The sequence below is a fragment of the Nonomuraea sp. NPDC003707 genome (assembly GCF_053587055.1).
In genome coordinates, this window is the sequence record NZ_JBSFNK010000018.1 from 192,835 (window position 1) to 249,940 (window position 57,106).

Here is a 57,106-nt window from a genome sequence, read left to right on the forward strand (position 1 = left end):
ACCAAGTCGCCCCAGCAGGTGAGCGCCTGCTTCATCCTCTCGGTGGACGACCAGATGGAGTCGATCCTCGAGTGGTACAAGGAAGAGGGTGTGATCTTCAAGGGCGGCTCGGGCTCGGGTGTCAACCTGTCCCGCATCCGTTCCTCGAAGGAGCTGCTGTCGAGCGGCGGCACGGCCAGCGGCCCGGTGAGCTTCATGCGCGGCGCGGACGCGTCCGCGGGGACGATCAAGTCCGGCGGCGCCACCCGCCGGGCGGCCAAGATGGTCGTGCTCGACGTCGATCACCCCGACATCGAGGAGTTCATCGAGACCAAGGCGCGCGAAGAGGACAAGGTCCGCGCGCTGCGTGACGCCGGTTTCGACATGGACCTGGGTGGCAAGGACATCGTCTCCGTCCAGTACCAGAACGCCAACAACTCCGTGCGCGTCTCCGACGAGTTCATGCGCGCGGTGGACAAGGGCGAGAAGTTCGGCCTTCGTGCCCGCCTGACCGGCGAGGTCATCGAGACGGTCGACGCCCGGGAGCTCTTCCGCAAGATGGCCAAGGCCGCCTGGGAGTGCGCCGACCCGGGCGTGCAGTACGACGACACGATCAACAACTGGCACACCGCCCCCGAGACGGGGCGGATCACGGCCAGCAACCCGTGCTCCGAGTACGTCCACCTGGACAACTCCTCCTGCAACCTGGCCAGCATCAACCTGCTGAAGTTCCTGAAGGACGACAACACCTTCGACGTCCCCAACTTCGTCAAGCTGACCGAGCTGATCATCACCGCGATGGACATCTCGATCACGTTCGCGGACTTCCCGACCGAGAAGATCGGCGAGACCTCGCGGGCGTACCGTCAGCTCGGCATCGGCTACGCCAACCTCGGCGCGCTGCTCATGGCGACGGGCCACGCCTACGACTCCGACGGCGGCCGCGCCGTGGCGGGGGCGATCACGTCGCTGATGACCGGCGTGTCCTACCGCCGCAGCGCCGAGCTGGCCGCGGTGGTCGGCCCGTACGACGGATATGCCCGGAACGCCGAGCCGCACAAGCGCGTCATGCGCAAGCACGCGGCGGCCAACGACGACCTGCGCACCGTCGGCTCCATGGACGCGAAGATCCACTCCGAGGCGTCCCGCCAGTGGTCGGAGTGCCTCAAGCTCGGCGAGAAGAACGGCTACCGCAACGCCCAGGCCAGCCTGCTGGCCCCCACGGGCACCATCGGCCTGATGATGGACTGCGACACCACCGGCATCGAGCCGGACCTGGCGCTGGTCAAGTTCAAGAAGCTCGTCGGCGGCGGCTCCATGCAGATCGTCAACCAGACGATCCCGCGGGCGCTCAAGCAGCTCGGCTACCAGCAGGAGCAGATCGAGGCCATCGTCGAGTACATCGGCGAGCACAGCCACGTCGTCGACGCGCCCGGCCTGCGCCAGGAGCACTATGAGGTGTTCGACTGCGCGATGGGCGAGCGGGCGATCGCGCCGATGGGCCACGTGCGCATGATGGCGGCCACGCAGCCGTTCCTGTCGGGGGCCATCTCCAAGACGGTCAACCTGCCCGAGTCGGCCACGATCGACGACATCGAGCAGGTCTACCAGGAGGGCTGGAAGCTGGGGCTCAAGGCCCTGGCCGTCTACCGCGACAACTGCAAGGTCGGCCAGCCGCTGTCGGCCGGCAACGGCGCCAAGAAGGACGAGGCCGCCAAGAAGGACGAAGCTGCCAAGGCGGAGCCCGAGGTCAAGGTCATCGAGGTCAACCGGCCGACCCGGCGGCGCATGCCCAACCAGCGGCCGAGCATGACCACCCGCTTCACGGTGGGCGGTGCCAAGGGCTACATGACCGCTTCGTCCTACCCTGACGACGGGCTCGGCGAGGTCTTCCTCAAGATGTCCAAGCAGGGCTCGACGCTGGCGGGCGTCATGGACGCCTTCTCCGTCGCGATCTCCATCGGCCTGCAGTACGGCGTGCCGCTCGAGACGTACATGAGCAAGTTCGTCAACATGCGGTTCGAGCCGGCCGGGATGACGGACGACCCGGACATCCGGATGGCGACGTCGGTGATGGACTACATCTTCCGCCGCCTGGCCCTCGACCACCTGCCCTACGACGAGCGGGCGGCCCTGGGCATCTTCTCGGCGGCCGAGCGCGCCGCGCAGCAGCGCGGCGAGGACCCGGCGGCGCTGCAGGAGACGGTGGACCGCGAGGCGCTGGCCCAGTCGGCGCCCATCGAGGAGAAGCCGAAGGCGGAGGTCGCCGAGCAGTCGCCGGCGGTCAAGGAGCTGACGCTGGAGAGCCACCAGCGCTTCACGGCCGACGCGCCGCTCTGCATGACCTGCGGCACCAAGATGCGGCCGGCGGGGAGCTGCTACGTCTGTGAGGGCTGCGGCTCCACCAGCGGCTGCAGCTAGTCGCGAGATCGGTTGACCGGGGCGGGGGCGAGCGGATTCGGCTCGCCTCCGCCCCGTCGTCTCGGGGGTGGATCCCGGCGCGGGTCCTCCCGAGGGAATTCGGCTCGCCACCTGAGCGTGGGGAGAGCCTGTGTGCTGGGCGTGAGGGAGGCCGGTCGATGACCGGGCCAAGTGTCTCAGTGGGGGACCGCTTCACAGGGGTGGATGCGGTCCTGGTAGCGCTCGCGCAGGCCGTGCTCGCCGTCTCAGTCGCTCAGTAGCTCGTCCAGGACGTCCGGCTTGTTGGTGATGATGCCGTCCACCTGGTAGTCCAGCATCCGCCGCATGGTGTCCGGGTTGTCCACCGTCCAGGCGAGCACCTGCATGCCGAGGGCGTGCACGCGCCGTACGTACGAGGCCGACAACGAGGTGTACGGCGGGTTGATCTGGTCGGCGAACTTGGCCAGCCCCGGCAGGTCGGCGCTGGACGGCGTGCCGAGCAGCCCGATCGGCACGTCGGGCAGCAGGCGGTGGAAGGTCCGCATCGACGCCCAGCTGAACGACTGCACCACCAGCCGCCCCTCCGCCAGCCAGCCGGGATGGCGGCGCAGCTCGGCGGCCACGCGGGCCTCGATGCCGGGGTAGAGCTCCGGAGCCTTGATCTCCAGCAGCAGGTCCAGCCCCGAGCCGCTCATCTCGCTGAGCGTCTCGTCGAGCGTGGGCACCCGCTCGTCCTCGTACTCGTCGGAGAACCACGAGCCGGCGTCCAGCTTGCGGATCTGGTCGAGCGTGAGATCTCCGACGCGCCACGGCGCATGACCGGGGAAGACCCGCTCGACGTCGGTGGTGCGGGCCAGGGTCGTGTCGTGCATCAGGACCAGTTCGTGGTCCTTGGTCTCCTGGACGTCGAGCTCGAACACGTCGGCCCGCTGCTTGTCGGCCAGCTCGAAGGCGGCGATGGTGTTCTCGGGCGCGTACGCGGAGGCGCCCCGGTGCGCGACGTTGACGACGGCGGTGGCCGCCTCGGCAGGGGTCGTCAGGAGGGTGGACGAGATCGCGATCATGACGGCGAGTCGCCTGAACATGGGTCTCCTCGGGTGGGGAGAGACAGTCGACTCGACGGTGACAAGATCTCATGACTGCAGGTTGATGGCAGAGTAACGGCCCGGTGCCCGACCGATGAGCATTCGACACGCGACCCCCGTGCCGGAGGAGCGAATCATGGAGTTCTAGCCTGAATGTCGTGAAGCATGGTGGGATGCTGGCCGTACTCCTGGCGGCCTGGTTCATGGCCCAGTTCGACTTCTTCGTGGTCAACGTGGCCGCTCCCTCTATCGAACGCGACCTGCACGCGGGCCCGGCCGCCCTCGAGCTGATCGTGGGCGGGTACGCCTTCACCTACGCGGCCGGCATGATCACCGGAGGCCGGCTCGGCGACCGCTACGGTTACCGGCGGCTGTTCATCTGGGGCGTTGTCGCGTTCACGATCGCGTCCGTGCTGTGCGGGATGGCTGTGAACCCGGTCCAGCTCGTGGCCGCCCGCCTGCTCCAGGGCCTGGCGGGCGCGGCGATGGTGCCGCAGGTGCTGGCCACGATCTCCGCGGCCTACTCGCCGTCGGAGCGGGCGCACGCCCTCGGCTGGTACGGCGTCGCGGGCGGCCTGGGCTCGATCGCGGGCCAGGTGCTCGGCGGCCTGCTGCTGACCGCCGACACGCTGGGGCTCGGCTGGCGGGTCATCTTCCTGATCAACCTGCCCGTCGGCCTGATCGTGGTGCCGCTGGCCATCTGGCTGCTGCCCGAGGTCGAGACCGCCCGGCGGGCCAGGCTCGACGTGCCGGGCGCGGCGGGCCTGGCCGTCGGGCTGGCTCTGGTGCTGGTGCCGCTCGGTCTGGGTAACAGCCTGGGCTGGCCCGTCTGGTCGTGGATCAGCATGGGGGCCGCGGTGCCCGTGTTCGTGCTGACCTGGTGGTGGCAGCAGGCGCTCGGGGCGCGCGGCGGGCAGCCGGTGCTCGACCTGGCGCTGCTCAAGGTCCACTCCTACCTGGCGGGTGTGGGCTCGATTGTCGCGTTCATGGCGTACTTCGCCTCGTTCATGTTCACGCTGACGCTGCTGCTGCAGGGCGGGCTGGGGCTGACGGCCTTCCAGGCGGGGCTGGCGTTCGCGCCGATGGGGGTGCTGTTCTCGGTCACGTCGATCCTGGGGACGCGACTGGTCAGAAGGTACGGGCTGATCGTCGTCGTGATCGGCGGCGTGATCATCGGGCTCGGACTGGCCCTGATGGTGGTCGGGGCCGGGCTGGGCCTGCCGTACATCATGGCCGCGCTCATGCTCGTCGGCACGGGCAACGGGCTGGTCCTGCCGCAGCTCATCGGCGCGGCGCTGGTGGAGGTCGCCCCGCACCAGGCCGGCATCGGGTCGGGCATCCTCAGCACGGCGCAGCAGTTCGCGGGCGCGGGCGGCGTGGCGGTGATCGGCGCGGTCTTCTTCGCGGCGGCGGAAGGGGGGCACCACGTCACTGCCATGCGCTGGTCGGCGGGCATCGACCTGGGGCTCGTCCTCGTCGTGATCGCGTCGGTGGCCTACAACCGCCACCGCGCCGTCGTCACGAAACGGGCAGCGCGGTCCCGTACAAACGCGAGACGCGGATCCTGATCACCAGCCGCCGGTCCTCGACCATCTGCCGCAGGAAGGCGTACGGGTCGTCCATGTGCTGCTGCATGGCGAGGAGCTCCATGCCCACCTCGTCGCCCGGCTCGGCGCTCACCGGCGACAGCTCCGCCTGGCCCTCGGCGACGGCGTAGGACCAGAAGTCGTCGCTGGCCACGTAGAGGGCGCAGCGCGGGTCCTTGTGGAGCTGGCGGACCTTGAGCCGGTCGGCGATCGTGGAGATCCGCACCACGCGCTGGTCGGGGTCCCAGGTGTACAGGACGGTGGACAGGTGAGGGTGGCCGCTGCTCTTGTTCGTCGCCAGCGCGCCGAAGCGCTGCCCGGCCAGCAGCTGCGAGAGCTCCTCGTCGGCGAGGGACTGGGGGGCCGGGCCCGCGCCTGGCCCGTACGTTTGCGACATGCATCCTCTCCCTCGTGCAAATCCTGAAATGTCAGCCTATCCCCATGTCGCCTGGCCCTGGAGGACCCAGTGTGCACGGGCTCGGCGACCCGCCCACCGGTAGGTTACGAGTCATGAATTTTGCTATTACCAGCGGATACGTTGTGCCGATCGACGGCGACCCCATCGACGGCGGCACCGTACTCGTCCAGGACGGGAAGATCACCGCCGTCGGCCGGGACGTGGCCGTGCCCGAGGGGACCCCCGTCGTGGACGCCGCCGGCGGCTGGGTGCTGCCCGGCTTCGTCGAGGCCCACGGGCACCTCGGCGTGTACGAGGAGGCCGAGGGCTGGGCCGGTCAGGACACCAACGAGATGACCGACCCGAACGGCGCCCGCCTGCGCGCCCTCGACGCCATCAACCCCGCCGACCTGGCCTTCGCCGACGCGCTGTCCGGCGGCGTGACGACCGCGGTGATCAAGCCGGGCTCCGGCAACCCGATCGGCGGCCAGACGGTCGCGATCAAGTGCTGGGGCAGGTCCGTGGACGAGATGCTGGTCAAGGAGCCGGCCAGCGTCAAGAGCGCGCTAGGTGAGAACCCCAAGCGCGTGTACGGCGACCAGAAGAAGCTGCCGTCCACCCGGCAGGGCGTGGCCGCCGTGATCCGGGACGCGTTCATGAAGGCGCAGGACTACAAGGCCAGGCGGGCGGCGGCCGCCGACGAGGGCAAGCCGTTCGACCGGGACGGCACGCTGGAGATCCTGGTCCGCGTGCTGGACGGCGAGCTGCCCTGGTGCCAGCACACGCACCGGGCCGACGACATCTCCACCGCGCTCAGGCTGGCGGACGAGTTCGGCTACCGGCTGATCATCAACCACGGCACCGACGGCCACCTGCTGGCCGACACCCTGGCCGACCGGGACGTCCCCGTCATCATCGGCCCCCTCTTCACCAGCCGGTCGAAGGTCGAGCTGCGCCGGCGCTCGCTGCGCAACCCGGGCATCCTGGCCCGGGCGGGCGTGCGGCTGGCCATCACCACCGACCATCCCGTCGTGCCGATCCACTTCCTCGTCCACCAGGCCACGCTGGCGGTCAAGGAGGGCCTGGACCCGGCCGAGGCGCTGCGCTCGATCACCCTGAACCCGGCCCGGATCATGGGGATCGACGACCGGGTGGGCGCGCTCCGACCCGGGCTCGACGGCGACGTCGTGATCTGGTCGGGGGACCCGCTGGACGTCATGAGCCGGGCGCTGCGGGTGTTCGTCTCCGGCCGGGAGGTGTACACCTACGCCGACGGCGAGGCCGTCGTGGCGGATCCGTACTACCGCGAATCAAGTGACCGTTAAGCGGCTGTAGATGCGGGCCGAGCATAGTGGTCGGACCAGCGAAAGGGAGGCACCACGATGCCAGTCCAGCGTCCCAGCAAGGCCCTCTTGATCGGCCTGGTCGTCTCCAGCGCCCTGGCGTTGATCGTGCTGACCGTCATGCTGCTGTCGGGCGGGCCCGTGGGATTCGGGCTGTCCGCGCTGCTGGGCGTGGCGCCGCTGCCGGTGCTGCTGGCGGCCGTGCTCTCGCTCGACAGGCTGGAGCCCGAGCCGAAGCTGAACCTGGCGTTCGCCTTCGCGTGGGGCGCTGGGGTGGCGATCGTGCTGGGCGTCGCGCTGTCGTTCGTGGGGGAGGCGCTGTTCACCAGGGCCGGGTTCGGCGAGGCGGTCGTCGACGACGTGGGCACCGTCCTGCTGGCCCCCGTGATCGAGGAGGCGCTCAAGGGCTCGGCGCTGCTGCTGCTCCTGCGCAGGCGGCAGGAGATCGACGGGCTGACCGACGGCATCGTGTACGCCTCCATGGCCGGCCTGGGCTTCGCGGCCGTGGAGAACGTCGGCTACTACCTGCTCGCGTACAACGAGGACGGGGCCGGCGGGGCGCTGCAACTGTTCGTGATCAGGGGCCTCATCGACCCGCTCGGCCACCCCATCTACACCTCCATGATCGGCCTCGGTGTCGCCTACGCCCTGACCAGGCGCACCGCGGCCAGGTTCGCCGCGATCCCGCTCGGCTACCTGGGCGCGGTCTTCCTGCACGGCCTCTGGAACGGCTCCGCCACCACGGGCTCCCTGGCCTGGGTGGCCGCCGCGTACCTCGTGATCATGGGGGCGCTCATCCTGCTGATCACCGTGACCGTCATCGAACGCCGTCAGCTCGTCACCAGGATGGGCGTCTACCTGCCCGGTTACCAGCAGACCGGGCTGATCACGGAGGCCGACGTCAGGATGCTCAGCACGCTGTCCGGCCGCAAGGCGGCCCGCAAGTGGGCCAGGGGCGCCGGGCTCGGCCGGGCCATGGGCGACTACCAGCAGGCGGCGACCGAGCTGACCATGCTGCACCTGCGGGCCGAGCGCCAGGGCATGGACCCGGTCCGCTTCGCCGTGGAACGCGACGCGCACCTGGGCATGATGGCGAACGCCCGCCGCTGGTGACCCGGACGCTCCCTGGCAAAATGGGGTGAACCCTCGAAGGGAGAGCAGATGAGCTGGGTGGAGATCGGGTCCGAGACTGAGCTACGCGAATTGCTCGGCGAGGTCATGCCGAGGGCGGCGACCAAGGAGCGCGTACGGCTGCACGAGCGTGACCGGGAGTGGCTGGCGGCCTCCCCGTTCTGCCTGATCGCCACGTCGGACGACGCGGGCGCCTGCGACGTCTCGCCCAAGGGTGACCCCGCCGGGTTCGTTCACGTCATCGACGACACCACGATCGCCATCCCGGACCGGCCGGGCAACCGCAGGGCCGACGGATTCCTCAACGTCCTGACGAACCCGCACGTCGGGCTCATCTTCCTGATCCCCGGCCGCAACGAGACCCTGCGCATCAACGGCCGGGCCAGGCTCATCCGCGAGGCCCCGTTCTTCGACGAGATGATCGTGAAGGGCCACCGCCCGCACCTCGCGCTCGTGGTGGAGATCGAGCAGATCTTCTTCCACTGCGCCAAGGCGTTCCTGCGCTCCTCGCTGTGGAAGCCGGACAGCTGGGAGCCCGAGGTCCTGCCCTCCCACGCGCGGCTCGTCAAGGACGTGCAGAAAGTGGAGGAAAGCCTCGAACAGCTCGAGAGCTACTACGGCAAGACCTACGCCGAGCGCCTCTACGGCTGACCTCGGAGCCCGCCGCTCGGCCCCGGGCCGGGCGGCGGTGCTTTCAAGGCGTTTCAGGCGGCGGAGGTCGGACCGCCCGGGAAACGGATGACGTTGCGGCCGCTGTAGGCCCGCAGGTCGATCACCTTGGGATCGGCGGGCTGCTTGCGGCGGTCGGCCGAAGGAATCTCGCGGACCTTGTGCCTGGCGATGTGTGGCGGCACCACCACAAGCCTCTTCATCGTGAGCCCCCCGTGATGACTTTGTTACCTAGTTATCTACCGAAGGACCGATAAATACGGCGTAAAGAGAGCACGTCAGTAGGGGAGTGTGCGGCCCGCCGGGGTCCGCAGGTCCAGCTCCAGAGCCGGCTTCGTGGGCCGCTTGGTCGTCGACTTCGTGACTCTGACGCGTTTCATGGCCTCCCCCTTCGGAAGCGCGTGTCCGCGCCGCCGGCCGGTGGCATGACGGACGCCTGTCACCCGCCATGCGCGCCAACCTAACGGGCCACCACCGGCTCTCTCAATGCATTTCTACGAATGTCATGCTCCGGGCGTGAGCCGGGCCGTGACACCGATCCGGTTCCATGCGTTGATCATGGCCAGCGCCACGATGAGCAGTCCCAGCTGCTTCTCGCTGTAGTGCTTCGCGGCCTCCTCCCAGACCGCGTCCGGCACACCCGCGCCGTCGGCCAGCCTGGTCGCCTCCTCAGCCAGCGCGAGCGCGGCCCGCTCGGCCGGCGTGTAGACGGTCGCCTCCCGCCAGGCGGCCACCGACCAGAGGCGCTCATCGCTCTCACCGGCCTTCTTCAGGTCGCGGCTGTGCATGTCCACGCAGTAGCCGCAGCCGTTGATCTGGCTGGCGCGCAACTTGACCAGCCCGAGGGTGGTGGTCGGCAGCTCGCTCTCGTGCAGCAGCTTCTCCACGGCCAGGAAGTGGTGGTACGCCTGCGGAACCTGCTGTGCGACGTTGATCCGCTGGGTCATGTGTCTCTCCTCAGTTCGTTTGTAGGAGGACGGGATGGGCCGCCCAGTTGTGACAACTTCCGCGAAGAAAGTGCCATCTAACCCGCCATGGAGGCGCTGAGAACGGGGGATCCCCAGCGCATCGGGGATTACTGGCTGGCGGGGCGGCTGGGCTCGGGCGGGCAGGGGGTCGTGTACGACGCCTACGACGCCGGCGGCAGCCGGGTCGCGGTCAAGGTGCTGCACGCGAACGGCGACCGCGCGATCCGCGACCGGTTCGCCAAGGAGGCCACGGCGGCGGGGCGGGTGTCGTCGTTCTGCACGGCTCGCGTGCTGGCCACCGACCTGGAGGGGAGCAAGCCGTACCTGGTCTCGGAGTACGTGCCGGGGCCGAGCCTGGGCGCGGCCGTGCGGGACGGGCGCCGGTTCGGCGGCGACGACCTGCACCGGCTGGCCACGGCGGTGGCGACGGCGCTGACCGCGATCCACGACGCCGGGGTCGTGCACCGCGACCTCAAACCGGACAATGTGCTGCTCGGACCCGACGGCCCACGCGTGATCGACTTCGGCATCGCGCGCACGATCGACATGTCGCTCACCAAGACCGGCGAGGTGTCGGGGACGCCGGCGTACATGGCGCCCGAGGTGTTCACGGGGCAGCGGGCGGGCGCCCCGGCCGACGTGTTCGCGTGGGGCGCGGTCATGGTGTTCGCCGCGACCGGGCACGAGCCGTTCGGCGCCGAGAACCTGGGCGGCGTCATGCACCGGGTGCTCTCGCACCGGCCCGACCTGAGCGCGCTGCCCCCGCGGCTGGCCGCGCTGGTCGAAGCCGCCATCGACAAGGACCCGGCGGCCCGGCCCGCGGCCCACGACCTGCTGCTCGCGCTGGTCAGCGGGACCGGCTCCGACATCAGGGGGCTGCTGGCGGCCGGCAGCCGGACCGCCCGGGACGTGCACGGTCCCGGCCACGCCGATCCCGCGCTCGGCACGATCGCGGAGGACGCCTACGAGTCGCTGGCTCCCGAGGAGCGGGAGGTCGCGGCCGAGGTGTTCCTGCGCCTGGTGGCCGTGGACGGGGACGGGCACGAGGAGGGGCGGACGGCCGGGTACGAGGAGCTGTTCGGCGGGCGGTCCGAGCGCGAGTCGGCGGCGGTCAAGCGGGTGCTGGAGGCGTTCTCGTACGTGATCGCCGATGGGAATGGCTCGGTGGCGCTGTCGCGTCCCGGCCTGCTGCGCGCCTGGCCGAGGCTGCGCATGTGGGTGGACGCCGACCGCGACGGCCTGGCCCTGCTGAACACCGTCAACGCCGCGGCCCGGCACTGGGCGGGCAACGGCCGCCGCGACGCCGACGCGTTCCAGGGCAGCCGCCTGGAACAGGCGCTGAGCTGGGCCGCCACCGGACGCCGCCACGTCACGCTGACCCCGCTCGAACGCGACTTCCTACGCGCCGGCACCGACCTGACCAGGCGCCGGGCCAGACGCCGGACGCTGACCACGGTCACGCTGGCCCTGCTGCTCGTGGTGGCGCTGGTGGCCGGCGGGCTGGCGGTCCGGCAGCGCCAGGAGACCGCCCGCCAGCGCGACATCCTCGCCGCCAAGCAGGTGGCCGCCGAGGCCGACCGCATGCGTACCGCCGACCCGGCCCTGGCGATGCTGCTCAGCGTGGCGGCCTGGCGGGTCTCGCCGGCACAGCCGGAGGCCCGCTCCAGCCTGATCGCCTCACTGCAGCAGCAGGAGGCCGCCGTCTTCCGCGAGCCGCCGGTCAAGGGCTCGGCCGAGCGGCTGCTCAGCCGCGACGGCCGCACGCTGGTCAGCGCCAGCGAGGGCGGGGTCAACGTGTACGACGTGCGCACCCACGAGCGCACGGCGAGCTGGCCCGAGATGAAGGTGAACGGGACGATCACCGGCACGCCCGCGCTGAGCCGCAGCGGCCGGCTGCTGGCCGAGACCTCCACGGAGGAGCTGGGTGTCTGGGACCTGAAGACCGGCAGGAAACTCCTCGAACGGCGCATTCCACCGGCGTTTGAGGGCGTCTACACCGCCGTGTTCGGCGAGCACGAGACCACGCTCACGCTGATGTACGCCAGGCAGGAGATCTATTACCTGCTCGACGTGTCCACCGGCAGGCGGTTCGGGAAGGGCGTCTTCGAACAGCGCGGCGAGGTGGCGGTGAACGATCCGCTCGTGGACCCCTCGGGCAGGCACCTGCTGCTGCCGGGAGGCCGCTTCGACCAGCGCTCGCTGCCGGGCTGGCGGGCCGAGCGGCCCTTCCGCGCCTGCGTGACGCATCCCGACCTGGCGGCGTTCAGTCAGGACGGCAGGACACTCGCCTGCGGCAACGGGACCGACGTCGCACTCGTGGACGTCGCCTCGGGCCGGGCCTTCGGCGAGACGCTGACCTGCGAGGTCTGCGGATCCGAGAGCAAGCTGCGCTTCAGCCCGGACGGCCGCCACCTCGCGGCCTTCCACGGCAGAGACGTGCAGGTCTGGGATCTCCGCACCCGGCGGGCGGCACTCGGCTACCGCGCCGAGGGCGAGCTGACGGACGTCGCCTTCGACCCCGACGGCAGGACGCTGCGGTACGTCGTGGACGACGCCGTCGTCAGCCTGGACCTGCGGTCGCGTACGCACGTGACGGAGACGCCGGGCTCGGCCTTCCTCAGCCCGGACGGCCGGTGGGCGGCGCTCCAAGCCGGAAAGCGGCTTCGGATCTGGGACGTGCGCGCGGGCAAGGAGACCGGCAGCCTTCCCGTCGGCGATGACGACGGGGAGCCCGAGGAGTTCCACGGAACGAGGCTGGCCGTCTCGGACGCCAACGGCACCATCGCGCTCTGGGACGTGCGGACCCTCGCGAAGCTCTGGTCGACGCGAGTGTCCAAGCCGGCCGGCGCCGTCACCGACGTGCACTTCACCCGGGACGGGCGGCGGCTGGTGACGAACGTCGTGTTCTCCCAGAACCCGGTGGCCAAGGAGGTGGTGCTCGACGCCGCCGACGGCCGCGTGCTGAGCTCGACCGACACCAGGTACCAGGGCGGGCCCTTGCTCCCGGGCGGCACGGCGTACGCGTCGCTGCTCGGCGGCAGGTTCGTCGACCTGCGCACCGGCAAGCCCGTGGGGGCCGGGTTCGGGGCCACGAACGCGATCGAGTTCAGCCGGACCGGGCTCATGGCCGTGAACGAGGCGGCCACCGGGCGGATCGGGCTGTGGTCGGTGGACGGGCCGACCCGGCTGAGCCCCGCCCTGCCCCGGGCCGCCGACGAGCTCCTCCTGCTGGCCTTCTCACCCGACGGCAAGATCCTGGCCTCCGCCACGGAGAAGGGTGCGCTGCAGCTCTGGGACGTCGAGGCCAGGCGCCGGCTCGGCGGGTCCTACTCGTTGCTGGACGGCCCGGCGTCGCTGGCGTTCAGCGCGGACGGGGGCACGTTGTACGCCGGGACGTCCGAGGCCCTGCACGCGATTCCCGTTCGGAGTGAACGGGTCGCGCAGGAGGTGTGCGCGCGGGCCGGGCGTTCGCTGTCGGCCGACGAGTGGGCCCGGTACCTGGGCGGCGTGCCGTACCAGAACGTCTGCCCCTGACGGGACGCCGCCCTCCAGGGACCTCAGCCCTTGCAGTTGCCCCAGGTCTTGCGGCCGCCCCAGGCCTCGACGCGGTTGTCCGGGTCGCGGGTCCAGCCGGCGTACTTCACGCACTTCCACTTGCCGTCGATGTGGCCGGTCTCGGCGTAGAAGCGGTACTTCTGCACGTCTTCCGCCCGGCCGCCGCCCCTGACCTCCAGGTAGGCGCCGGTGACCGTGCGCGTGCCCGTGTACGCGCTCTTGATGGCGGTCACGCAGTTCTTGCCGCTCCGCTTGTTGTACATCAGGTACACCTGCCCCAGCACCGCGCCCTCGCGGGTCTTCATCGCCCGCTGGCCGTCCTTGACACGATGGAAGCCGGGGCCGCAGACCCGCTCGGGGGTGAAGCGGGCCGTGGCCGCGTACGCGGAGGAGGGGGTGGCGACGATCCCGGCCGCGACCAAGGCCGTCGCGATGACCGTTCGGGTGAGCACGAGCTTCCCTTCGGCAGGGGTAATAAGGACAACGTCGATCTTTACTGTGCCTTGACCGAAATATCAAGGGGTTGTGGTAAATGCCGCTTATTGCGGTGTGCGCGGCCTGGGCCGTGTTCTGGGGCTCCTGGTCGGCCCTCCTGCCTGCCATCAAGCTGGAGCTGGGCATCTCGGCGGGGGACCTGGGACTCGCGCTGAGCGCCGTACCCGTGGGGGCCCTGCCCGCGATGGCGCTGACCGGGCGGCTGGTGCGGGGGCGCGAGCGGACCGCCCTGCTGGTGACGACGGCATTGTTCGGGCTCAGCGTGGCCGGGATCGGGCTGGTGGCCACACCCTGGCAGCTCGCGCTGTCGCTGCTGCTCGTCGGGGCGACCAGCGGGGCGCTCGACATCGCCCTGAACCTGGCCACGGGGCGCGCCGAGCGCGAGACCGGCCGCCGCCTCTTCCAGCCCGTCCACGCGGCCTTCCCGGTCGCCGTCATAGCGGCGTCTCCCGCCACCGGCCTGGCCCGATCCCTGGGTCTGAGCGTCGGCACGGTCATCGTGATCATCGCCGTGATCGTGATCGCCACGTCCCTGACAGTGCTGGCGCTGCCCGCGGGCGAGGGAACGTCCGCCTCGTCCGGCGGCCCGGACAGGCGCGCCCTGTGGGGCGCCGCGGTCGTGGTGGGGGCGCTGGCGGCCTGCGTCCTGGTCATCGAGAACTCGGTCGAGCAGTGGTCGGTGCTGCTGCTGGAGGAGCACCGTGGGGCCACGCCCCTGGTGTCGAGCGCCGCGCCGTCCGTCTACATGGCGGCGCTGACGGCCGGGCGCCTCATCGTGCAGGCGCTGCCTCGGGTGCCGCTGCGGACGTTGTACCTGGTGGCGGGGGTGGGCGGCGGCGCCGGCATCGCCCTGGCGGGGCTGGGCGGCACCGTGCTCGCCTCGATGGCGGGCTTCGCGGTGACCGGGCTGGCGCTGGGCCCGCTGGTGCCCGCCCTCCTCAGCCGGGCCGCCGCCGACGACCCGAGCGGAACGCTGGTGTGGGGGGTGTCGACGATCTCGTACGCGGGATTCGTGATCAGCCCGCTGCTCGTCGCGGCTCTGAGTGGATGGCTCGGCCTGCCCTCAGCCGTGGCCCTCCTCGGCCTCCTGGGCTTGCCATTGGTGGCCCGCTTCGCCCGGTCCTGAGCGATTTCGAGGGACGTTTGGGGAAATTGGTGGTCCTTTGAGGAAGAGAGGCCATAGAACCGGGTATCCCCCCGGCGGAATGGACTGTAGGAGGGATCACCATGGCTGTCTGCGAGACCTGCGGAAATGACTACGACATGGCGTTCGAGGTGCATGCGCAGGGAGCTGTGCACACCTTCGACTGCTTCCAGTGTGCGATCGAGGCGATGGCGCCCATCTGCGAGCACTGTGGCACCAAGGTCATCGGGCATGGGGTGCAGTCGGGCGAGCACTGGTACTGCTGTGCGCATTGTGCGCGCGAGGAAGGCAGCCAGGGCCTCGTCGACCGCATCATGGCCACCACCGGCCGCTGACCCACCCCGCCCCCGGGCGCGGGCGGGTTACGGGAGCAGGGTGCGGATGCGGGTGATGGCCTCCTCAAGAGGGCCCGGGGGGAGCGGGGTGGCGAGGTCGACGGTGATGTGGCCGTTCCTGGCCTCCCAGACCCCCGCGACCCGCCCCTCGTGGACGACCACGGGGGAGATCCACCCCGCCTGACGGCTCACCTTGGGCTTGAGGGGCGGCGGGATCAGCGGGGCGAGGCCGCGTGGGGCGCCGAGGATGTACTGGTCGAAGCCCGGCAGCAGGTGGACCTCGGCCGACGGGCCGGTGGCGGCGAGGTCGTCGAGGTGCTCGGTCAGGGCCAGCAGGCTCTGGCCGTCGTCGGTCTCCACCTCGGTCAGCTCGGGCGCCAGGTCGCGGAACCATCCCTTCAGCACCGTCTTCTTCGCCACGCCGCCGAACAGCCACGTGTCGAACATCTCCGGCGTCGCCGGCCCGTGCGCCCCCAGGAACGCGCGCGCCACCCGTACGCCGGCCTCCTCGTACGGCGGCAGCGCGGCGGGCCATCCGGCGAGCCAGGTGCTCGGGGAGGTGAAGGTGACCCTGCCGTCGCGGGGCGGGCCGTAGCAGAGCTCGCCCAGGCGGCTCAGCGGCTTGAGCAGGGCGCCCCAGCCGGACGTGAGCGCCTCCCGCAGATGAGCGTCCCCGGTCACCGTCACCACGGCGTCGACCAGCTCCTCCCTGGTCAGCGCCGGCCCACTCGGCGTCCCGTCGCGCAGGGCGCGGGGGACCGCGTCGATGATCGCCGCGATCTCGTCGGCGGTGACCCCGTGGCCGCGCTGCCACGAGCCCTTCTCCCAGAAGCGCAACGTGCCCAGGGCCGCGCAGAAGTCGGCCAGCTCGTCGGCGGGGAGGAGGTGGAGGGTACCCCGCATGATCCACGTCTTGACCAGCGTGCGGTCGCTCCACAGGGCCTGGTCGATGCCGCCCGGGTCGGGCTTGTCGCTCCGGACCGCCACCGCGAGCTGAGCCGAGGAGGCGACCTGTGCCTGGACGCCGCACAGCCGCCGGGCCACCGCCACGGGGTCGGGCGCGTCCGGCTCGCTCACGAACTGTCTGCGCAGGCGCCAGGCCAGGATCTGCGGCCAGGTCAGCTTGGTAGTCACGCGTCCACTTCTACACCCGGCCGCCGACACTTCCGAACGGTCAGCCGGTGAAGCCGATGTCCTCGTAGCGGAGGTCGTAGAAGCCGCGGGCCCCCACGTTGGCCAGCGTCTGGCGGGCGGCGACGTTCTGCGGGCGCTGGTAGAGCGGCAGGACGTTGACCTCCTGCCAGATCAGCGCATCCGCCTCGTTGGCCGCCGCGCGCGCCCGCACCGGGTCGAGGCTCTGGGCGGCGCGGTTCATGGCCTGGTCGATGGCGGGCGAGCCGGTACGGCCGAAGTTCGCGTTCCAGGTCTTGCCATCGGCGGAATTGGCATAAATCCCGAAACTGCTGGAAACCGGGAAAGGCGTCCCGATGTATGCGAAGGGCGTGATGTCGAAGTTGCCGGGGATGACGTACTTGGTGAAGAAGTCATCGCTGGGCACGGCCTGAATGGTCAGCTTCACGCCGATCTGGGCGAGCATGGTCTGCGCCAGCTCCCCCTCCGCCTTGCTGATCTGAACCCCCGACGGCACCACGAACCGCAGCTCGAGCACCTTGCCGTTCTTCTGCCTGAACGAGCCGCTCAGCTTCCACCCGGCCGCGTCCAGGAGCCGCCGCGCCTGGCCGGGGTCGTACGCCCCGAGCTTCCCGGCGTTGTCCTGGTAGCCCTCCTGGGTGTTCATGAAGAAGTGGTTGTTCAGCAGGGCGATCGGCCAGTCCAGGCCCTGCAGGTCCGACTGCGCGATGGCCTGGCGGCTGATGCCCAGCTGGACGGCCTGCCGGACGTTGCGGTCCTTGAGCAGCTCGCTGGACCCGTTAAAGGTGAAATGCCGGAAATCGGGGCCAGCCGCCTGCCGCACCTGCGCCCCAGGCGTGCCCTTCGCCCGCGCGTAGTCGGGCGCCGACGGTCCCACGTCGATGAGGTCGAGCTCCCCGTTGCTGAACGCCGAGATCAGCGAGTCCTGCTCCGACGACCGATAGATGATCTTGTCGAGCTTCGCCCGGTTCCCCCACCACGAGTCGTCCCGCACGATCGTGATCGTCTTCGCCGTCTGGTCGAACCCCCCGAACCTGAACGGGCCGGCCGTCATCGGGATCTTGTTCAGCCAGGCGTTGTCGAAGGCCTCGGGCGTCCGGTTGGTGGCGGCGGGCAGCAGCGGCCCGAACAGCGCCTGCCAGTCCCCGAACGGCTTGTCGAACGTCACCACCACCTCGAAGTCGTCCTTCCCCCGCGCCACCTTCTCGATGTCCTGGTAGCCGGTGGACGAGGCGATGTGGAAGGCCGGATTGCGCCCGTTCAGCGCGTGCCACTGGGCCTCGTAGTCGGCCCAGGTGATCGGCTTCCCGTCGGACCACTTCGCCTTCGGGTTCAGCTTGTACGTGACCACCTGCTTGGGCCGCTGGGCGGTCACCTCGGCGTCGAGCACGTAGTTGCGGTCGACCGAGATCTCCGCCTTCTCGTCGGAATGGAACGGCGAGGGCAGCAGCGCGTTGCTGACCACGGCGGCCATGGCCAGGTTGCCGTCGACGTGGTTCCTGTTCCACTGCGCGGGGAACTCGTTGATGCCCCACCGCAGCGTCCCGCCGTCCTTGACCTTGTCGCGCGGCTTCGGGTTGATGTCGTAGGCCTTGATCGTACGTTCGTCACCGCCGCTCTCCCGGCCCGGCCCGCTCCCCGTGCCCTTGCCGCAGCCCGCCAGGCACAGCGAGCCCGTGACAACGGCGGCCACAACAAGACGTGATGCTTTCATCGAGAGAATTCCTCCTGGTCAGAGCGAGGTCTATACGACTTCGCGCCTCTCGGCGTAATGGCAGGCCGCCCCCTGGTCCTCGCCCAACGGACGCACCTCGGGCTCGACGTCCACGCAGAGCCTGCGTTGTTCGTCGGTGAGCTCGCCGCGGAACTTCGGGCACCTGGTGCGGAATCGGCAGCCCGTCGGAGGGTTGGCCGGGCTGGGCAGGTCGCCTTCGAGCAGGATCCGCTCCCGGGCGCGCTCGCGTACCGGATCGGGCAGCGGGATCGCCGACAGCAGGGCCTGCGTGTACGGGTGCGCCGGGGCGTCGAACACGGCGTCCACCTGCCCGATCTCGGCGATCCTGCCGAGATACATCACCGCCACCCGGTCGGCGATGTGCCGCACGACGGCCAGGTCGTGCGCCACGAACAGGTAGGACAGCTCCAGCCGGGCCTTCAGCGAGCCGAGCAGGTTGATCACCCCGGCCTGGATCGACACGTCCAGCGCGGAGACCGGCTCGTCCAGCACCAGCAGCCGGGGCTCCAGGGCCAGCGCCCTGGCGATGCCGATGCGCTGCCGCTGGCCGCCCGAGAAGTCCTGCGGGTAGCGGGCCGCGTGGGAGGCGTCGAGCCCGACCAGGGCGAGCAGTTCGGCGATGCGCCGCCCGGGGCGCCGCCGCCCGTGTGTACGCAGCGGCTCGGCCAGGATGTCGTGCACCGTCATGCGCGGGTCGAGCGAGGCCAGCGGATCCTGGAAGACGACCTGCATGTCGCGCCGGATCGCCTTGCGCTCGGGGCCGCTCAGCCGCGCGGTGTCGCGTCCGAGCACGACGATGCGCCCGCTCTGGGGCGCGGCCAGCTCCAGGATCTGCGTCAGCGTGGTCGTCTTGCCGCTGCCCGACTCGCCGACCAGCCCCAGCGTCTCGCCCTGCCGGATGTCGAAGCCGACCCCCGCCACGGCGTGCACCGTGCCCACCCTGCGCTTGAAGATCGCGCCCTTGAGCAGCGGATATTCCTTGACCAGGCCGTGCACCTCGAGCACCGTGCGCTCGCCGCGCTCGCGCCGTCCCGGTTCGACGGGGACGAGGACGGGCTCGCGGGGGCGTACCTCCTGCCAGCGGATGCAGGCCGCCCGGTGCCCCGCCCCCACGTCGAACAGCGGCGGCTCGCCCTCGTCGCAGGCGTCGATCTTCATCGGGCAGCGCGGCGCGAACGGGCACCCCGGCGGCAGCGCCTCGGGGGAGGGCGGGCTGCCCTCGATGGGCGCCAGCGGCTGCCGCGCGCCCCGGTCCACGCGCGGGATCGAGCCGAGCAGGCCCACCGTGTACGGCATCCGCATCCCGTAGTAGATGTCGTCCACGTCGCCGACCTCGACGGGACGCCCGGCGTACATGACCAGCACCCGGTCGGCGAACCCGGCCACGACGCCCAGATCATGCGTGATCATGATGATCGCGGCGCCGGTCTTCCGCTGCGCCTTCTTCAGCACCTCCAGCACCTGTGCCTGGATGGTGACGTCGAGCGCGGTGGTCGGCTCGTCGCAGATGATCACGTCGGGGTCGTTGGCGATGGCCATCGCGATCACCACGCGCTGCCGCATGCCGCCGGAGAACTCGTGCGGGAAGGCCAGCGCCCGCTCGGCCGGCCGCGGGATGCCCACGAGCTCCAGCAGCTGGACGGCCTTGACCATGGCCGTCTCCTTGCTCACCCGCTGGTGCACGCGCACCGCCTCGGCGATCTGGTCGCCGACGCGGTAGACGGGGGTGAGCGCGGAGAGCGGGTCCTGGAACACCATCGAGATGGCCTTGCCACGGAAGGACGTCAGCTCCCGCTCGGGGGCCCCGATCAGCTCCTTGCCGTGCAGCCGTACGGACCCGGTGACGCGCGCCCCCGGTGGCAGCAGCCCCATGACGGCCGCCGAGGTGACCGATTTGCCCGACCCCGACTCGCCGACGATGCCCAGGACCTCGCCGGGCTCCACGTGGTAGCTCACCCCGCGTACGGCCGGCACGCCGCCGAACGACACGTTGAGGTCGGTGACCTCGAGGACCGGGCTCATCGCCGCCTCCTCCGCGAGGTCGAGGGGTCGAACGCGTCACGCAGCGCGTCGCCCATGAGGTTGACCGCGAGCACGGTGACCACCAGCAACCCCGCCACGAACCAGAACGTCCACGGCGCGTAGACCGCCGTCCTGGACCCGTCGGCGATGAGCGTCCCGAACGACACGTCGGGCGGCTGGATACCGAACCCGAAGTACGACAGCGAGGTCTCGGTGAGGATCGCGCTGCTGACGTTGAGCGTGGCGTCCACGATCAGCAGCGACGACAGGTTGGGGATCACGTGGCGGAAGATGATCCGCACGGGGGACACGCCCATGAAGCGGGCGGCCTGGATGAACTCCCGCTCCTTCAGCGAGATCGTCATCCCCCTGACGATCTTCGAGGTGACCATCCACAGGAACAACGCCAGCATGACCACGAACAGCGGCCACTGCCCGGCCTCGAACAGCGGCGACATGATCGCCAGGATCAGGAAGCCGGGCAGCACGAGCAGCAGGTCGGTCACCCAGTTCAGCGTCCGGTCCGTCCACCCCAGGAAGTAGCCCCCGAACGCGCCCACCACGGCCGACAGCGCTGTGGAGATCAGGGCCGCGAGCAGCCCCACGACCAGCGACTTCTGCATGCCGCGCAGCGTGACCGCGTAGACGTCGGCACCGGTTTGGAGCGTTCCGAACCAGTGGGTGGCCGACGGCGGCTGCATGAACGCGGTGAAGTCCTTGTCGGTGTACGTCCACCTGGAGAAGATCGGCCCCGCGAACGCCAGCAGGAACATCGCGGCCAGCACCGCGAACCCGACCCGCCCCTGCCGGGAGCGGAAGAACCGCCCGGCCACCACCCGCAGCCGGGACGGCGCCGTGGCCGCCGTGCCGTCGGTCAGCTCCTCGGCGAGCTCCTCGTCGGAAAGCGTCATCACGCCCGCACTCTCGGGTCGAGCGCCGCGTGCAGCAGGTCGGAGACCAGCGCGGAGCACAGCACGGCGACGGCGGCGAGAAGGGAGATGGCCGCGACGGTGTTGACGTCGTTGCTGAAGATGGAGTTGATCAGCTGCTCACCCAGCCCGTGCCAGCCGAAGATCTTCTCGGTGAAGGTCGCCCCCGTCAGCAGCGCCCCGAACGTGAACGCGAAATAGGTCACGACCGGGATGAGCGCGGTCCGCAGCGCGTGCTTGACGAGCGCCCGGCGCCTGCTCAGCCCCTTGGCCAGGGCGGTGCGGACGAAGTCGGCGCCCTGCACGTCGAGCATCATGTTGCGCTGGTAGCGGCTGAAGACCGCGACGAGCCCCACCGACAGCGAGATCGTCGGCAGGATCAGGTGTTGCAGCCGGTCGACCACGTGCCCCCAGAGCCCGGCCTCCAGCCCGTCGGTGTACTCGCCGCTGACCAGGAACACCGAGCGGCCGAACACGTTCTCGTTGGCCCAGGCGGCGACCAGGATCAGCATGTTGGCCAGCACGACCACCGGCACGGCCAGCACCACGAAGGACAGGGCGGTCGAGATCCGGTCGAACCAGCCGTACTGCCGGACCGCCGCGAAGGCGCCCACCAGCACCCCGAGCAGGCTCCCGAACAGCATCCCCAGCACCACCAGCCGGGCCGTCACACCCATGCGCCGCTTGAGATCCTCATTGACCGGGGCGCCCCCGACGGACTTGCCGAAGTCGCCGCGCATCACCCCGCCCGCCCAGGAGGCGTAGCGCTGCAACAGCGGCGTCTTGTCGTTGAGGTTGAGCGCCGTGAGCTGCGCGTCCACGACCGCGGGCGGAGGTTTTGGCGTGCGGTCCGCGTAGTTGGAGCGAGGATTCAGAGCCGTGGCAGCCAGAAGGTAGGCGAGACTGGCGGCCACTACGACCAGCACGGCGTAGTTGAGCAGCCTGCGGGCCAGAAACCCCGCCATCGCGCTCCCCCTCCGACGCGCACCGCACGTAGTTATATTGCTACACCATGTGACGGGTCGCGCGCAGGGAACCGCCGAAGATGGTCGGCTCCGGAGATGGTCAGCGTCCGGAAAGCTCGTCCACGGCGGTGCGGACGTCCTCGCTCGTGATCGTCGTCAGGTCGGCGGAGCTGGCGGACCCGCCGCGCGAGGCATGGGCGGCCAGCCGCACGTCGCGGCGCATGGCGGCGCGCTCGAACAGCGACCTGGCGAAGCGGCCGTTGCCGAGCCCGTCGATCAGCCGCTCCTCGCACACCCAGGCGAACACGTCGTCGAGGTCGCGCAGCGCCTCCTCGTCGAAGGTGTCGCCGGCCTTCCCGGCCAGCAGCACCGCGATCTCGGACAGCTCCTGCGGCGAGTAGCTCGGGAAGCCCACCCGCTGGTTGAAGCGGCTGGCCAGGCCGGGGTTGGTGGACAGGAACGCGTCCATCTCGCGCTCGTAGCCGGCCAGCACGATGACGAGCCGGTCGCGGTCGTCCTCGGCCCGCTTGAGCAGCGTCTGCACGGCCTCGGCGCCGAACGCGTCGCCGCCCTGGTAGCCGGGGTTGACCAGGCTGTAGGCCTCGTCGATGAAGAGCACGCCGCCCAGGGCCCGGTCGACCAGCTCGTTGGTCTTGATCGCGGTGGCGCCGAGGTGCTGGCCGACCAGGTCGGCGCGGTGCGCCTCGACCACGTCGGGCCTGGCCAGCAGGCCGAGCGCGGCGAAGATGCGGCCGATGACCCTGGCGACCGTGGTCTTGCCGGTGCCGGGCGGGCCGACGAACACGAAGTGCCGCATCTGCGGCGGCGTGGGCAGCCCGCGCTCCTGCCGCATGCGCGCCATCTGGAGCTGGGCCGCGATGGCGTGGACCTGCCGCTTGACGGGCGCGAGGCCCGCCATCCTGTCGAGGTCGGCCAGCGCCTCCTCCAGCGTGGGCGTGGCGACGTAGCCGCGGAAGCGCGCGGTCAGCTCCTCGAACGCCTTGGTCACGTCGGGCGTGGTGGTGGTCACCAGGTCCTCGGTGGTCGGGGTGCCGCCCGCGCCCACCACGCGCACGTCACGGGCCTGCGCGGCGGCCTCGACCAGGCTGCGCGCGAACCTGGCGTTGCCCAGCTCGTCGACCAGGCCGCGCCGGTGCACGTCCTCGAACAGGCCGAGCAGCCCCCGCCTGGTCTCGGCGTCCATCGTGTCGCCCCGTCGCCGCTGGAGCAGCCCGGTGACCTCGACCAGCTCGGTGGGGGAGTAGCCGGGGAAGCGCACCCGCGTGGCGAACCGGCTGGCCAGCCCGGGATTGCTGGACAGGAACGCGCCCATCTCCTGCTCGTAGCCGGCCAGGATGATGATCAGCCGCTCGCGGTCGTCCTCGGCGCGCTTGAGCAGCGTCTGCACGGCCTCGGCGCCGAACCTGTCGGGCTGCCCGTCGGAGGAGTTGACCAGCCCGTACGCCTCGTCGATGAAGAGCACACCGCCCAGGGCCCGGTCGACCAGCTCGTTGGTCTTGATCGCGGTCGCGCCCAGGAACTCGCCGACCAGGTCGGCCCGCTGCGCCTCGACCACGTAGGGGGTCTCCAGCAGGCCGAACGCGTAGAAGATCTTGGCGAGCGCGCGGGCGACGCTGGTCTTGCCGGTGCCGGGCGGGCCGAGGAAGACGAAGTGCCTGGTGGGCCGCTCGGTGGTGTAGCCGGCCTCGGCGCGCAGCCGGGACGCCTCGATGGAGGCGGCGATCGAGCGCACCTGCTCCTTGACGGGGGCCAGGCCGACCATGCTCTCCAGCTCGCTGAGCGCCTCCTCGACGGAGATCTGCGGGAGCCCGCCCTGCCTGTCCTGCGGGGACTCGGGCCTGCCTTCGCGCGCCCTGACGCGTACCTGCTGCTCCTCGGCCGCGGCGCTCTCCGCCTTGACCCTGCGGGCCAGCACGAACCGGTAGACCAGCACCGCGGCGGCCACCGCGTACGCCACCCAGACCGCCACGTTCGCCGAGACGAACGAGAGCGGCACGGCGAGCACGCCGGCGGGGGCGAGCGCCAGCAGCGTGGTCACCCACGGCGCCACCCAGCGGATGAGGTGGGCGCCCGCGGCGGCGGGCAGGGCCAGCGCGACCATCAGGTGCACCGAGCCGGAGCCCGCGGGGAACAGCCCGGAGAAGATCGGCAGCGTCAGCACGACCCAGCCCGCGACCACCAGCACGGTGGCGGCGGCGCGGGGGAAGCGCATGGTCAGCGCGACGAACGCGAGCCCCAGCAGGACGAGGGGGAAGGTGTTGAGCAGATTCCACCCGAGCGCCGCCCCCAGGCCCATGACGGCGACCAGCACCACCACGTAGAGGACCCGGCGCACGGCCGGGGGAATCTGGTAATAACGCAGCCGAACCTTCTCGAACAGATCCCGCGCCGCGACCCGCCCCGCGGCCTGGGCCCTGCCGGACTCCTGCATCACGCCTCCCCGGTCCGCCCCCGGTTATACCGCACCGGACCGACGATTGGGCGCTCCTGACACGCTAGGTGGAGGTCACGAAAGCGGTGATCTGTCGCCCGAGTTCGGCCCCCGCGTCCTCTTGCAGGAAGTGCCCGGCGCCCTTGATGACGGGATGCCGCAGGCCGGACGTGCCCGAGATCGACTTGAGCAGAATGGGCGCCATGCCCCCGGTGATCGGATCTCCGTCGGAGAACGCCACGAGGAAAGGCCGCTCGAGTGTCGTGAGAACCTGCCAGGCAGCGCGGTTGGCGGGCGCGGCCGGGTCATCGGGGGTGATCGGGACGAGGCTCGGCATGACGCGAGGGCCCGCTTTGTACGACTCGTCGGGGAACGGCGCGTCGTAGGCCGCCCGGACCTCCTCGGGCAACTCCGTCCTGCAGCCGGCCTGGACGAGCCGGGCGATGTCCAGCACCGGGGCCTTGAGCACGGCGTTCCTGAACTGGTGCCACACCTCGGGCATGGGAATGTCACCCGTCGGCAAGCCCGTGTTGGCGGCCACGATCCTGGCGACGCTCTCGGGGTGCTCGGCGGCGATCCGCAGCCCGATCAGGCCGCCCCAGTCCTGGCCGACGACGGTGACGCGGCTCAGCCCGAGCGCGTCGAACAGCAGGGCGCGGGTCCACTCGACGTGCCTGGCGTAGGTGTGCTCGGCCTGGTCGGCGGGCTTGTCCGAGCGGCCGAACCCGACGAGGTCCACCGCTATCGCGCGCAGCCCGGCCGCGGCCAGCTCGGGCATGACGTGCCGGTAGAGGAACGACCAGCTCGGCTCGCCGTGCAGGAGCACGACGGGCTCGCCGTCGGCGGGGCCCGCCTCGACGTACGCCATCCGCAGGCCGTCGGGGACCTCGGCGTAGCGGGGCTCGTAGGGGAAGCCGGGCAGGCCGGCGAAGCGCTCTTCTGGCGTGCGCAGGATACGCATAGAACAAGATTCTAGCTAGCGGCGCTGGTGCCGCCCAGGGAATTCGCCGACGAGCACTTGTTTGGGGGTGACGCGCAGGACGTCGGAGTCGGGCAGGGCGATCCCGCGTACCTCCACCCAGAACCGCCGCTGCAGCGGGTCCGCCGCGAACACCGCCACCCTGGGGTCGGCCGCGATGGCGTCCCACGCCTCCAGCTCCGTGATCACCCGGAGCTCGCCCGAGGAGGTGACGGTCGCCACCGCGCCGGCGACCCGGGGGCCGAGGGCGTCGCCGTAGGAAAGGACGATGCTGCGGGCGTACGAGAAGGTCTGGCGCACCTCCGGGTCCAGCGTGACGGACGGCTCGGCGCCCACGGGCAGGTCGCACATGATCAGGGAGGTCCGCCACGGGCCCGGCCCGCCCCGCCACCAGGCCCGCGCCGCCCGCGCCCCGAACACGGCCATCGCCGCGGCGAGCGCGCCCAGCCCGAGCCGCCACGCCCACGTCGCCGCCGACTCGGCCCGCCAGGCCTCCAGCAGCCCGCCCGCCGCGCAGGAGGCCGCGGCCAGGACGACGAGCGCGGTCGCGGCGGGCAGCCACCGGTCGCCGCGGTGACGGGTGCGCAGGTAGCCGCGCACCATCGGGTACGGCACCGCCACGGCGGCGACGGCGGCCCTGGGCTCCACCGCGAGCGCCCCGCCCACCAGCGGGACCAGCACGGACCAGGTCCTGCCGAGCAGGATCCAGAGCAGGACGCCGGCGTTCCTGCGGGCGGTGCGGTCGATCTGCGCCGCGTGGGCGTGCTCCCGGGCCTCCCCGGCGCGCGTGGTCTCGGCCAGCGCCAGGAGCGGGCGGCCGCGCCACGTCTCGGCCAGGGCCCGTACGGCTGCCAGCGCGGGCCAGCCCAGGACCACGATGCCCGCCAGCCCCGCCCAGACCGGGTCGAGCGCGGACGGAACGGACGGCACCGCTCCCAGCAGCAGCCAGGCGGCGAACGCGACCACCGACACGGCCGCCGACACCACCGCCGCGCCGAGCCAGGGATCCCGGCAGAGCATCGCGGGCACGTACGACCACAGCCCCACCCGCCGCGCCTGCCTGACCGTGAGCGGCGCCAGGAGCACCAGCACGGCGAACCCGCCGAGCTGGGTGTCCCGGTCGAGGAGGAGCGCGGCCCCGGCGATCGCGAGCGTGGCGAGCGCGACCAGCAGGCGGGCCTGGCGGGACCAGACCTCGAGCGCCCGCCTGACCCGGCCCGTCTCGCGCGGGTCGACCGGCCAGGCGGGGTCGTGGTGCGGGCGGGGGCGGTCCCAGCGCAGCAGGGCCAGGCCGAGGTTCATGCGGGCCTGGGGGTTGGCGGGGTCGGCGGCGAGCGCGGCCCGGTACGACCGCTCGGCGCCGGTGTGGTCGCCGCCCAGCAGGGCCAGGTCGCCCAGCATGACCTCGGGGTCGGGCCGCTCCGGCGCGAACTTCCCTGCCAGGGTGGCGTGCTCCACCGCCTCCCGCCGGCGGCCGGGGGAGCGGCGCAGGATCGCGGCCAGGCGCAGGCGGGCCGGCCAGGAGCCGCGGGCCAGCTCCACGGCATGCTCGGCGGCAGGCAGCGCGTCGGCGTCGCGGCCCAGCCGTTCGTGGGCGAGGCTGATGAGCCGGTACGCCCATTCCGCGCCCGGATCCAGGTCGGCCGCGCGGCGGGCGGCGTCGAGCGCGGACTCGGGGCGGCCGGCGTTCAGCCTGGTCAGGGCCTCGTCACACCATTCACGTGAGGATCGGTCGGAAATATCGTCTTTTCTGTCACTTTCGTCGCGCCCCACGGTCTCCATGATCGGGTCGAGGGCGAACCCTGGATAGATGCCGACATATGGCTGTATCTCTCTAGAGAGGTAACGGGGCATCTGTGGATCAGTCGATACTGCTATGACAAGTGCTGGACATGCCCTAAGCTGCGACGCAAGCCGGAGTGCGAGGAGTCGAGGCGGAGGAGCTCGGGAGGAGCGAGCGTCGAGCCGGGCTCCCGCCGCCGACCAAAGAGCACGTGCGGGCCCTGTCAACGGATCGGCCTGCAAGGAGGCCCATGACCGTCATACAGGCCGCACCCCTCGTACGGACTGCCGATCGGGAGCACGGGGACCGCCGCTGGTCCATTCTCGTGCTGCTCTGCGTGAGCCTGCTGCTGATCACCGTCGACGCGACCGTCCTGCACATCGCGGTGCCCGCGCTCACTGCCGCGCTGGAGCCGTCCGCGGTGCAACTGCTGTGGATCATCGACATCTATTCGCTGGTGGTCGCGCCGCTGCTGATCATGTTCGGCACGCTCGGCGACCGGTACGGGCGCAAACGGCTGGTGCTGTGCGGCTATGTACTGTTCGGCCTGGCCTCGGCCGGGGCCGCGTTCGCCCCGACGCCGCTGACCCTGATCCTGGCCAGGGCGCTGCTCGGCATCGGCGGAGCGATGATCATGCCGGCCACGCTGTCCCTGATCCGCCAGATCTTCACCGACAGGCGCGAGCGCGCCATCGCGCTGGGCGTCTGGAGCGCGGTGGCGGCGGCCGGCGCGGCCGTCGGCCCGCTCATCGGCGGCGTGCTCGTCGGCATCTGGTGGGGCGCCGTCTTCCTGATCAACGTGCCGATCCTGCTGGCGCTGATCCCCGCCGCCGTCCGCCTGCTGCCGGACTCGCCGGGGCGCAAGGACAGGGGATGGGACGGCGCGAGCGCGGTGCTGTCGGTGCTCGGCATCCTGGCGCTGGCGTTCGGGCTGAAGGAGGCGGGCTCGGGCAGCCTGATGCCGCTGTGGGCGTCGGTGCTGGTGTTCCTGGCCGGGCTGGGGCTGCTCTTCCTGTTCGTACGCCGCCAGACGCGCCTGCGCCACCCGCTGCTGGAAGTCGGGCTGTTCCGGCGGCGCGAGTTCACGACCGGGGTGGCCGGCGTGCTGCTCGGCGTGTTCGCGCTGGTGGGCCTGCAGCTCATGCTTGCCCAATACCTGCAGCTCGTGCTCGGCGACAGCCCGCTGCGCGCGGCGATCCGGATGTTGCCGCTGGTGATCTCGGCCATCTCCGGCGGGCTCGCCGCCGCCCACATCCTGCCGCGCATCGGCATGCGGACCACGATGAGCGGCGGGCTCGGGCTCGTCGCGCTCTCCCTCACCCCCACGCTCTCCTGGGGCGTCGAGGGTCATCCCGTGATGCTGGCGTTCTGCTTCGTGGGCATCGGGTTCGGGGTCCAGGTCGCGCTGCTGGCCGCCTCCGACACGATCATGTCCGCGGCGTCGGAGTCCCAGGCGGGCGGGGCCGCGGCCATCGAGGAGACCGCGTACGAACTGGGCGCCGGCCTGGGAGTGGCCGTGCTCGGCACGATCACCGCCGTCGTGTACGCCCCCGGCCTGCACTCCGTGCCCGGCGTGTCCGCCAGCGGCATGGACAAGGCCAGGCAGTCGCTCGCGGGCGCGGCGCACGTCGCGCACGAGGTGGGCGGCAGCGCGGGCGGCGCCCTGCTCGACGCGGCCCGATGGGCCTTCGTGAACGCCCTGCACACGACCGTGGTCGTGAGCGTCGTCCTGCTCAGCCTGACCGCCGTCGCGGTGGCCACGCTGCTCAGCCGTGATTGAGGTGTGCCATGTCCCGTTTAGGGCAGACAACTACCGTGAAACAGGCCCTCCGTGATCTTGCTGCTTTAGTCGCCCGCGTCGGCGTGGGCGGCATCTTCTTCGCGAACGGCTGGACCAAGCTGGAAGACGGGCTGAAGGCCACCGGGGCGAAGTTTCTCGCGCAGGGCGCCCCCGCACCCGGCGCCTGGGCCACGGTGACCATGCTCACCGAGCTCATCGGCGGCGCGCTGCTGATCGCGGGCCTGGCCGTCTCGGTCACGGGCCTGATCCTCTTCGCCGAGGCGCTGGGGGTCTTCGTGGTGGCCCCGCCGCTCAACCCCATCAGCCTGAACGAGCTCATCCTCCTGGGCGCCGCCTCCCTCCTGCTCGCCGTGGTGGGCGCGGGACGGGTGTCGGTGGACCACATGGTGGTGATCAGGCGGAGAGAGTCGGAGGCGGCGAACGAGTTCGCGGCCGACACGGAGGCGGACCGCGTCATCGCCTCACTCCGGGGAGCCGACAAATCACCGGCTCCGGAGCCGGAGGCACAGGACGAGCCCAAGGACACCGCCGCCACGGAGGACACGGCGCCCCATCCCCGGCCGCGCGCCAAGAGCGGGGAGACGAGCCGCGCGGAGGACCCCGCACCGGCCCCGGGCGACACCCTGGTCGCCGGCCGCAAGAAACCCACCGCCCGCACCCGCCGCCCACCCTCCGACTGACCCATCCCGCCGTCGCGCGCTTGTGCCGTTGGGGTCGCGTGAGCGAGCCCCCGGTACCGTTCCTAAGGGCTGAGCAGGAGTTGCTCAGCCGTGTGCTCCGGACGGTGCTGGGCACACTGGTCGCCCGCTTGCTCGCCACGGTCCGGCGGCATGCATCGTGTGCATGATCCGGTGTCCTATGCCATCACATAGCCCTATCATTACTCAGCGTGACTATCACACTACCGACGATTAACGCTGCCGGGTAGAACATTCGAGCGAAACGCAAGGCTCCGCCGTTCATACTGGCTACCGACGTCACGCCGACCGGCTACAGCGCTCGGCCCGTCGGTGACCACCAGTCGCGGTAAGAGCGCGGCGGTGGCCGCCCCGGCCGCGGCGCGGGCCCGGCTATTCTGGCGGCAGGGCGGAGCGAGGGGCGTGGATGGCGGCCAGGTCCGGCAGGGCGCGCGCGACGGTGCGTGACGTCGCGGCGGAGACGGGGCTGTCCATCGCCACGGTCTCCCGCGTGCTCAACGGCCAGGCCAACGTCGCCCCGCACACCCGGGAGCTGGTGCTGCGCGCCGTCGGGCGCCTCGGCGATCAGGCGCCGCGGCCGCGCGCGGTCCACGACCCGTCGGCCGGTGCCGTGTACGTGCGCTGCCCGTACGTGCTGACCGACTATTTCGGGCTCATCGTCTCCTCGGTGGGGGAGACCATCGAGCTGCACGGAAGGCAGATGATCCTCGGCGCGGGCGAGGCCGCCCAGGCCGCCCCGGTGCTCGCCGGGCTGCCCGGCAGGCAGGGCGTGGCCGGCGCGATCCTCGTCCTGCCCCCGGAGCCGGGCGACGAGCTGGTACGCCTGCGCGACAGCGGCTTCCCCTTCGTGGTGATCGACCCGCGGACCCCGCCCCCCAAGGACATCGCGGCGGTCTCGGCCGCTCACTTCGCGGGCGGGCGCAAGCTGATGGCGCACGTGGTCGGGCTGGGCCACCGCCGGGTCGGGATCATCGGCGGGCCGGTGGAGTGGCTGCCGAGCGAGGCCAGGCTGGCGGGTTACACGGCCTCGCTGGCGGACGCCGGAGTGCTGCCCGAGCCCGAGCTGCTGCGCTGCGTGCCGGAGCCGAGCACCGAGTACGGCTACCTGGCGGCCTGCGAGCTGCTCGACCTGCCGGAGCGGCCGACGGCGCTGGTGGCGTTCAACGACAAGATGGCCGTCGGAGCGCTGTGGGCGGCGGCCGAGCGCGGGCTGAGCGTTCCAGGCGACCTGTCGGTGGCGGGCTTCGACGACATCGACGTCAGCAGGGCCACCTCGCCCGCCCTCACCACGGTGCGCCAGCCCCTGCAGGAGATGGGCCGGATGGCGGTCACGCTGCTGATGCGGCTGCTGAGCCGCCACACGGTGGAGGCGCTGCACGTCTCGCTCGAGACCGAGCTGATCGTCCGCGGCTCCACCGGCCCCGCCTGATCGTTTCATTTGTTTCATCGCCACAAATGGGCCTTGACGCTGCCCATGACCCGTGGTCACCTAAAAGAAAGTTTCTTTATTGTTTCATTTGTTACATAAGCATCACCCCCCCGCCCGGAAGGGAAACAACGCCGTGTCCCGAATACTCACGCTCGTCTGCGCGGCCGTGCTGGCGCTGGCCGTGCCCGTCCCGGCGTACGCCGCCGGCGAGACGGTGAACGTCTGGCTCACCACCACCTCGGACTCCGGAGGCCGGAACGTCACCCGCGGCCTCGCGCAACAGACCCCGATCGCCTTCGGCTCCGCCGGCGGCAGCGCCAACCAGACGATCACCGTCAACGAGGGCGCCACGTACCAGCAGTTCGAGGGCGGCGGCGCGTCGATCACCGACACGACCGCGTACCTGCTGCGCGGCGGCCCCGTCAGCGCGGCCACGCGGGACGCGACCATGCGCAAGCTGTTCTCGCCCACGGACGGGATCGGCCTGTCGTTCGTCCGCAACCCGATCGGCGCCTCCGACCTGTCGCGCCCCGGCATGGTCTCGCTCGACGACACCTGCTGTGACCTCAACGACTTCGGCGCCAACGGCTACGACACCAACGTCCGCCTGCTGACCGTCCAGGCCAAGCAGCTCAACCCGGAGCTGCGGGTCAAGGGCGTGCCGTGGAGCGCGCCCGGCTGGATGAAGGACAACGGCCGGATGGACCAGATGGGCTGGCTGAAGTCGCAGTACTACGCCATGTACGCCCAGTACTTCGTCAAGTACGTCCAGAGCTACCAGGCCGCCGGGGTCCCGGTGAACTACATCTCCGTCCAGAACGAGCCCAACTGCTGCCAGGCGTCCAACCCGACCGCCATGAACTACCCCGGCATGAACTGGAACTCCTCCGGCCTCATCGAGCTGACCAAGAACTTCGTGTACCCGGCCTTCAGGGCCGCCGGCATCACCACGAAGGTGCTCGTACACGACTGGAACTACGGCGACTACGGCCAGATCGGCGGCCCCATCCTGGCCGACTCGGCGCTGCGGAACGACCCGCTGTTCGGCGGCATCGCCTGGCACGGCTACTTCGGCGACCCGGCGGTCGGCTCGCAGGTGCACGACCAGTATCCGTCGGTGCCCCAGTTCAGCACCGAGCACTCCGGCGGTACCTGGATCGGCAACCAGCACAACGAGGACATGGCCGACATCGTGAACTACACCCGCAACTGGAGCCGCAGCCTGGTCAAGTGGAGCCTGGCGCTCAACCAGCAGATGGGTCCGCACAACGGCGGCTGCGACACCTGCACCGGCCTGATCACGGTCCAGGAGGGCGGCTCGCGCGCCGGCCAGGTGGACTACACGATCGAGTACTACACGACCGGCCACCTCACCAAGTTCGTCAGACCCGGGGCGTACCGGATCGACTCGACGGCCAACTCCACGGTGCAGAACGTCGCCTGGCGCAACCCCGACGGCTCCAAGGCCCTGATCGCCCACAACGGCGGCACCTCGGCCCAGTCGGTCAGGGTCAACTGGGGCAACCAGTCGTTCGTGTACACGCTGCCCGCCCGTACCACCGCGACCTTCACCTGGTCGGGCACGCCGGGCGGCAACCCGGCCGGCGCGATCACCGGCCTGGGCGGCAAGTGCGTCGACGTGGCCGGCGGCAGCAGCGCGGACGGCGCGGCCGTGCAGCTCTACACCTGCAACGGCACCGCCGCCCAGCAGTGGACCCGCCCGGGCGACGGCACGCTGCGCGCGCTCGGCAAGTGCCTCGACGTGGTCGACCGCGGCACCGCCGACGGCAGCAAGCTCCAGCTGTGGTCGTGTTCGGGCGGCGCCAACCAGCAGTGGACCTACACCTCGGGCCGCGACCTGGTGAACCCCGCCGCGAACAAGTGCGCCGACGTCACCGGCAACTCCAGCGCCGACGGCACCCGGCTGCAGATCTGGACCTGCACGGGCGCCGCCAACCAGAAGTGGACGCTGTCGTGATCACATGCCTGCGGTGAGGCGGGCGACCACCCGCATCTTGTTCATCGCGTCCAGCGCGGCCACCTTGTACGACTCGGCCAGCGTCGGATAGTTGAACACGGCGTTGACCAGGTAGTCGATCGTCCCGCCGCACCCCATGACCGTCTGCCCGATGTGCACGAGCTCCGTCGCCCCCGTGCCGAACACGTGGACGCCGAGCAGCCGCCGGTCCTCGGGGGAGACGAGGAGCTTGAGCATCCCGTACGAGTCGCCGATGATCTGCCCCCTGGCCAGCTCCCGGTACCGCGAGATGCCCACCTCGAACGGCACCTTGTCCCGGGTCAGCTCGTCCTCCGACCGGCCGACGAAGCTGATCTCGGGAATGGTGTAGATCCCGATGGGCGGCAGCTCGCGGGCGTCCTCGACCGGCTCCCCGCACGCGTGCTGCGCGGCCACCCGCCCCTGTTCCATGGAGGTGGCCGCCAGCGCGGGGAAGCCGATCACGTCGCCCACGGCGTAGATGTGCGGCACCTCGGTGGCGTAGTTGGAGTCCACCGAGATGCGGCCGCGGGCGTCGGCGGCCAGGCCGGCGGCCTCCAGGCACAGCTCGGCGGTCTTGCCCTGGCGCCCGGCCGAGTACATGACGCAGTCGGCGGGGATCTTCTTGCCGCTCTCCAGCAGGGTCAGCGCCCCGCCGGGGCGGCGCTCGACGGCGGCCACGTTCTCCCCGAAGCGGAACGTCACGGCCAGGTCGCGCAGGTGGTACTTCAGCGCCTCGACGATCTCCAGGTCGCAGAACTCCAGCATGCGCTCGCGCCGCTCGATCACCGTCACCTTGGTGCCGAGGGCGGCGAACATGGAGGCATACTCGATGCCGATGACCCCGGCCCCCACCACGACCAGGGTCTCGGGGATCCGGTCGAGGTGCAGGATCGCGTCGGAGTCGATGATCGTCCTGTCGTCGAACTCGACGCTGTCGGGACGGGCGGGCGAGGTGCCGGTGGCGATCACGACCTTCTCGGCGGTGATCTTCGTCTCCTCGGACTTGCCCTCCTCGTGCGTGATCCCGATCGTGTGCGCGTCCAGGAACCGGCCGGTGCCCTGCAGCACCGTCACGTGGTTGCGGGCGAGCTGGCTGCGGATCACCTGGATCTCGCGGCCGATCACGTGCTGGGTGCGCATCCCGAGGTCGGTGACCGTGATCTCGTCCTTGACGCGGTAGCTGGCGCCGTACAGCTCCCGCTGGTTGAGCCCTGTGAGATAGAGGACGGCCTCCCTGAGGGTTTTGGAGGGGATCGTCCCCGTGTTGATGCACACGCCGCCGAGCATGTGTCGTTTCTCGACCACAGCGACACGCTTGCCGAGCTTCGCCGCCGCGATCGCGGCCTTCTGTCCACCTGGCCCGGAACCCAGGACCACAACATCAAAGTCCGCCACACCGTCCAGTCTGCTGGTGGCGTGTTAACGGGAAAAGACCTGTCTGCGAGACTCCGAATTATGTTGCGCCCTTTCACCGAGGTTGACGTCTTCACCACCACCCCGTACCACGGGAACGCGCTCGCGGTCGTGCTCGACGGCCAGGGGCTGACGACCGAGGAGATGCAGCGGTTCGCCACCTGGACGAACCTGGCCGAGACCACCTTCCTGCTGCCGCCGACCACACCCGAGGCCGACTACCGGGTGCGGATCTTCACCGCGTCCGTGGAGCTGCCCTTCGCCGGGCACCCGACCCTCGGCACCTGCCACGCCTGGCTGGAGGCCGGGGGAGTGCCGCACCAGGAGGGCGAGATCGTCCAGGAGTGCGCGGCCGGGCTGGTACGGGTGCGCGGGACCGGCGACGGGCCGGCCTTCCACGCGCCGCCTCTCGTGCGGTCGGGCCCCGTGGAGGAGCCGCTGGCCGGGCGGATCGCCGAGTCCCTCGGGATCGGGCGGGCCGACATCGTGGACATGGAGTGGGCCGACAACGGCCCCGGCTGGATCGCGGTGCTGCTCGCGGACGCCGAGTCCGTGCTCGCGCTGCGCCCTGGCCTCGTCCCCAACTACGTGGGCGTGGCGGGCCCCTACCCCGAGGGGGCGCCGTACGACTTCGAGGTGCGGGCGTTCACGCACGCGCACGGCTCCACCATCGAGGACCCGGTGACGGGCAGCCTCAACGCCTCCATGGCCCAGTGGCTGCTGCGCTCGGGCCGGGCCAAGGCCCCGTACGTGGCCAGACAGGGCACGGTGCTGGGCTTCTCGGGCCGGGTGCACATCTCCACCGACGCCGAGGGTGACGTGTGGGTGGGCGGCTCCGTACTGACCTGCGTCACCGGGCAGGTCGAACTGTGAACCGCACCTCGTCGCCCGGCCGCAGCTGGGCGGCGACCGGCAGGTCCGCCTCGCGTACGACGCCGATCACCGGGTAGCCGCCCGTCGGCGGGTGGTCGGCGAGGAAGACGATCGGCTGCCCGCTCGGCGGCACCTGGATCGCCCCGGTGACCATCCCCTCGCTCGGCAGCTCGCCCTCCTTGGCCCTGACCAGCTCGGCGCCGCTCAGCCGTACCCCGACGCGGTTGCTGTCCTGGCTCACGGAGTACGGCCGCGCGCACAGCTCGGCCAGCGCGTCCGGCACGAACCAGTCGTCCCGCGGCCCCGGCGTCACCCGCAGTACGGCGGGCCGGGGCCCGGGCGGCGGCGCCAGGTCGACGGAGATCACGCCTTCGGGCCGCCCGACGGGCAGCAGCGTGCCCGCCCGCAGCGGCTCCGGGCCGAGCCCGGACAGCGAGTCGGTGGAGCGACTGCCGAGCACCGGCTCCACCGCGATCCCGCCGCGCACGGCCACATAGGTGCGCAGCCCCCAGTCCGGCATGCCCAGCCGCAGCTCCGTGCCCTTCGCGACCCAGTACGGCGACCCCATTCCCGCCGCGCTGTCCACGGGCGCGCCCGCCAGCGCCACCCACGCCCCGTCGTGGAACAGCAGCCGCGCCATGCCGAACGTCAGCTCGATCCCCGCCAGCCCTTCCGGGTTGCCCACGAGCCTGTTGGCCAGCCGCAGGCTCGGCGCGTCGGCCGCCCCCGAGCGGGGCACCCCCAGATGGGCGAGGCCCGGCCGCCCCAGATCCTGGACGGTCGCGTACGGCCCCGCCGCCATCACCTCGATCATGTGGGTTCGAACCGTACGCGCACGCCCGGCCTGAAGAGCGAGGGAGGGTCGGCCGTCACGTCCCACACCCGCACGGAGGTGCGCCCGATCAGCCGCCACCCGCCCGGCGAGGCGCTCGGGTAGACCGCCGAGTACGGCCCCGCCACCGCCACCGACCCGGCCGGCACCGACGTGCGCGGCGTGTCGAGCCTGGGCGTCTCCAGCACCGGATCCAGCCCCGTGAGATAGGCGAACCCCGGGGCGAACCCCAGCCAGCCCACCACCAGCTCCCGCCCCGCGTGCCGGGAGACCACCTCGTCCACCGGGATCCCGGCCAGTGCCGCCACGGAATCGAGATCCGCCCCGTCATAGACGACGGGAATCGTCACGACCTCCCCCTCGGCCGCCCGAGCACCGGCCCTGTCCCGCTCGCGGCCGACGACGTCCACCAGAAGGGCCCGCAGTCGCGCCTGATCCGCCCCAGGAGCCACCACGAGCACCGTCTCCGGCCCCGGCACGATCTCCACCACCCCGGCCGGCAGATCGGCCCGCAGCGCCGCGTCCAGCCGGTGAGACAGCTCCAGCGAGCCGGTCTCCACGAGCAGCCCGTGCTCCCCGGCCGCCCGGATCACGCGAACGCCTGCAGGACCACTCCGGCCGCCAGCAACGCGTCCCGCACTCCCTGCGCCAGCCGGACGGCGTCAGGCGTGTCGCCGTGCACGCAGATGGAACGTGCCGAAACCGGGACAGAACTGCCGTCGATGGCCGTCACGGAGCCGTGCACGGCCATCCGGCACGCTCGGTCGGCCACCGCGGCGGGGTCGTGGATGACCGCGCCCGGCTCCCTGCGCGACACCAGCGTCCCCTCGGGGGTGTACGCGCGGTCGGCGAACGCCTCGTTCACGGTCGGGACGCCCGCGGCGGCCGCCACCGCGTGCACCACCGAACCGGGCAGCGTGAGCACCGGCAGCGAGGGGTCGTAGTCGGCCACCGCGTCGATCACCGCCGCCGCCTGCACCTCGTCGCGGCAGATCCGGTTGTAGAGCGCGCCGTGCGGTTTGATGTACGAGACCCGGCCGCCCATGGCTTTGGCGATGCCGTCGACGGCCGCGAGCTGGTACAGCACCTCGGCGCACAGCTCCTCCGGCTCGGTGTCCATCTCCCTGCGCCCGAAGTGGGCCAGGTCGCGGTAGGACACCTGCGCGCCGATCGTCACCCCGCGGTCGACGGCCGCCGCGCACGTGCGTCTGATCGTCACGGGGTCGCCCGCGTGGAAACCGCAGGCCACATTGGCGCTCGTGACGATGTCGAGCAGGGCGAGGTCGTCGCCGAGCCGCCAGACGCCGAACCCTTCACCCAGGTCGGCGTTGAGGTCGATCACCATGGCAGTAGAGGCTATCTCGGTGCCTATCTCGGTGCGACGAACAACGTCTGGATCGCCGTGCCGACTTCACCTGTCCCGTCGTACAGGGTGGACCGGGTCAGGCCCCTGCCGGATGGGCCGACGACCGTGGCGGCGTCCATGCAGATCCATTCGCCCTCGGGGGCGCGGAACAGCGAGATGGTCAGGTCCACGTTCACGAACACGTGTGTGTCGAAGCCGAGGGCGGCGCTGACGCCGTTGCCGCTGTCGGCGAAGGCGGCCAGGCGCTCCATCGGGGTGAACTCCTCGCCCTCGACCAGCGGGACCGTGAACCGGCCCCAGACCGTGGCCGGGCCGGGCCGGGTGGGGCCGCCTTCGGCGAAACGCCAGTCGAGCGCGCGGCCGTACCCGAATCCCGAGCCGAGCCACGAGCCGGCGACCTCCTCCGAGGGCGGCGGGACCGGCCCCGGCGGCCCGGGGACCGGCGAGGCGGGCGTGTCGGCCGTACGGATGCGCCAGGCGCTCGCCCTGGCGTACTCGCGGCCGCCGGACGAGACGCTGGCCGACAGGCACTGCACGCGCTTGCCGTCGCGGGTCACGTCGGTGACGATCTCCAGCTCGGCCACGGGCACGGGGGCGAACACGTCCACCACGAGCTTGGACAGTTCCAGGCCCGGGCGCGGCGCGGTCTGGGCCAGCTCGTGGACGATCAGGGCGGTGACCGGGCCCATGTGCTGGGTGCGCGGGTCCCACGGACCCTGCGTGTGCTCGGAGGCCCGGTAACGCCCTTCGGTCAAGCGGGTGTACATCGCCATAGAAGAAAATTCTACGGCGGTTCGCGTCCGGCGGTCCGTCGCGGGGACCGTTCCTAGAACTCGTCCGGGATGTCGGCGATGTCGTCCAGCGCCGCCGCCAGCTCGTCGGGGTCGCCGCCGATCCGCTCGGCGATCTCGATCAGCACGTGGAGCACGTCGTGGCGGTCGTGGCCGAGGTCGAGCAGGCGCTGCGCGGCCTCCCACAGCTGCGGCGGGTCGCCCTCCCACAGCCGGGTGGCGATCTCCTCGTGCCAGGCCAGGTGCTCCTGGTCGATCGCGTCGCCGTGGTCGATCTCGAGCAGCGTACGCCGGTCCGCCTGGTCGGCGGGGTTGAGCTTGTCGAGCTCGATCCCGTTGTGCACGCCCTGCAGATACGGGAACGCGAAGACCCGCCTGGCCAGCGCCGACAGGTCGCCGTCCGGCAGCAGCCGCTCCAGCAGCGGCCGGTCGAGCCCGAAGGACGTCGGGTCCCGGTACGCCTCGGGGAACTTGCCGATCGCCTCCCACACCGCGTCCAGCGTGGCCTTGAGCCCCTGCTCCGGCAGGCCCGTGCGGTGGGCGGCGAAGCGCACCCACGCCGACAGCACGTGCGGCATCGCCTCCTGCTCGGCCACGCTCAGCATCACCTTGCGCGGCAGCCAGTCGAGCAGGAACGTTTCACATTTGGTCGGGCTGACCCGCAGCGGACGGTTGAAGTCCTGGTCGCAGCCGTAGTCGATGATGTGGTCGGCGCAGCGCGAGGCCGCCGACGGGTCGGACAGGTGCTCGGCCGCGTCGGACGCCAGGAACTCGGCCGCCAGCATGGCCCGCCGCTCCCTGCTGTACGGGGCCTCGGTGTGCCGCGGCGCAGGCCGCTTGCGCCCGGGAGGCAGCGCCTTGAGCCTGGCGCGGGCGAAGGCGTGGTAGGCGCTGTAGCTGTCGCTCACCGGCGGCGGCGTCTTCGGCTCCCTGGTGGCCTTCATGGCCGACTCCAGCAGCGCCCTGGCCTGCTCGGGCTCGATCTCCTCGAACAGCAGCAGCGGATTGCCCGCCGCCTCGGCCCTGGCCTGCTCCAGCAGCTTGTCGACCTGCGAGGACACCCAGGCGTCCCGGGCCATGCCGCTCATGTTGTAGTCGACCACCATGACGAGAGCGTGCCGGTCGACGGGCAGCGAGTCCTCGTCCCAGCGGTAGGCGAAGGTGCAGATCACCGTGTCCTGGTCGCCGTAGGAGTCGCGGGAGACGTAACAGCCCGCCGGCTTGACCGCGCCCACCCGGTCGGCCCAGCCAGGCCTGGCCACCCCCGACTCCATCATGGCCAGCGCCGCGCCCTCGGCCTTGGCGCCCTGGCGGGCCGTGCCCAGATAGGCCAGGCAGATGAGCAGCGTCAGCGAGGCCGGCGTGCCGGCCTTGGCGGCGTAGTCGACCAGTCCCTCCCCGAGCACCTGCTCCACGTCGCCGCCCCTGACCCGCCTGCCCCACCAGGCCCCGATCATGTCGGAGACCATCAGCTCCGCGTCCAGAGGGGTGCGTACGGCGAGCAGCTCGCGAGCCGCCTGCACCATCTCCTTGAACACGTCGTCTGGCGGGGTGCTCTCCCGGGGATCTCGTCGGTGTCGGCGCACACCCTCACTCTCTCGTATTCCAGGCGCAAACGGTGCGGAGAACTCGGCCTGGTGACCCCGATGTTATCGGGGACTTCTGGATGGGACTTAACTCGACTTCCGGGCTTTTGTTTGTCTACCGGGAACTTCGGGGCGGAGGCGCTGAGTTGACGATCGCGAGCAGATGCTCGCGAGCGATGCGCTCCACGATCTCCGGCGTCGCCGAGACGCCGAGATGCTGCGCACACGCGCACACGTCGGCCACGCAGCGGTCGATCGTGTCCACGGGCACGGTCAGGAACTCTTCGGCCAGCCTGAGACTGACCGGCTCCCGCAGGAACCGTGTGGCCAGAGCGAGCATAGAAGTGAGATTCCTCTGGAGACCAGGGGGCAAACCCCCAGGAATGTCGGCAGGGCGACTTGCGCTCTCATTTCACCTTTTCTCGGGCGGCTGTCAAGGCTCCGCGGCGGTTGTGTTCACTTCACCCGGTGCCCATTCGTGCGAAGCTGTCTCCATGCGCATCCAGCTCGCCCAGCGGAGCGAGGCAGACGAGCTCCTCGGCCGCAGCCCGCTCGCCCTGCTCGTCGGCATGCTGCTCGACCAGCAGATCCCCATGGAATGGGCGTTCACGGGGCCATATACGATCTCCCAGCGTCTGGGCCACGACCTGACCGCCGGGGAGATCGCCTCCTACGACCCGGAGGCGTTCGCGGCGCTGCTGGCCGAGAAGCCGGCCGTGCACCGCTACCCCAAGTCCATGGCGGCCCGGGTCCAGCAGCTCGCCGCCTACTTCGTCGAGCACTACGACGGTCAGCCGGAGAAGCTGTGGGCAGACGCCGCCGACGGCAAAGAGTTGCTGAAACGACTGATGGCCCTGCCGGGATACGGCAAACAGAAGGCCCAGATTTTTCTGGCATTGCTGGGGAAGCAGTTGGAGGTCCAGCCGCCGGGCTGGCGGGAAGCGGCCGGACACTATGGCGAGGAGGGGTCGAGCCGGTCGGTCGCCGACGTGGTCGACGCCGACAGCCTGGCCCGAGTGCGAGCCTTCAAGCAGGAGGCGAAGCGCGCGGCGAAGTAGTTGGGGCCGGGGTCTCGGCCCCGGCGATCGAGCGCTGTAACCTGATCTTGCTGCGCAATGTGGAGCGACTTTGACAGGATGCGTAGACCCTAAAGGCGACCGGGCCGCGACGGGGGCTTCCGTCCACACATGCCCATCGCCGATGATGTACTGCAGAATCCGGTCGCCCGGAGCTGCGCTACGCCGATACACAGTTATGGAGATGTGCCGCGTGGGAGACCCTGGCACGCGACGGAGGTGCGGACCATGAGTGCCGAGACCTCCGTTCCCCGTCCCCGGGAGTCGGATGTGGACATCTCGGACTCCGCTCTGTTCAAAGGCATGTTGTCGGAGGCCGAGTTCGCCTTCGCGTTCTTCGACGGCGACGGCCGCATCCAGCGGGTCAACGACGTGTTCAGCGACGTCGTCAACGTGCCCGCCGAGCGCATGGCCGGCAGGCTGCCGGTCGAGGTGCTGGCCGCCGACCTCAGTCAGATCATCACCCACGCCGTGCAGGCCGTCATCGAGACCGACGCGCCCGTCACCGAGGGCCGCGTACGCGTGCGGACGGCGGAGGGCGACACCAGGCACTGGTCGCTGTCGTTCTCGCCGGTCCACGACGAGGCGGCGGGCGAGCTGCGCGCGATCGCGCTCGTCGGGCTCGACGTGACCGAGAGCCGCCAGACCGAGGAGGCGCTGCGCCGCAGCGAGGAGCGCTACCGCTCGCTCGTCGAGGCCCAGTCGCAGCTCGTCTGGATCACCTCCCCCACCGGCGCGGTCGTCGAGGACGCTCCCCAGTGGCGCGCCATCACCGGCCAGGGCCTGGAGGAATACCTCGCCAACGGCTGGCTGGAGGTCGTCCATCCCGAGGAGCGCCAGCAGACCGAGGAGGCCTGGAGGGAGGCGCTGCGCGGGCGCACCATGTTCGAGTGGAACTACCGCGTGCGCACCCGGGCCAGCGGCTACCGACACTTCGAGGTGCGGGCCGTGCCGATCATCAGGCACGGCCGGGTCGTCGAGTGGGTCGGCGCCAACACCGACGTCACCCCGCAGCGCGAGGCCGAGGAGATGCGCGGCCGGCTGACCGACCAGCTCGGCGCCGCCGCCCTGCGCACGGCCCGGCTCCAGGGCGCCACCGCCCAGCTGGCCGAGGCCCTGACGGTCGAGCAGGTGGTGCAGGTCATCATCGACGTGGGCCGCACGGCCCTGGCCGCCGACCGCTCGGCCGTGGCGCTGCTCGACCCCGACCGCGCGGCGCTCAAGCTGATCAACGGCGAGGGCATCATGGAGGCCTCCGGGATCACGGGTGACGAGATCCCGCTGTCCCACTCCAACGTGATGACCATGGCCGTCAACAGCCGCCGTCCGGTCTTCGCCGAGTCGCCCGAGTCGCTGAAGGCCCAGCTGCTCGAGGCGGGCGACGACGAGGAGATCCTGGCCGGCTTCATCACCCACGGCGACGAGCGGGCCTGGGTGGGCCTGCCGCTGCTGGCGGCGGGGAGGGCTCTGGGAGCGCTCCGATTCTCCTTCACGAGGCCGGTGAAGATCTCCCAGGAGGACGGCGTCTTCCTGGAGGCGCTGGCCGGCCAGTGCGCGCTGGCGGTCGAGCGGGCCACGCTGTTCGAGCGTGAGCACCGCACCGCCGAGACGCTGCAGCGCAGCCTGCTGCCCGACCGCCTGCCCGTGATCAAGGGTCTGGTGCTGGCCCAGCGCTTCCGCTCGGGCAGCCGCCACGTCCAGGTCGGCGGCGACTGGTACGACGCGTTCGTCCTGCAGGACGGGCGGGTCGCGGCGGTCGTCGGCGACGTCATGGGCAAGGGCGTCAAGGCCGCGGCGGGCATGGGCCGCATCCGCAACGCCATGCGGGCGCTGGCGCTGACCAACCCGCCGCCCGCGGCCGTGCTGACCGGGCTCGACCGGGTCTTCGAGGCCACGGAAGAGGAAGAACAGGTCACGACTTTGGCGTACATGGTCGTGGAGCCGGTCACCGGCGAGGGCACTCTGGCCCTGGCCGGCCACCCGCCTCCCGTCCTGGTTTCGCCGCAGGGCACGGCGATCCTGTGCGACGGCGAGCCCGGCACTCCGCTAGGCTGGCCGACCAGCCGCAGGCAGTTCCGGTTCGTGGTGCCGCCCGGCCATACCGCCGTGCTCTACTCCGACGGTCTCGTCGAGAACAGGAAGCGCGGGCTGGATGCCGGATTGGCAGACCTTTGCAGTGTTGTGACCGAAGCTCCGCCTGAAGTTGTGAGTAGTCCGCACATGTTGCTGGACTTCCTGGTTGACCGGATGTTGTCTGGATATGAACAGGATGATGACGTTACCGCGCTAGCAATTCACGTCCCGCCAGCCACGAAGAGTGACTGAATGAAACAGTCATAACGGTTGCTTTCGGGTATCAGTGCCCCGCTTACGTACGCACTACTGTCTCGGTCGGCCTAGGGTGGAGGTCAACCGCCGGGAGGTGGCCGTACGGAGCGCGGGGTCGTGCCAGAATGCTGTGCAGGTCCGTCGCGGTCCGCACGGCCTCACCGATCTCCGAGAGAGGCAACAGCCCCCCAGCGGGCATCTGGGTCCATAGTCGCCACGCGTTCGTTCGAGAGGTGTTCGTGTCGCCTGCAAGTTCGACTCGCTCGAAGCCACAAGAGCTGAACGAGCCCGTCATTCAGCGACTGCTCGAGCGTGGGCGCTCGCAGGGTTTCCTCGAGTCTGAGGATGTCCGTCAGGCCTTTGAGGAGGCGGACATCCCCATGTCGCACGCCGCCGCGTTCTTGCGGAACCTCAGCAAAGAGGGCGTGACCGTGGTCGTGACCGCCGCGGATTCGGCTGCGCCGAAGAAGTCTCGTGGTCCAGCAAAGCGCCGCACCGCTGCCCCCGTCAAGACCAAGACGGCAGCGGCCGCCAAAGAGCAGCAGCCCGAGACCGTGACCGCGGTCGTGGGCACCACTGAAGCCGAGCCGGCCGCCAAGAAGGCGGCCCCTGCCAAGAAGGCCGCTCCGGCGGCGAAGAAGGCCGCGGCTCCCGCCGCCGCCAAGAAGGCCGAGCCGAAGAGCGCTGGGCCTGCCGAGACCAAGCCGAAGCCCGAGTCCCGGGCCGACGCCGACGACGACGAGGACATCGAGCTCGACGGCGACGTGGAGCTGGAGGACCTCGAGGAGATCGACGTCGAGGACGACGAGATCGTGGCCGAGGACTCCGACTCGGAAGGTGACGACGAGTCCGACGACGACACCGAGGCCGAGCCCAAGCCCTCCGAGGTCGCCGCGGTCCAGAAGACCGAGGACGAGGTCCTCATCCTGTCCGACGACGACGATGACGCCCCGGTCGCCCAGGTGGCCGCCGCCGGCGCCACCGCCGACCCGGTCAAGGACTACCTCAAGCAGATCGGCAAGGTCCCCCTGCTCAACGCCGAGCAGGAGGTCGAGCTCGCCAAGCGCATCGAGGCGGGCCTGTTCGCCGAGGAGCAGCTCGGCGGCGGGGAGACCGAGGGGCTGCCGGTCGACGTCAAGGCCGAGCTGGAGTGGATCGCCGAGGACGGTCGCCGGGCCAAGAACCACCTGCTGGAGGCCAACCTCCGGCTCGTGGTCTCGCTGGCCAAGCGCTACACCGGCCGCGGCATGCTCTTCCTCGACCTGATCCAGGAAGGCAACCTGGGTCTGATCAGGGCCGTCGAGAAGTTCGACTACACCAAGGGCTACAAGTTCTCCACCTACGCCACGTGGTGGATCCGGCAGGCGATCACGCGTGCCATGGCAGACCAGGCGCGGACCATCCGCATCCCGGTCCACATGGTCGAAGTGATCAACAAGCTGGCCCGCGTCCAGCGGCAGATGCTGCAGGACCTGGGCCGCGAGCCCACGCCGGAAGAGCTGGCCCGCGAGCTGGACATGACGCCCGAGAAGGTCGTCGAAGTCCAGAAGTACGGCCGTGAGCCCATCTCTCTCCACACCCCGCTGGGTGAGGAGGGCGACAGCGAGTTCGGCGACCTCATCGAGGACTCCGAAGCCATCGTCCCAGCCGACGCCGTCAGCTTCACGCTGCTCCAGGAGCAGCTGCACTCCGTTCTCGACACGTTGTCGGAGCGGGAGGCGGGCGTCGTCTCGATGCGCTTCGGTCTCACCGACGGGCAGCCGAAGACGCTGGACGAGATCGGCAAGGTTTACGGGGTCACCCGTGAGCGCATCCGCCAGATCGAGTCGAAGACCATGTCCAAGCTGCGCCACCCCTCGCGCTCCCAGGTCCTCCGGGACTACTTGGACTAACCCGCACGAATCCCCCGCCCCGCCCGGTCTTTCCGTGCGGGGCGGCGGCATTCCCACCCACCATCCCACTCCGCGTCTGCCACACCGCAGACGGCTCTGCCGCACGCCCCGTCACCCAACTGACGGCCCTGTCTCACACCCCGTCACCCAGCCGACGGCCCTGCTGCACGCCGCGCCAGACTGCTGACGGTTCTGCCGTACTCCCCGCACCGCCGCTGGATCATGGTCGCTTGCGCACCGTTGGCACCTCGGCTGCACCCCCGCCCCCTCCGCACCGGCCGATGGCACCGCCGCTGCGCCGTCGGTGGCTTTTCGCAGTCCCCAACGCCTCAGTTGCGCCATCGCCGCGCCGCCGTACCCCTACGCGACCGCCGCTGCAGCGTCGACGGCTTGTCGCACTACCACCACCGCCCCCACTGCACCACGGGTGGCTCTGTCGCGCTCCCGTCGCTCTCCACCGCACTACGGGGCGCCCCCGGTCGCATCGCTGGCGCCGCGTATATCCAGCGTCGCGGCCGTACGACACGCCCGGGCAGCCGGTGATCGTGCGAAACGCCTGGGCAGTTCGCGATCGTGCGACACGCCCGGGGCGCTGCGCCGACGGTCGTGGCCCGTAGCCCGCAACGTGCCTCCGCCACGCCCGGGCTCAGGCGCATGCGCCTCGCCCGAGCCCGGATGTATGCTCCCGCGTCAGCGACGGTCAGCAGTCCCAGCACCCCCCAACGCACGCCAATCGCCCCACCCCACGCCCGTTGTGGCACGGCTCGTGGAGACGTATCCCCGCCTGAGGGTCGTCGCTACGGACGGTCACCGTCGAGAGGCGGCATCATCAGGGCGGGCCCGCCCCTGAACGGTTCCCGGCGATCGGGCGATGGGCAGTAGCCGCCCCGCGACCCCTTACGCCGGGTCGGTGACGTGCACGTCGAGGGTCCAGGGGCGGTTGGCGCGGGCGGGCTCGGCCAGGTCGATGGTGTAGCCCAGGGCATCGAGGGTCTTGGCCAGCTCGTCAGGGGTGTCCGGGGCGGTGCCGTGCCGCAGAAGGGCTCGGGCGATCTCCCCCCGGGTCGCCTTGGCCATGTGGCTGACGACCTTGCCGTCCCGGAACACCCGTACCGTCACCGACCGTGCACCAGGCTGCCAGGCGCTCGCGTACGTGGCCGAACGGAGATCCACCACCAGTCCCGGCACCCGGTCCAGCTCCTTGGCGATCAACGGACGCCAGAACGTGGCCAGCCCGCCGAGAGGCGGGAGATTGACGCCCATCGAGAGCCGGTACGGCGGGATGAGATCTGTGATTCTCACCACACCCCACAGGCCGGAGAAGATCAGCACCGACTCCTCCGCCCGCCTCCGCGCCTCTTCGTCGAGGGTGCCCAGCCCGAGGTTGTCGTAGAGGACGCCGGTGTAGAGATCGGCGGCCGGCAGGGTGGAGGCGGTCTTGAGGGCGGCGTTCTTGACCAGTTCGCCCGCCAGCCCGGGTGTGAGGCCGAGCACGTCGAGGGCGTCGCGGCGCTTGGAGGCCCGTACGAGCGCGTTCAGCACGCGCTTGCGGGCCTTGTCGAGGGTGGGGAAGGACAGCTCGCCGACGGGCGGCCCGCTGCCTTCGGGCGCCTTCCCCTCGGACGGCGGCAACAGGATCAGCACAACCCCTTACCTTATTGCTCCTGGTCGGAGGCTCTCCCGCCGTCCCCGTCACGATCTTTTACGGTGGCCCAAGCGGGCACCACCCGCCGACCATGGCCGGGCTCTGTCCAGGGTGACGCTCACCGGGTGGACACGGCCGGCCGCCGCAACGGCGCCCCCTGGGCCATGTTCTTCGCTGAATCGTCGGCCTCGGGCGCAGGCTCCCGGCATGGCGGCGAGTCCAGTTCCGGCGTCGGCGCCCGGCCCTGCGGCACGCTGTTGAAGCGTTCTGAGGAGGCTTCAGCCACGGCAACCGGCGCCCGGTAGGCAGGAGGGAGGGCGTATTCGGAGGTCGGCTAGGCTGCGCGGGTGAATTTCGACCTCCTTGTCCATGAGGCCTGGCCCGCCTATGAGCAGCGCGTTCACGACGGATGGGTGCTTCGTTACGCCGGTGGCGTGACCAAGCGGGCCAACTCGGTACTCCCTCTGGACGAGCCCGCCGACCTGGACGGGGCGATCGAGGCGGCGGAGGCCTTCTACGGGGAGCGCGGGGTGCGTTCCGTCTTCTCGCTGGGGCCGAACGCCACGCCCGGGCTGGACGAGGAGCTGGAGCGGAGAGGCTATGAGCTGGTCGATCCGACCGTCATCATGGCCGGCTCGCCCGCCGGCCCTCCGCCCCCGTACCAGGTGAGGATCGAGGACCGGCCGTGGCAGGGCTGGCTGGAGACGTGGTGGGCCGTGGACGGTCGTTACGGCACCGGGTTCGAGGAGGCGGAGCGCATCTGCACCGGGGTGCCCGCCTGGTACGCGGCGTTCGAGGAGGACGGCGTGGCTCTGGCCGTCGGCAGGGCCGTGCCCCAGGCCGGCACGTACGGTGTGTCGGGGGACGAGGCGTCCTCGCAGAGTGACACCCTTGGGATCTACTGCATGGCCACCCTGCCCCAGGCCCGCAGGCGGGGACTGGCTCGTGCGGTCATCCGGGCGCTCGTGCGGCATGCGGATGCGAAATCCGCCTACCTGGTCACCACGGCCCCGAACCTGGCCGCTCAGGCTCTCTACCGTGGTGAGGGACTCGAGATCGTGGACCGGTACCACTACCGGGTCCGCTGACCGGCCCCACTGTCGCTTTGGGCGCGGCCGATGCTCTGGGCACGACCGCGTCGTTATCGGTCCCGGCGGCCGCTCTGCGGGGCTCTGGCGTCCCGCGGAGTCGCGCGTCCGCCTGCCAAGTCACGCGTCTGCCCGTGAAGCGGCGTGCCTGCCCGTGAAGTCGCACGTCTGCCTGCGAGCGGCGCGTCTGCCCGTGAAGTCGCACGTCCGCCTGCGAAGCGGCGCGTCTACCCGTGAAGCGGCGCGTCTGTCGCGAAATCGCGCGTCTGCCTGCGAAGTGGCCGGTCTGCCTGCGAAGTCGCGCGTCTGCGTGTGCACCGGCCGTTCCGCTCGGATAAACCCCGTTCTCCGTGCATGACGGCGTGTCTCCGGGCATACCAGCGTGATTGAACGCAGAACGGCGGCCCCGGGCGGTGCCGGGGTCGCCGTTCTGCGTTGTCGCTATATGTGGTTATCTCAGCACGACAGGCGCTGCGTCAGCGCTCGTCGTTGGGGGCATTTGAAGGGGTTTCGCTGAGTCGAGCCGACTCGTCCAGGATGTCGGCACCCTTTTCGCGCAGCGCTGCGATGTGCTGACGCCCGTGGTGGGCGCAGAACAGCAACTCCCCACCCACAGGCAGGGTCGCGCGAATGTAGGCCTGGGCGCCGCAGCGGTCGCAGCGGTCGAGGGCCGTCAGCGGCTTAACGGGGGCGAGAGCTCCAGTCACGTATCGCCTTTCGGGTCACCCCCGCCGAAGCGAGGATCTGGCGTCAGTCACTTGGAACAACATCTAACCGGACGTGGACGTTCCCAACCGCCCCCTCTCTACGCCCAGAGCGGAATGTGTCCCAAAGTAATGACGATCAGCCGGTTGGTAACAGCAAACGTGTCGGCATGGCAAGCTTGTACGCGCGCGTGTGGGAAGAACGGTAAGCTACGCACACGTGTTCGATGCCTAGACCAGGGGAGCTGGAGTGACGCTAGTGGAGGCGGGTTACACGGCTCGTCACCTGTCGGTGCTTGAGGGCCTGGAAGCAGTTCGCAAGCGCCCTGGTATGTACATCGGGTCCACCGACAGCCGCGGGCTCATGCACTGCCTCTGGGAGATCGTGGACAACGGCGTCGACGAGGCGCTGGCGGGTCATTGTGACCGCATCGAGGTCGAGCTCTACGCCGACGGTTCCATCGAGGTGCGCGACAACGGCCGGGGCATCCCCGTCGACATCGAGCCCAAGAGCGGTCTGGCCGGGGTCGAGCTGGTTTATACCAAGCTGCACGCGGGCGGCAAGTTCGGCGGCGGCTCCTACGGCGCGTCCGGTGGTCTGCACGGCGTCGGCGCCTCCGTGGTCAACGCCCTGTCCTCGCGAGTGGACGTCGAGGTCGACCGCGACGGCAAGGTCCACGAGATCAGCTTCCGCCGTGGCGTCCCCGGGATCTTCGACGGCCCCGGGCCCACCGCGAAGTTCAAGAAGAAGTCCGGCCTGCGCATCGGCGACAAGCTCCCCAAGTACGTCGCCGGCACCCGTGTGCGCTTCTGGGCCGACAAGCAGATCTTCCTGCCCGACGCCGAGGTCTCGCTCGACGAGATCCACGTGCGCCTGCGGCAGACCGCGTTCCTGGTGCCCGGCCTGACGCTGGCCGTCTTCGACAGCAGGCACGAGGAGCGCACCGAGGAGGAGTTCCGCTTCGACGGCGGCATCTCCGAGTTCACCGAGTTCCTGGCCCGCGACGAGGCCGTGTGCGAGGTGCTGCGGCTGCAGGGCCTGGGCCACTTCCACGAGACCGTGCCGGTCCTCGACGACCAGGGCCACATGACGCCCACCGAGGTGCAGCGCGAGCTCACCGTCGACGTGGCGATCCGCTGGGGCAAGGGCTACGAGTCGACCGTCCGCTCGTTCGTCAACGTGATCTCCACCCCCAAGGGTGGCACCCACCTGACCGGGTTCGAGCGCGGCCTGGCGCGCACGGTCAACGAGCTGCTGCGCGAGACGCGCCTGCTGAAGAACGGCGACGACCCCGTCACCAACAGCGACATCTCCGAGGGCCTGACCGGCGTGGTCACGGTCCGGGTGCCGGAGCCGCAGTTCGAGGGCCAGACCAAGGAGGTGCTCGGCACCTCTGCGGCCACCCGCATCGTCTCCCACGTGGTCTCCCGCGAGCTGAGGGAGCTGTTCACCAACCCGCCGCGCGGCTTCAAGCAGCAGTTGCGCGCTGTGCTCGAGAAGATCGTCGCCGCCGCCAAGGCCCGCATCGCGGCCCGCGAGCACCGCGACAACCAGCGGCGCAAGAGCGCGCTGGAAAACTCGGCGCTCCCGGCGAAGCTGGTCGACTGCCGCAGCGACGGCATCGACCGCAGCGAGCTGTTCATCGTCGAGGGTGACTCGGCCCTCGGCACGGCCAAGCTGGCCCGCGACTCGGAGTTCCAGGCGCTGCTGCCGATCCGAGGCAAGATCCTCAACGTCCAGAAGGCGTCCGTGAGCGACATGCTCAAGAACGCCGAGTGCGCCGCCATCATCCAGGTCGTCGGGGCCGGGTCCGGGCGCTCGTTCGACATCGAGTCCGCCCGCTACGGCAAGGTCATCCTCATGGCCGACGCCGACGTGGACGGTGCCCACATCCGCTGCCTGCTGCTGACCCTCTTCCACCGCTACATGCGGCCGATGGTGGAGGCGGGGCGCGTGTTCGCCGCCGTGCCGCCGCTGCACCGCATCGAGCTGACCAACCCCGGGCGGGGCAAGGAGAAGTACATCTACTGCTACTCGGACGCCGAGCTGCAGAAGGTGCTGCGGGATCTCGAACGCCGGGGCAAGCGGTGGAAGGACCCCGTGCAGCGGTACAAGGGTCTGGGCGAGATGGACGCCGACCAGCTGGCCGAGACGACCATGGATCCGCGCCACCGCGTCCTGCGTCGCGTCCGCATCGAGGACGTCGAGGAGGCCGAGGCCATCTTCAACCTGCTCATGGGGAGCGAGGTGGCGCCTCGGCGGGAGTTCATCGTCAACAGCGCCGCCGAGGTCGACCGCGACCACATCGACGCCTAGCTGTTCCGCCGTCCGGTGAGGACGTGGAGCCGTTCTGCCGTCCGGTGAGGTTGGATACGCGGCAGGCGTCTGGGAGGCCGCCCACGGCGCCCAGGGAGAGACCGCCCGGGGTGCCCAGGGTGGCTGGTGAGCCCGATGTGAACGGTCAGGGGAGTTCCTGGGGCATGCGCGCGCGGCTCTGAGGTGCCATGCAGGGCCGTTTGGCGATCTCCTGGAGTGGTGCGCCGGGTCGCGGCTCAGCGCGGCCTCTCGAGGCTCTGACGCGCGGAGCGGGGCTCCGGGTCGCTACGCGTGCGCCGCTGGCTCTTCGCTGACGGTTCTCAGGGCCATGGTGCGGGCCGCTCGGTTGTGAGGGTCCTGGGCTTTGGATGCGCGGGCCGCTCGCGTCGCCTTGGGTGCCGTCTGGTCGGGGGTGGGGTGCGAGGGCCGCCAGCACGTACGAGATCGTGCTCGGGGGAATGATGGCGACTTCGGTCCCCGAGACCACCTTGGTTCCACCGAGCCGTCACATCGACGGCGAGCCCGCCCACAACCGCAACCGGCGCAGTGCCCCCACGAAGTCGTCCGCGCTCGTGCCGTCGGGGACGAGGGGAGAGCTCGGATCGCCCAAAGCGCGTCCTCTCGTACGCGCCCAGGGCGGGTCCGGGGCGCCCGGTCATGCTGTACGGACCGGGCACCACTCAGGTCAGGTGAATTCCTTCAGAACGCGGCAGGCGTCAGCCGGCCCGTGCGGACGTCGTAGATGGCTCCCGCGATCGGCATGCCCTCCGGCAGGAACGGGCTGGTCCTGATGCGGGTGAGGTCGTGGCGGAGCGCCTCGGTCTGGTCGGGGACCGTGTGGAACTCCAGGCTGCGGGTGTCCACCCCGCGTTCCTGGGTGAGGGCGTGGACGTCCGGGTCGGTGACCTTGGCCATGCCGCAGTCCGTGTGGGGCATGACGAGCACGCGTTCCACGCCGAGCAGGTAGACGGCCAGCACCAGGGTGCGCAGGACGTCGTCCGTCACCCGGGCGCCCGCGTTGCGCAGAATCTTGGCGTCGCCGGGCTTCAGGCCCAGCAGGCCGAGCGGGTCGATGCGGGAGTCCATGCAGGTCACGACGGCCAGCCCACGGCCGGCGCGGCCGGTGAGGCCGGAGTTTCCGAACTTCTTGGCAAACCTCGCGTTGGCGGCATACAGGTCGTCGAACGCACTCATGCAACAAATGATGCACTGTGCCCCAAAGCCAGTGATGGACGGGGTGGCGACTGGCTGGAGTTGGCAAACGTCCCACGAAAAACCGTCACCTTGCGTGATGATGTCGTAGCCGTATGTACGTGATCGAAGAAGGTTTGTCGTGAGTAGGTCCGAATCGCTCGCCGAGTACCTCCGTGCCCAAGCCCGGCGCCGCCTCGACCGCGTGGAGTCCAAGGACGGCGGTCGCAACGCCAGGCTGGCCCTGGCTCTCCTCGACACCGCCGCCTATGCGGCCAGCCTGCCCGAGGACGATCCGCTGATCCTCATGCTGGACCAGGCGGGCTGCTACGGGCCCCTGGGGTGCGAGAGCTTCGACCCAGGGGAGGGGGGCAACCAGCTGATCCGCCACTGGGACGGCGGCGAGCCGCACGAACTGCTGCTGGCCCTCCCGCCCGCCGTCAGCGCCGCGGGCGCCTGAGCGGCCCGCCCGCTCGCCGCCCGCGGGCTCCGCCACGCGGGTGCCGCCGGGTTCGAGCACGTCGAACCCGGCGAACATGCGTGCCACCTTCTCGCGGCCGCAGCGCCGGCTCCTTCCCGGCGGCCCCCACCGCCAGGGCCGACCAGGTGACTGCCGGGGGCAGGCGGTGGCGACGCGCCACACGGGCAGGCAGTGGGGCACTTCAGACCAGCTTGCCGAGGCCGGTCGGCCGTCACCGCGTCCCGGTGCCGCTCGGCTGGGCACCGCCCGGTGAGCAGGGCCGGAACCGGATCACGCGGGAGCGTTGCCCGGCTTCCACTTGATGCCGCAGCCGAGCGAAGGGTTCTGCTCCCCGGGCACCGGCTCGCCCTCGAGCACGGCGTCGATGGCCGCGCGCAGCGACTCGCCGGTCACCGGCACCGAGTTGCCCGGCCTGGCGCCGTCGAACTCGCCCCGGTAGACGAGCTGCAGGTGCGCGTCGTACAGGAAGAAGTCAGGCGTGCAGGCCGCCCGGTAGGCCTTGGCGACCTCCTGGGTGTCGTCCAGCAGGTACGGGAACGCGAACCCGGCCCGCGCCGCCTGCTCCGCCAGGTGTGTCGGATCATCGTCCGGGTAGTTCACGCTGTCATTGCTGCTGATCGCGACTATGGAAAGCCTGGCGCCGTAGTCGGCGGCCAAGGCGCCGAGGCCCTTCTCGATGTGGCGCACATACGGGCAGTGGTTGGACAGGAAGACCACCAGAGTGGCGGGCGAGCCCTTGAGATCCCCGAGTGAGACACTGCCGCCGTCGATGGCGGTCAGGTCGAATGCGGGTGCTGGGGTGCCGAGCGGCACCATGTACGAGTTGGCAGCCATGGCATCCATTCTTGTCTGCGGACGTGCCCGCAAACGAATATGAGAGGTGAATCGAGTGAGTGGCATCGCTGAGTTCCGCACTGTCGTGCTCGACTGTCCCGACCCCAGAGCGCTGGCCGAGTTCTACTCCCGGCTGCTGGGATGGCCCGTCACCTACGCCGATGACGAGTGGGCGCTGGTGAGCGACGGCGGGGCTCCCAAGCGAGTCGGGTTCCAGCTCGCGCCCGACTTCCGGCCGCCCACCTGGCCGGATCCGGAGCGCCCCCAGCAGCTCCACCTCGACGTGACGGTGGTCGACATGGACGAGGCGGAGAAGCAGGTGATCGAGATCGGCGCGACCAAGCACGAGCACCAGCCGAGCGAGGACGACAGCTTCCGGGTGTTCCTGGATCCGGCCGGACACCCGTTCTGCCTGTGCCGCGCCTGACGTGAGGGGCTGTCCCCGCCCCGGCGGGGACAGCCCCTCGTGACCTCAGCGGGCGGCCTGGGCCAGCAGGTCCACCGCCTTCCTCAGGTTGCCCGCCGCCAGCTCGTGGTCGGCCGCCGCCTGCAGGTCGGGCCGCCTGCCCGCGCTCTGCGCGACGTCCCTGGCCACCGACACGACAGCGTCGTCCACGGTGTAAGCGTCCGTCTTCGACCGTTCGAGCAGCGTTGCAGCCGTGCCCAGGGCGCCCAGGACGGCCCGCGCGTCACGTACGGACCCGTCGGCGTTCCAGGCGCGCGCGGGCAGCGCGAGGAGCAGCGACGCGGCCTTGGAGAAGCCGTCGCCGGAGGCGAGCCGGTCGCGCGCCGCCTTGAGCCGGTCGCGGGCCCGGTCGGTACGCAGCCCCCACCCGTAAGGCCAGAGCGGGTCATAAGCCGCGTCGCCCACGTTGATCGGCAGCTGCGCCACCGAGCGGAACCAGGTGAACGGCAGCCGCCCCGTGTACGGCACCGCCCCGAACAGCGGGTCGGCCACCCCCGCGCCCTCGGTGCCCGGCAGCCAGGAGGCCACCACGGCCTCGACGCCCGACAGGTCGCCGAGCTGCAGCGGACGCCCGGAGACGACCAGGACCGCGCACTTCATCGCCCCGCACACCTTGTCGATCGCGGCCCGGTCGGCGGCCGACAGCTCCAGCGTGCGCCCGGCGCGGCCCACGTCGCCCTGTCCCTCGGCGTACGGGGTCTCGCCCACCACCACGACGCCCACGTCGTGCCCGGCCAGGTCGGCCGAGGCGTCGCGCGAGTACGTCACGGAGGACGCGCGGGAGCGGACGGCCGACAGGATCGTGGTGCCGGGGGTGATCGGCCCGGACGAGCCCTGCCAGCTGATCGTCCAGCCGCCGGTCTGGTTGCCGATGTCGTCGGCGTTCGAGCCGGCCACGTAGATCCTGGCGTCGCGGCGCAGGGGGAGCAGGCCGCCGTCGTTCTTCAGCAGCACCTGCGACCTGGCCGCCGCCGTACGCGCGACCGCCCGGTGCGCCGCCGAGCCGACGTCGTCGATCCCCGACCGGTCGGCGTACGGGTGCTCGAACAGCCCCAGCCGGAACTTCTGGGTCAGGATCCTGGCGACCGCGTCGTCCACCCGGCCGACCGGCACCCGCCCGGCCTCGACCTCGGCCTTCAGCGTGCTCTCGAAGGTCGGGTAGGCGTACGGCACCGTGATCATGTCGAGCCCGGCGTTGACGGAGGTGCGCACGTCGCTCGGGTAGTCGCCGGGGATCTGGTCGATGGCCTGCCAGTCGCTGATCACGAACCCCTTGAAGCCCAGCCGGCCCTTGAGCACGTCCGTGATCAGCTCTTTGTGGGCGTGCATCTTGAGCGGGCCGTCACCGAAGTCGACGCTGGAGAACGACGGCATGACGGTGGCCACGCCGCGCTTGACCGCCTCCACGAACGGTGCCAGGTGGACCGCCTCCAGCTCCTGGCGGCCGACCTTGGTGACGCCCTGGTCGATCGTGTAGTCGCCGCTGGTCGAGGAGCCGTACGCGGTGCCTCCGTCGCCGACGTAGTGCTTGGCCGTGGCCAGCACCCCGTTGTCCTGCAGGCCGTCGATGACCGTGGCCATCCGCGACACCAGCGCCGGGTCCTCCCCGAACGACTCGTAGGCCCGCCCCCACCGGTCGTCGCGCGACACGCACAGGCACGGCGCGAAGTCCCAGGGGATGCCGGTGGCCTTGACCTCGCGGGCGGTGATCTCGCCCGCCCGCTCGACGAGGTCCGGGTCGCGGGTGGCGCCCAGGCCCACGTTGTGGGGGAAGATCGTCGCGCCGACCACGTTGTTGTGGCCGTGCACGGCGTCCACGCCGTAGATCAGCGGCACCTGGAGCCGGGTCCGCTGCGCCTGGAGCTGGAACGCGTCGATCATGTCGGCCCAGGCCCGCGGCGTGTTGGACGAGGGGGTGGAGCCGCCGCCCGACAGCAGGGAGCCGAGCACGTACGTGGCGATGTCGCTCTGCTTGCCCAGCGCGCCGCGCTCGGCCTGCGTCATCTGCCCGATCTTCTCGTCCAGCGTCATCCGCCCGATCAGGTCGGCGACGCGTTCCTTGATCGGTTTGCGGGGGTTCAGGTAGGGGAGGCCGTGCGCGTTGATCACGACCACCGGGGCCTCGGCCGGGGGCCTGGTGCCCGTGCCGGACAATTCGATCGGGATGGTCTCGGCGACCTCGTCCTGGCCGTCCTTCAGCGTCTTGACCGTGAACGCCTTGGCGGCCCCGGACGCCGTGCCCGCGGGGAACGTCAGCGTGCCTTCGACGGGCGTGTAGTCGCCGCCGGGGGTCGCGGTGCCCGTACCGGTCCTGTAGGACACGGCCAGGTCGGCGGGCAGGGGGCGGCCGTCGGCGGTGGCGACGGTGACGTTGACCTTGGCCTCGCCCTTCTCGTTGACCGGGTAGACGGGCCGGTCGGTGGACAGCCTGACCGGGCGCGGGGGAGCGGTGCCGTAGAGCTCGACCTGGTCCCACTCCAGGGTGCCCTGGGAGGAGGCCGGGAGCCGCATCGAGTAGCCCCACATGGCGACCAGGTCCAGCTCACCGTCGGACGGCGCGCCGCCGGGCTGGTAGTCGGCGCGCCTGGTGAAGCTCCCGAACGGCACCTTCACCTGCCGCCAGCCCGCCGTGTCGTCGGTGAACGACGACTCGAACAGCTCGGCGGCGCCCGCCCCGCCGCCGCCGTCCTTGACCTCGAAGAAGATCTTCTGGCCCGAGGCGGCGCCGTTCACCCAGAAGGAGAAGCCCTCGTACGGGGACCAGTCCTGGGTGGCGGCCAGATCGTGCGACCAGCCGCCCCACTGGCTCACGTTGTAGACCGACTTGAGCACCCGGTTGGTCGCCGGGGCTCCCGGCCTGCCGGGGCCAGGCTCGATCGTGAGCGTGGGGGTCGAGGCCGCGTCGTTGCCCCAGGCGTACACGCCCGAGGGAACGCTGCCTGACTCGAAATCGGTGATCGTGAGGGGGTCGGCGGCCGCAGCCGCCTGTGGTGCGACGATCAGGGCGGCGACCAGGGAAAGAGCCACCCATAACGGGCGTCTGGATCGGAACACGGTACCTCCAGTAGGAGAGAGAGCGCTCTCCCAGATGAGATCGGTGCCGATCCGTGATTCATAACAGGCGCTGTCGGGCGGCGCCGGGGGCGGCCCGCGGGCCCCCCCCCCCCCGTGTCTTGGAGGTCGGCGTGGCGC

The 57,106-nt window shown here is 70.8% G+C and carries 45 protein-coding genes (1 of these 45 cut by a window edge); 20 read left to right on the forward strand and 25 right to left on the reverse strand.

Going from position 1 to position 57,106, the window contains the following annotated elements; genetic code table 11:
* Window positions 1-2,400, forward strand: partial view of a vitamin B12-dependent ribonucleotide reductase gene (locus tag ACWDRB_RS38385; protein WP_449902231.1) — the 3' portion only. The gene continues 441 nt to the left of window position 1, outside the view; 2,400 of the gene's 2,841 nt are visible here — the last part of the coding sequence; its start codon lies off the left edge, out of view; it ends in the stop codon at window positions 2,398-2,400.
* A gap of 245 nt (window positions 2,401-2,645) precedes the next feature.
* On the opposite strand, the gene ACWDRB_RS38390 is transcribed toward ACWDRB_RS38385, so the two are convergent.
* Entirely contained in the window at window positions 2,646-3,464 is an 819-nt protein-coding gene (locus ACWDRB_RS38390) for a glycerophosphodiester phosphodiesterase (protein ID WP_397364921.1), read from the reverse strand.
* A gap of 158 nt (window positions 3,465-3,622) precedes the next feature.
* Here ACWDRB_RS38390 and ACWDRB_RS38395 point away from each other — a divergent pair, with 158 nt between their 5' ends.
* A complete protein-coding gene (locus ACWDRB_RS38395) occupies window positions 3,623-5,032 on the forward strand; it encodes an MFS transporter (RefSeq protein WP_449902234.1) in 1,410 nt (469 codons plus the stop codon).
* On the opposite strand, the gene ACWDRB_RS38400 is transcribed toward ACWDRB_RS38395, so the two are convergent.
* Window positions 4,983-5,447 (reverse strand): PPOX class F420-dependent oxidoreductase, encoded by a 465-nt coding sequence (locus ACWDRB_RS38400; protein WP_449902236.1) that lies wholly within the window; start codon window positions 5,445-5,447, stop codon window positions 4,983-4,985. The genes ACWDRB_RS38395 and ACWDRB_RS38400 overlap by 50 nt on opposite strands.
* A 113-nt stretch (window positions 5,448-5,560) precedes the next feature.
* On the opposite strand from ACWDRB_RS38400, the gene ACWDRB_RS38405 reads away from it, so the two are divergent.
* Genes ACWDRB_RS38405 through ACWDRB_RS38415 form a run of 3 tightly spaced genes read left to right on the forward strand, consistent with a single transcriptional unit; the run spans window position 5,561 to window position 8,572 of the window.
* Window positions 5,561-6,772, forward strand: coding sequence for an amidohydrolase (locus tag ACWDRB_RS38405; RefSeq protein WP_350739210.1), 1,212 nt, complete (start codon window positions 5,561-5,563; stop codon window positions 6,770-6,772).
* Window positions 6,773-6,829: 57 nt separating this feature from the next.
* A complete protein-coding gene (locus ACWDRB_RS38410) occupies window positions 6,830-7,903 on the forward strand; it encodes a PrsW family intramembrane metalloprotease (RefSeq protein ID WP_449902238.1) in 1,074 nt (357 codons plus the stop codon).
* 48 nt (window positions 7,904-7,951) lie between these two features.
* Window positions 7,952-8,572: a pyridoxamine 5'-phosphate oxidase family protein gene (locus ACWDRB_RS38415; protein WP_350739204.1), complete on the forward strand. Its 621-nt coding sequence runs from the start codon at window positions 7,952-7,954 to the stop codon at window positions 8,570-8,572.
* A 53-nt stretch (window positions 8,573-8,625) separates the two neighbouring features.
* On the opposite strand, the gene ACWDRB_RS38420 is transcribed toward ACWDRB_RS38415, so the two are convergent.
* Entirely contained in the window at window positions 8,626-8,793 is a 168-nt protein-coding gene (locus tag ACWDRB_RS38420) for a hypothetical protein (protein ID WP_350739201.1), read from the reverse strand.
* 300 nt (window positions 8,794-9,093) lie between these two features.
* Window positions 9,094-9,537 (reverse strand): carboxymuconolactone decarboxylase family protein, encoded by a 444-nt coding sequence (locus ACWDRB_RS38425; protein WP_449902242.1) that lies wholly within the window; start codon window positions 9,535-9,537, stop codon window positions 9,094-9,096.
* A gap of 87 nt (window positions 9,538-9,624) precedes the next feature.
* Between ACWDRB_RS38425 and ACWDRB_RS38430 the strand changes: the two genes are divergently transcribed.
* A complete protein-coding gene (locus tag ACWDRB_RS38430) occupies window positions 9,625-13,092 on the forward strand; it encodes a protein kinase domain-containing protein (RefSeq protein WP_449902244.1) in 3,468 nt (1,155 codons plus the stop codon).
* A 23-nt stretch (window positions 13,093-13,115) separates the two neighbouring features.
* Here ACWDRB_RS38430 and ACWDRB_RS38435 read toward each other — a convergent pair whose 3' ends face one another.
* The gene (locus ACWDRB_RS38435) at window positions 13,116-13,565 is read right to left on the reverse strand and encodes a hypothetical protein (protein ID WP_350739193.1); all 450 of its coding nucleotides are present in this window, start codon (window positions 13,563-13,565) and stop codon (window positions 13,116-13,118) included.
* A gap of 80 nt (window positions 13,566-13,645) precedes the next feature.
* On the opposite strand from ACWDRB_RS38435, the gene ACWDRB_RS38440 reads away from it, so the two are divergent.
* Together ACWDRB_RS38440 and ACWDRB_RS38445 are read left to right on the forward strand one after the other, a co-directional pair.
* Window positions 13,646-14,734, forward strand: coding sequence for an MFS transporter (locus ACWDRB_RS38440; RefSeq protein ID WP_449902246.1), 1,089 nt, complete (start codon window positions 13,646-13,648; stop codon window positions 14,732-14,734).
* Window positions 14,735-14,835: 101 nt separating this feature from the next.
* A complete protein-coding gene (locus tag ACWDRB_RS38445; protein WP_350739188.1) occupies window positions 14,836-15,087 on the forward strand; it encodes a hypothetical protein in 252 nt (83 codons plus the stop codon).
* A 27-nt stretch (window positions 15,088-15,114) separates the two neighbouring features.
* Here the strand turns inward: ACWDRB_RS38445 and ACWDRB_RS38450 are convergent, their stop codons facing one another.
* The 8 genes from ACWDRB_RS38450 to ACWDRB_RS38485 all read right to left on the reverse strand — a co-directional run bounded on the left by ACWDRB_RS38450 (window position 15,115) and on the right by ACWDRB_RS38485 (window position 27,094).
* Entirely contained in the window at window positions 15,115-16,221 is a 1,107-nt protein-coding gene (locus ACWDRB_RS38450; RefSeq protein ID WP_449902248.1) for a winged helix DNA-binding domain-containing protein, read from the reverse strand.
* A gap of 40 nt (window positions 16,222-16,261) precedes the next feature.
* Entirely contained in the window at window positions 16,262-17,953 is a 1,692-nt protein-coding gene (locus ACWDRB_RS38455) for an ABC transporter family substrate-binding protein (RefSeq protein ID WP_449902250.1), read from the reverse strand.
* Between the two features lie 30 nt (window positions 17,954-17,983).
* Window positions 17,984-19,996, reverse strand: a complete 2,013-nt coding sequence (locus ACWDRB_RS38460) for a dipeptide ABC transporter ATP-binding protein (protein ID WP_449902252.1) — start codon at window positions 19,994-19,996, stop codon at window positions 17,984-17,986.
* Window positions 19,993-20,907 (reverse strand): ABC transporter permease, encoded by a 915-nt coding sequence (locus tag ACWDRB_RS38465; RefSeq protein ID WP_449902314.1) that lies wholly within the window; start codon window positions 20,905-20,907, stop codon window positions 19,993-19,995. Before ACWDRB_RS38465 ends, ACWDRB_RS38460 begins: the two co-directional genes overlap by 4 nt.
* Entirely contained in the window at window positions 20,907-21,890 is a 984-nt protein-coding gene (locus tag ACWDRB_RS38470) for an ABC transporter permease (protein WP_449902254.1), read from the reverse strand. The genes ACWDRB_RS38465 and ACWDRB_RS38470 overlap by 1 nt, the downstream gene beginning before the upstream one ends.
* 100 nt (window positions 21,891-21,990) lie before the next feature.
* Window positions 21,991-24,342, reverse strand: coding sequence for an AAA family ATPase (locus ACWDRB_RS38475; RefSeq protein ID WP_449902257.1), 2,352 nt, complete (start codon window positions 24,340-24,342; stop codon window positions 21,991-21,993).
* 64 nt (window positions 24,343-24,406) lie between these two features.
* Window positions 24,407-25,303, reverse strand: a complete 897-nt coding sequence (locus ACWDRB_RS38480) for a haloalkane dehalogenase (RefSeq protein ID WP_449902259.1) — start codon at window positions 25,301-25,303, stop codon at window positions 24,407-24,409.
* Between the two features lie 15 nt (window positions 25,304-25,318).
* The gene (locus tag ACWDRB_RS38485) at window positions 25,319-27,094 is read right to left on the reverse strand and encodes a tetratricopeptide repeat protein (protein WP_449902262.1); all 1,776 of its coding nucleotides are present in this window, start codon (window positions 27,092-27,094) and stop codon (window positions 25,319-25,321) included.
* A 260-nt stretch (window positions 27,095-27,354) separates the two neighbouring features.
* On the opposite strand from ACWDRB_RS38485, the gene ACWDRB_RS38490 reads away from it, so the two are divergent.
* The 4 genes from ACWDRB_RS38490 (at window position 27,355) to ACWDRB_RS38505 (ending at window position 33,010) form a co-directional block, all read left to right on the forward strand.
* A complete protein-coding gene (locus tag ACWDRB_RS38490) occupies window positions 27,355-28,884 on the forward strand; it encodes an MFS transporter (RefSeq protein WP_363966264.1) in 1,530 nt (509 codons plus the stop codon).
* 35 nt (window positions 28,885-28,919) lie between these two features.
* A complete protein-coding gene (locus ACWDRB_RS38495; protein ID WP_449902264.1) occupies window positions 28,920-29,585 on the forward strand; it encodes a DoxX family protein in 666 nt (221 codons plus the stop codon).
* Window positions 29,586-30,009: 424 nt separating this feature from the next.
* Complete coding sequence (locus ACWDRB_RS38500; protein WP_449902267.1) at window positions 30,010-31,032, forward strand: LacI family DNA-binding transcriptional regulator; 1,023 nt, start codon at window positions 30,010-30,012, stop codon at window positions 31,030-31,032.
* A gap of 133 nt (window positions 31,033-31,165) precedes the next feature.
* A complete protein-coding gene (locus ACWDRB_RS38505) occupies window positions 31,166-33,010 on the forward strand; it encodes a ricin-type beta-trefoil lectin domain protein (RefSeq protein WP_449902270.1) in 1,845 nt (614 codons plus the stop codon).
* Here ACWDRB_RS38505 and sthA read toward each other — a convergent pair whose 3' ends face one another.
* On the reverse strand, window positions 33,011-34,426 hold the full coding sequence (gene sthA / locus ACWDRB_RS38510; RefSeq protein ID WP_449902273.1) for a Si-specific NAD(P)(+) transhydrogenase: 1,416 nt from the start codon (window positions 34,424-34,426) through the stop codon (window positions 33,011-33,013). It lies immediately after the preceding gene.
* Between the two features lie 60 nt (window positions 34,427-34,486).
* Between sthA and ACWDRB_RS38515 the strand changes: the two genes are divergently transcribed.
* The gene (locus ACWDRB_RS38515) at window positions 34,487-35,317 is read left to right on the forward strand and encodes a PhzF family phenazine biosynthesis protein (RefSeq protein WP_449902275.1); all 831 of its coding nucleotides are present in this window, start codon (window positions 34,487-34,489) and stop codon (window positions 35,315-35,317) included.
* Here ACWDRB_RS38515 and ACWDRB_RS38520 read toward each other — a convergent pair.
* The 6 genes from ACWDRB_RS38520 to ACWDRB_RS38545 form a co-directional block, all read right to left on the reverse strand.
* Window positions 35,295-36,131, reverse strand: coding sequence for a 5-oxoprolinase subunit C family protein (locus ACWDRB_RS38520; protein WP_449902277.1), 837 nt, complete (start codon window positions 36,129-36,131; stop codon window positions 35,295-35,297). The two genes, ACWDRB_RS38515 and ACWDRB_RS38520, sit on opposite strands and share 23 nt — an antisense overlap.
* Window positions 36,128-36,742: a 5-oxoprolinase subunit B family protein gene (locus ACWDRB_RS38525; RefSeq protein ID WP_449902279.1), complete on the reverse strand. Its 615-nt coding sequence runs from the start codon at window positions 36,740-36,742 to the stop codon at window positions 36,128-36,130. The genes ACWDRB_RS38520 and ACWDRB_RS38525 overlap by 4 nt, the downstream gene beginning before the upstream one ends.
* Complete coding sequence (locus ACWDRB_RS38530; protein ID WP_350739149.1) at window positions 36,739-37,494, reverse strand: LamB/YcsF family protein; 756 nt, start codon at window positions 37,492-37,494, stop codon at window positions 36,739-36,741. Before ACWDRB_RS38530 ends, ACWDRB_RS38525 begins: the two co-directional genes overlap by 4 nt.
* A 23-nt stretch (window positions 37,495-37,517) precedes the next feature.
* Window positions 37,518-38,288, reverse strand: a complete 771-nt coding sequence (locus tag ACWDRB_RS38535) for a thioesterase family protein (RefSeq protein ID WP_449902281.1) — start codon at window positions 38,286-38,288, stop codon at window positions 37,518-37,520.
* A gap of 53 nt (window positions 38,289-38,341) precedes the next feature.
* Window positions 38,342-39,832: a hypothetical protein gene (locus tag ACWDRB_RS38540; protein ID WP_350739327.1), complete on the reverse strand. Its 1,491-nt coding sequence runs from the start codon at window positions 39,830-39,832 to the stop codon at window positions 38,342-38,344.
* A 175-nt stretch (window positions 39,833-40,007) separates the two neighbouring features.
* Window positions 40,008-40,232, reverse strand: coding sequence for a hypothetical protein (locus tag ACWDRB_RS38545; protein ID WP_185078019.1), 225 nt, complete (start codon window positions 40,230-40,232; stop codon window positions 40,008-40,010).
* 154 nt (window positions 40,233-40,386) lie between these two features.
* Between ACWDRB_RS38545 and ACWDRB_RS38550 the strand changes: the two genes are divergently transcribed.
* From ACWDRB_RS38550 to ACWDRB_RS38560, 3 genes are all read left to right on the forward strand, one after another.
* Window positions 40,387-40,950 (forward strand): HhH-GPD-type base excision DNA repair protein, encoded by a 564-nt coding sequence (locus ACWDRB_RS38550; protein WP_350739143.1) that lies wholly within the window; start codon window positions 40,387-40,389, stop codon window positions 40,948-40,950.
* Window positions 40,951-41,196: 246 nt separating this feature from the next.
* Complete coding sequence (locus tag ACWDRB_RS38555; protein WP_355204572.1) at window positions 41,197-43,293, forward strand: SpoIIE family protein phosphatase; 2,097 nt, start codon at window positions 41,197-41,199, stop codon at window positions 43,291-43,293.
* 242 nt (window positions 43,294-43,535) lie between these two features.
* Window positions 43,536-45,188 carry an RNA polymerase sigma factor gene (locus tag ACWDRB_RS38560; RefSeq protein ID WP_449902284.1) on the forward strand — a complete coding sequence of 551 codons (1,653 nt, stop codon included), beginning with the start codon at window positions 43,536-43,538 and terminating at the stop codon, window positions 45,186-45,188.
* An 897-nt stretch (window positions 45,189-46,085) separates the two neighbouring features.
* Here ACWDRB_RS38560 and ACWDRB_RS38565 read toward each other — a convergent pair.
* Window positions 46,086-46,832: a YaaA family protein gene (locus ACWDRB_RS38565; RefSeq protein WP_449902286.1), complete on the reverse strand. Its 747-nt coding sequence runs from the start codon at window positions 46,830-46,832 to the stop codon at window positions 46,086-46,088.
* Window positions 46,833-47,180: 348 nt separating this feature from the next.
* Between ACWDRB_RS38565 and ACWDRB_RS38570 the strand changes: the two genes are divergently transcribed.
* Window positions 47,181-47,921 carry a GNAT family N-acetyltransferase gene (locus ACWDRB_RS38570; protein ID WP_449902288.1) on the forward strand — a complete coding sequence of 247 codons (741 nt, stop codon included), beginning with the start codon at window positions 47,181-47,183 and terminating at the stop codon, window positions 47,919-47,921.
* A 476-nt stretch (window positions 47,922-48,397) separates the two neighbouring features.
* Here ACWDRB_RS38570 and ACWDRB_RS38575 read toward each other — a convergent pair whose 3' ends face one another.
* Window positions 48,398-48,628 (reverse strand): DUF7455 domain-containing protein, encoded by a 231-nt coding sequence (locus ACWDRB_RS38575; RefSeq protein WP_139635676.1) that lies wholly within the window; start codon window positions 48,626-48,628, stop codon window positions 48,398-48,400.
* Between the two features lie 247 nt (window positions 48,629-48,875).
* Between ACWDRB_RS38575 and ACWDRB_RS38580 the strand changes: the two genes are divergently transcribed.
* Complete coding sequence (locus ACWDRB_RS38580; protein WP_449902291.1) at window positions 48,876-50,942, forward strand: DNA gyrase/topoisomerase IV subunit B; 2,067 nt, start codon at window positions 48,876-48,878, stop codon at window positions 50,940-50,942.
* A 699-nt stretch (window positions 50,943-51,641) separates the two neighbouring features.
* On the opposite strand, the gene ACWDRB_RS38585 is transcribed toward ACWDRB_RS38580, so the two are convergent.
* Window positions 51,642-52,136, reverse strand: a complete 495-nt coding sequence (locus tag ACWDRB_RS38585; protein WP_350739128.1) for a beta-class carbonic anhydrase — start codon at window positions 52,134-52,136, stop codon at window positions 51,642-51,644.
* A 139-nt stretch (window positions 52,137-52,275) separates the two neighbouring features.
* Here ACWDRB_RS38585 and ACWDRB_RS38590 point away from each other — a divergent pair, with 139 nt between their 5' ends.
* Window positions 52,276-52,593: a hypothetical protein gene (locus ACWDRB_RS38590; protein WP_350739125.1), complete on the forward strand. Its 318-nt coding sequence runs from the start codon at window positions 52,276-52,278 to the stop codon at window positions 52,591-52,593.
* 291 nt (window positions 52,594-52,884) lie between these two features.
* On the opposite strand, the gene ACWDRB_RS38595 is transcribed toward ACWDRB_RS38590, so the two are convergent.
* The gene (locus ACWDRB_RS38595) at window positions 52,885-53,448 is read right to left on the reverse strand and encodes a thioredoxin family protein (RefSeq protein WP_355204557.1); all 564 of its coding nucleotides are present in this window, start codon (window positions 53,446-53,448) and stop codon (window positions 52,885-52,887) included.
* Window positions 53,449-53,503: 55 nt separating this feature from the next.
* Here ACWDRB_RS38595 and ACWDRB_RS38600 point away from each other — a divergent pair, with 55 nt between their 5' ends.
* Window positions 53,504-53,875, forward strand: a complete 372-nt coding sequence (locus tag ACWDRB_RS38600) for a VOC family protein (RefSeq protein ID WP_449902297.1) — start codon at window positions 53,504-53,506, stop codon at window positions 53,873-53,875.
* A 45-nt stretch (window positions 53,876-53,920) separates the two neighbouring features.
* Here the strand turns inward: ACWDRB_RS38600 and ACWDRB_RS38605 are convergent, their stop codons facing one another.
* Entirely contained in the window at window positions 53,921-56,968 is a 3,048-nt protein-coding gene (locus ACWDRB_RS38605; protein WP_449902301.1) for a glycoside hydrolase family 3 N-terminal domain-containing protein, read from the reverse strand.
* Between the last annotated feature and the right edge of the window lie 138 nt (window positions 56,969-57,106).

What these genes read in the sequence shown, in the direction of transcription:
- ACWDRB_RS38390 (WP_397364921.1), bottom strand. Translation starts at nt 3,464, where the DNA reads ATGTTCAGGCGACTCGCCGTCATGATCGCGATCTCGTCCACCCTCCTG.
- ACWDRB_RS38400 (WP_449902236.1), bottom strand. Translation starts at nt 5,447, where the DNA reads ATGTCGCAAACGTACGGGCCAGGCGCGGGCCCGGCCCCCCAGTCCCTC.
- ACWDRB_RS38405 (WP_350739210.1), top strand. Translation starts at nt 5,561, where the DNA reads ATGAATTTTGCTATTACCAGCGGATACGTTGTGCCGATCGACGGCGAC.
- ACWDRB_RS38410 (WP_449902238.1), top strand. Translation starts at nt 6,830, where the DNA reads ATGCCAGTCCAGCGTCCCAGCAAGGCCCTCTTGATCGGCCTGGTCGTC.
- ACWDRB_RS38415 (WP_350739204.1), top strand. Translation starts at nt 7,952, where the DNA reads ATGAGCTGGGTGGAGATCGGGTCCGAGACTGAGCTACGCGAATTGCTC.
- ACWDRB_RS38420 (WP_350739201.1), bottom strand. Translation starts at nt 8,793, where the DNA reads ATGAAGAGGCTTGTGGTGGTGCCGCCACACATCGCCAGGCACAAGGTC.
- ACWDRB_RS38425 (WP_449902242.1), bottom strand. Translation starts at nt 9,537, where the DNA reads ATGACCCAGCGGATCAACGTCGCACAGCAGGTTCCGCAGGCGTACCAC.
- ACWDRB_RS38430 (WP_449902244.1), top strand. Translation starts at nt 9,625, where the DNA reads ATGGAGGCGCTGAGAACGGGGGATCCCCAGCGCATCGGGGATTACTGG.
- ACWDRB_RS38440 (WP_449902246.1), top strand. Translation starts at nt 13,646, where the DNA reads ATGCCGCTTATTGCGGTGTGCGCGGCCTGGGCCGTGTTCTGGGGCTCC.
- ACWDRB_RS38445 (WP_350739188.1), top strand. Translation starts at nt 14,836, where the DNA reads ATGGCTGTCTGCGAGACCTGCGGAAATGACTACGACATGGCGTTCGAG.
- ACWDRB_RS38455 (WP_449902250.1), bottom strand. Translation starts at nt 17,953, where the DNA reads ATGAAAGCATCACGTCTTGTTGTGGCCGCCGTTGTCACGGGCTCGCTG.
- ACWDRB_RS38460 (WP_449902252.1), bottom strand. Translation starts at nt 19,996, where the DNA reads ATGAGCCCGGTCCTCGAGGTCACCGACCTCAACGTGTCGTTCGGCGGC.
- ACWDRB_RS38465 (WP_449902314.1), bottom strand. Translation starts at nt 20,907, where the DNA reads ATGACGCTTTCCGACGAGGAGCTCGCCGAGGAGCTGACCGACGGCACG.
- ACWDRB_RS38470 (WP_449902254.1), bottom strand. Translation starts at nt 21,890, where the DNA reads ATGGCGGGGTTTCTGGCCCGCAGGCTGCTCAACTACGCCGTGCTGGTC.
- ACWDRB_RS38475 (WP_449902257.1), bottom strand. Translation starts at nt 24,342, where the DNA reads ATGCAGGAGTCCGGCAGGGCCCAGGCCGCGGGGCGGGTCGCGGCGCGG.
- ACWDRB_RS38480 (WP_449902259.1), bottom strand. Translation starts at nt 25,303, where the DNA reads ATGCGTATCCTGCGCACGCCAGAAGAGCGCTTCGCCGGCCTGCCCGGC.
- ACWDRB_RS38490 (WP_363966264.1), top strand. Translation starts at nt 27,355, where the DNA reads ATGACCGTCATACAGGCCGCACCCCTCGTACGGACTGCCGATCGGGAG.
- ACWDRB_RS38500 (WP_449902267.1), top strand. Translation starts at nt 30,010, where the DNA reads ATGGCGGCCAGGTCCGGCAGGGCGCGCGCGACGGTGCGTGACGTCGCG.
- ACWDRB_RS38515 (WP_449902275.1), top strand. Translation starts at nt 34,487, where the DNA reads ATGTTGCGCCCTTTCACCGAGGTTGACGTCTTCACCACCACCCCGTAC.
- ACWDRB_RS38520 (WP_449902277.1), bottom strand. Translation starts at nt 36,131, where the DNA reads ATGATCGAGGTGATGGCGGCGGGGCCGTACGCGACCGTCCAGGATCTG.
- ACWDRB_RS38530 (WP_350739149.1), bottom strand. Translation starts at nt 37,494, where the DNA reads ATGGTGATCGACCTCAACGCCGACCTGGGTGAAGGGTTCGGCGTCTGG.
- ACWDRB_RS38535 (WP_449902281.1), bottom strand. Translation starts at nt 38,288, where the DNA reads ATGGCGATGTACACCCGCTTGACCGAAGGGCGTTACCGGGCCTCCGAG.
- ACWDRB_RS38540 (WP_350739327.1), bottom strand. Translation starts at nt 39,832, where the DNA reads ATGGTGCAGGCGGCTCGCGAGCTGCTCGCCGTACGCACCCCTCTGGAC.
- ACWDRB_RS38545 (WP_185078019.1), bottom strand. Translation starts at nt 40,232, where the DNA reads ATGCTCGCTCTGGCCACACGGTTCCTGCGGGAGCCGGTCAGTCTCAGG.
- ACWDRB_RS38550 (WP_350739143.1), top strand. Translation starts at nt 40,387, where the DNA reads ATGCGCATCCAGCTCGCCCAGCGGAGCGAGGCAGACGAGCTCCTCGGC.
- ACWDRB_RS38555 (WP_355204572.1), top strand. Translation starts at nt 41,197, where the DNA reads ATGAGTGCCGAGACCTCCGTTCCCCGTCCCCGGGAGTCGGATGTGGAC.
- ACWDRB_RS38585 (WP_350739128.1), bottom strand. Translation starts at nt 52,136, where the DNA reads ATGAGTGCGTTCGACGACCTGTATGCCGCCAACGCGAGGTTTGCCAAG.
- ACWDRB_RS38595 (WP_355204557.1), bottom strand. Translation starts at nt 53,448, where the DNA reads ATGGCTGCCAACTCGTACATGGTGCCGCTCGGCACCCCAGCACCCGCA.